We start from the raw sequence: 57,671 nt of genomic DNA, 5'->3' as shown, positions 1-57,671 counted from the left end.
TCATCGACATTACCTTTGCGGAGGACATTTTTTGACGAAAATAAAATTTCTTGACGAAAATAAATGCAGAATTAAATGTTAATGCCTCACCTTAGGAAATAAGTTGTTACTTTTATATGATGTAAATCAATTAAGAGGGGATAACGAAAATATATGGGTGGTTTATGTGACCATATCGAAGGTTATTAATGATTTACAGCGAGGCGTTAACTATTTCTTATACATAAATTCAATATAATTAAGTGAATTGTTTTCTGTAAAAAGAATCAATCTCAATAAAAATGGTTATTGCCACTTAATATTTTATTGTTTTTATTTAATTCCCCTAAATTATTTTGAGAAATATCTTAATAATGGGGTGTTGATTATTAACGGCTATTTTTATCAGGGTAAAGTGAAGGGTTGTGGGGTGTGCTCCAGCAGTCGAATTATCCAAGTACCAGATAAACTGCTACTCTATGGTCTATCTGGTCGCCACCTTTAAAAATGCAGGATTGTTGGCTACCCTAAGTCACATAGATTATTGGCGCTATCTCAATTCGTTGGGTTCATTTTATAGCCGCCTACCTGCAACTTAGCATTTATTGGGCAGAGAGACTTTTTACCGTATTAACCGGCAGGGAACCCGCGCGATGTTAAATATCAAAAAACACGGCGAACACCGTAAACTCTTTGGTGAGAAAAATATTCATGCTGTTTTTGAAGTCAGCCTATTGCTGAAAGCCATCTTGGCGATAATGGAGATTCTGGCGGGTATTTTAACCTTTTTTATCACGCCCCAGCTGTTACTTAATTTACTGCATCGCATTACTCAAGTTGAGTTTATCGAAGATCGTGGCGATGTGGTGGCGAATTATTTGTTGCATGCCGCACAAAGCCTTTCGGTAAGTAGCCTGCATTTTGCCGCATTTTATTTGTTAATTCACGGCGTGGTTAAGCTCTGGGTCATTATTGGATTATGGCGTAAAAAGCTGGGATATTATCCCGCGGCGATAGTGATTTTTAGCTTATTTATTGTTTATCAAATTTACCGCTATACCTTTACCCATTCAGTGTTGCTGCTCCTGATAACCTTGTTGGATTTGGTGGTTATTGTGCTGACCATACTGGAATACCGACAATTACGCCGTGTGCCTCCAGGCCCAAAGTGAGGTGGGGTCAATGGCGGTTTGGCTATCAACAAAATAAGGCAATCGGCGAGGACAAATAGCACCAACGCCGAGCATTATTAGACGGTTATAGCAAAATACGGCTAACACTCAGTCAGCAAAAATATGCGCCTGACCCACTATCGTCAAATCAACCATTAAGCCTGCGTGAAGTGCTTCCCGGCTGATGGTTTTGATGGCTATGGTTTCTTCATAACCCGCAATGGACAAGGTGAGTGTCGAGATAAAACCGGCAAAATCAATATTGATAATTTGCGCCAGACACTGCGTTGGGTGGGATGGGGCGCTGGATGATGGGGTAATAGTAATTTGCTCTGGCCGTAACATAATACGGGTTTGCCCACGGCGTTTGGTATCGTCAACCTTGACCCGACCTAGGGCGCAATCTGCCCAGCCGGCATCAATATAGGCAGGAAGAATCAGTGTTTCGCCTAAAAATGTTGCGGTGGGTTCATCTACCGGTCGCAGATAAAGCTCTTGTGGCGGGCCAACATGGGCCAGTTTCCCCCCGCGTATAACCGCCACCTGATCGGCAAACGACAGCGCCTCACCTTGGTCATGGGTGACTAAAATCGACGCAATATTAGCTTGTGCTAATAGCTCGGCCACCGCTTTGCGGGTAGAAGCGCGCAAGGCGGTATCCAAGGCTGAAAAGGGTTCATCCAACAGCATCAACACCGGGCGCTGTGCCAATGCGCGGGCGAGTGCCACTCGCTGTTGTTGTCCGCCAGATATCTCATGGGGCCAGAGTTGGGATAAGCGCCGGTCTAGCGCCACCATCTCCATTAATTCATCAACCCGCCGTGCTTTGTCCTGTTTTGTGCCCTTTAAGCCATAAGCAATATTGCCTGCCACTGTAAAATGTGGAAACAGCGCGCCATCCTGCGGGACAAAACCAATCCCTCTTTTATGTGCCGGGATGTAAGTGGAACTGTCAAAGAGCGGTTTCCCTTGCAAAATCACCTGGCCGCAATCTGGTATTTCGAAACCGGCAATGATCCGCAGTAAGGTGGTTTTACCCGATCCTGATGGCCCGACAATGGCGGTGCGGCTACCCGCCTTGACCTGCAAATCAATGCCGTCTAATACCTTCACCGATTGGTAAGATTTACCGATGTGTTGCAGTTCAAGTGTGCTCATAATCCTGCCGTGCGTTGAGATTGAGAATAAAGCAGCCAGGTTAGCGGCAAGGAAAGCGCCACCATGAGCAGTGCATAAGGTGATGCGGCGACATAATCTATTTCACTGGTCAATGCCCAGAAGCCGGTCGCCAGTGTTCGGGTGCCATTGGGGGCTAATAACAAGGTGGCGGTGAGCTCATTGGAAATAGCCAAAAATACCAAGGCGGCACCGGCAGCTGCCCCCGGTGCCGCCAGCCGTAAGGTGGTGCTCCAAATAGCCTGAGCGGGGGTTTTGCCTAAGCTGCGAGCTACATTTTCCAGCTCAATGGGGGCTTGTGCGATACCTGCCCGCAAACTGATTAAGGCGCGCGGGGTGAACATCAATAAATAAGCCAACAAAAGTGTAAATTCGGTTTGATAGAGTGGCCGGGCCATGCGGATGGTAATGGTCACTAACGCCAGCGCCACCACGATACCCGGCAGCGAACTGGTGACATAGTTGCAGCCCTCCATAATGCGGTGTAAACGCCCCGGATAGCGCACGGATAACCACGCCATCGGCACGGCACATAAGGTGATAATCACCGCGCCACTCACTGCCAACGCCAGTGTTTGCTTCAGTGCGGGGAGCAGTTCAGGGTTCAGCCATACCTCGATGCCCCCCAAATAGAGCCAGCGAGTCAGGGTGATAAATGGCACGCCCAATGAGAGCGCCACCATCGCCAGAGGCAGCAGTAAACACCCCAGGCTGAGGGCGGTGCCCATCGAATACGCAGTTTGGTGCCTGGCACTGCCAGAACCGACTCGGGCGTAGCGGTTATAGCCTCGGCTGGTGGCTTCGATTAACAATAATCCCAAACAACATAGGGCCAAAACCCCCGCTAACATATTTGCCGCCGGGCCATTAAATGTGGATTGAAATTGGTCAAAAATGGCGGTGGTAAAGGTATCGAAACGGATCATGGCATAAAGGCCATATTCCGCTAATAAATGCAGTGCAATCAGTATGGAACCGCCCCAAATTGCGAGTTTTAGCTGTGGCAATACCACCCGAAAGAACACTGCCGTAGGTGTGCTACCCAATGAGGCGGCCGCATCTTCAAGGCCGGGGTCAAGGCGACGCAAGACGGCGGAGGCCGGTAAATAAATAAAGGGAAAATAGGCGATAACAGAGATAAATATGCCAGCGCCCAGCCCATGCATTGAGGGCATTAAGCTAATCCAGGCATAACTTTGTACAAATGCAGGAACCGCCAGTGGGGCAATGGCCAGCAGTGACCAAATCCGCCTGCCGGGTAAGGTGGTGCGTTCTGTCAACCATGCCAGTGCCACGCCAATAATGGCGCATAAGGGCAAAGTGAAAACCACCAACAATGCTGTGTTGAGCAGCAATTCCCCTACCCGTGGGCGAAACACGAGTGCTTTGACGGTCGGCCAGCCGGTATCAATGGCAATCCCCATCACAAACCCCAGTGGCAGCAGGGAGAGCAGCGAAAGCAGCACCGCAATGGTCACAATGGCAAAACCGGGGCGACGGCTAAACTGGCGTTGGGTGGCCCGACTCAATGTGTTGGGGATAATATCGGTATTTATATTGGCCATAATCGTCAAGGCGCTCGGCGGGTTAAATGCCCGTCAAACCCATAGGGTGACGGGCTAAAAATACAATTTATCAGCAGATTAATGGTATTACAGCAGGCCTGCTTCTGTCATCAACTCAACCACTTTCTTGCTGTTCAGTTTAGAGGGTTCTACTTTAGGCGCATCCAAGTCTTGTAATGGCACTAATTTAGGGTTGGACGCAGCATCAACACCCACGGCATATTCAAATGCATTGTTGGTTCGCAACATTTCTTGACCAGATTTGCCGGTGATCCATTTTACGAATGCCTGTGCTTGTTCCGGGTGCTTACTGGATGCTAAAACGCCACCGCCGGAGATACTGACAAAGGCACCGGGATCTTGATGTTTGAAGTAATGCAATTGAGTCTTACCGCTGTTCTCGCCGGTTTTAGCCTGATCAACAAAACGGTAATAGTGATAGATAACCCCGCCATCAATTTGGCCAGCATTAACTGCTTTCATCACTGTGCTATTGCCTTTATAGGCAGTAGAGTTAGTTTTCATGGCTTTTAACCACTCCAAAGTGGCTTTTTCGCCCTTCAGTTCTAACATCGCGCTGACGATGGCCTGGAAATCTGCACCTGATGGAGAGGCAGCCCAGCGGCCTTTCCACTCAGGTTTCGCCAGATCCATAATGGACTTTGGCAGCTCAGCGGCACTGATTTTTTCCGGATTATAAACAAACACGGTGCTGCGGGCGGCAATGCCAGTCCAGCGGCCATGTTCGGGGCGATATTCTTTGGCAACCTGTGCTTGTGTTGCTGCATCCAGTGGGGCAAACAGCTTGGCATTATCTACCAATACCATCGCCGGGGAGTTCTCGGTCAGGAAAACATCGGCAGGTGATGCCGCACCTTCCTGAACCAGTTGATTACCTAATTCGCTATCTCCGCCATTACGCAGCGTTACTTTAATGCCGGTATCTTTAGTAAAACCATCAACCCAAGATTTCACCAGATTTTCGTGTTGCGCATTATAAACCACGATGCCTTCGTCATTGGATGCGGCATTGACGGAAAAGGTTAATATTATTGAAGAAGCTAACAGTGCAATTGAGCCGAGAGAAGAAAAACGTAACTTCATAAAGACATCCTTTGAGCGGTTCAGAGAAGAAAATAACAGCATTAGGCAATGGTGAAACAGCTCGATTGTATCGAAATAATCAAGTAATGATAGTGAAAATCATTCGTGTTATTTGCTACGAAATGTTTCATTTTGCGTGGGTAATTCCTTACTATTCAAGAGGTTTAATGGGGTATTTTCTGACTAACCGCTTTATGGGATGGCGAATTTCTTTATCAACAACCGCTGGCAACAGCACATTTTCCTGTTTGTGCTAGCCTGACAATGCCTTAACATAGCTATTACTTTTTGCATGGTTTATGGATATTCGATGCGTCACTTGGCTGTCATTCTTCCCTTACTCACTTTGCTTTGTGCCTGTAGTAGCAAGCCGACGCCTCCTGTTGCTGCCACGCCGTCAGATAACCTGACACAAAGTGGTTTTATACTCGAGCCCCAGCATATGGGTCACCTGCAAGAGGGTGATTTTGCTTATAATGCGGATACCGCCCGTTTTGTTGATAAAATGGTGCGTGAACACGGCTTTGACCGCCAGCAACTGCACGATGTATTGGCCCAAACTCAAAAGTTGGATTGGGTTATCCGTTTAATGGATAAACAAGCACCGACTTCAGGTCGTCCTTCCGGGCCAAATGGGGCCTGGAATCGTTATCGCAGCAAATTTATAACCCCGGATAATGTGCAAAATGGGGTTAATTTCTGGAATCAACACCAAGACGCTCTGCAACGTGCATATGAGGAATATGGGGTGCCGCCGGAAATTATCGTCGGCATCATCGGGGTTGAAACCCGCTGGGGCCGGGTGATGGGCAAAACGCGCATCATTGATGCCTTGGCAACGCTCTCCTTTGCCTATCCACGCCGTGCCGAGTACTTTACCGGCGAGTTGGAGACGTTCTTGTTGATGGCGCGCGCCGAAGGTAATGACCCGCTCAGTTTACAAGGCTCCTATGCCGGCGCGATGGGCTACGGCCAATTTATGCCGTCGTCGTTCAAAAGCTATGCAGTTGATTTTAATGGTAATGGACATGTCAATTTATGGGATCCCGTGGATGCCATTGGCAGTGTCGCCAATTACTTTAAATCACACGGTTGGACGAAAGGGGCGGCGGTCGCTATCCCTGCCAAGGGGCAAGCGCCCAATCTCGATAATGGCTTTAAAACCAAATACCCGGTTTCAACCTTGGCTGCGGCGGGGCTAAGCCCGACCAGTTCATTGGGTGATTATCAGGAAGCCAGCTTATTGCGACTGGATGTCGGCACGGGTTATCAATATTGGTATGGATTACCAAACTTCTACACTATCACTCGCTATAACCACAGCACGCATTACGCTATGGCGGTTTGGCAGTTAGGTGAGGCGGTAGGGCGGGCGCGTAGAGGATATTAATCCCGGTCGTCTGGGGCGCTACAGCTGTGTTGGCCGAATCACTTATTGATATCAGCAATTCGAGATTGATTTGCTTAGCGTCTTCTAGTGTTTGGTGACTTGAATTCTATAAAAATGGCCACTTGGTGTGGCCATTTTACTGTAACGTTATTCATTACATCAGATGTGAAATATCATCCGGGTTGACGGACGGTGGCGGCTTACGCCAGCCTTGGGTTAGCCAAAGCAGATAGATAAAGCCCGCCAGCAACCACAGTAAACCCACCTCCAGCGCGCGCTGTTCCAGATGAACCCACAGCCAGACCGACATCACAAAGCCCATCATGGGTAACAGCCCATATTTGAACATGGCGGCAGCGCCACGGCGTTTCTCATTGAAAATAAAGTGTTTTACAACACTTAAATTGACAAAAGTAAATGCGCCGAGTGCACCAAAACTAATCATCGACACCACTAAGTTCAAATCAAGGAACAAGGCCAGCAACGAAATAACCGCTACGAACAAAATAGCTCGCCACGGGGTGTGGAACTTTTTATGCAGATGGAAAAACACTTTGCGCGGCAATACTCCCTCACGGCCCATCGCATAGAAAATGCGCGACACACTGGTTTGTGCAGTCATGGCCGAGGCATAAACACCGGTCAGATAAGTGGCCATAAAGAAGTTATACATCCACTTACCGCCGACATGCTCGGAGATAATCAGACTGGCGGTATCCTGATGGGGAATTAACGATTTCCAGTCCGGATAGGCCAAATGTGCAGCATAGGACACGGCGATGAAAATGGTGCCAGCGCTTATCACAGTGAACAAAATTGCCCGTGGCAGGGTGCGTTTGGCGTCGTGTGCTTCCTCTGCCATCGTGGCGATGGCATCAAAACCGAGGAACGCCAGACACAATACGGCAGCCCCAGACAACAGGCCAGATAAGTCACCGGCATTCACCAACAGCGGCTTCATGAGGGCTTCTGGACTTAAATCTGCCTGACTGAAAGAAAGCGCAATAAATAAGACGATAAACACCATTTGTGCCGCGATCAGTGAGAAATTCACCGAGGTGAGCAAACGCACGCCGAGAATATTTAACAAACTGACACTGACGATAGACGCAATAATAAAGACCGGAGCAGGAATAGCCGGGAATGCCTCGTGCAAGAAAATGCCTAAAACCAAATAATTAAGGATTGGCAGGAACAGATAATCCAAAATTTGTGCCCAACCCACCAGAAAGCCGGTTTTTCCGCCAAAACTACGTTGAACATAAGAATAGGCGGAACCTGATAGCGGCATGGCGCTGGTCATCCGACAATAACTTAGGGCGGTAAACAGAATGGTGGCAACCGTCACCAGATAGGCGATGGGCAAGTGCCCTTGACTTAATACGGTCACCTGTCCATAGGTGGTAAATACACCTAGTGGCACCATGTAGGCGAGCCCGAAAGCGACCAGCGCGGGGGTTTTAAGCACTCTGCGCAACTGAATATTTTGTGGCATTACCCTATCATCTCCTGGTGTAAATAAGCACCGTCACGCTGCATTTTTATGCAGCTGTAAAACATAAAGGAGCGGATTTTGACACAAGGCTAACAGTAACGCCAATCACTTCCTTGTTACCCGGGATTGTTGTGCTGATTTTACTGGCCCACTGAGATAAATCCGTGGGCCAGTATAGCATTAGCGGGGGGTTAGGCTTGATACACCAAGTTACCGCCTATCAGTGTGGCTTCCACTTGTGTCTGATAAATTGTTGCTGGCGACTGTTCGAACAAATTGTTTTTCAGAATGATAATGTCGGCAAACTTACCGGCTTCCAATGAGCCAATATATTGCTCTTTGGCAATCATATACGCGGCATCAATAGTTGCTGAGCGTAATGTCTCAATAAGTGTCAAATCCCGGTCATTATCCAACCGAGGCCCGGCTGGATTGCCCTCCAGATCCCAGGCACGGCGGGTCATTCCCACTTGCAGATTGTACCATTCATCCAATCGGTCAATGGGCCAGTCGCTGCCATAAGCTACCCGCGCCCCTGCAGCCAGAAAACGCGCCGCCGGTTCCATATGTTGGAAACGGGTTTCACCCAGCATGGCGCGCTCCTCATCAATCAATACACCCGGTAAACCGGCCCACTGGAAAGACAGCACCGCAGTGGCACCGAGCTTGGCAAAGCGGTCATATTGATGGGCGGCGACCAGTTCATTGTGTGCTAATCCCGGCCGGATATCCTTACCCGGCAAGGCGGCACGCATGTGTTCGACGGCATCCAGCACCATCTCGATGGCACCATCCCCCACGGTGTGGGTGTGCGGATGAAGGCCAGCTCGCGCACATTCCAAAATCACGGCATTGACCATCGGCGCAGTAAAGTACAGGTCGCCATAATGGTCAGTATTTTGCCAGTCCGGCTGGTCTGATGTGCCCTGATTCGCCCGATAAGGCTCCAGTAGCGCGGCGGTCATGGTGGGCGGCTGTAGCACTCCGTCGATAAACAGTTTCAAATGGTCGACGGCAAAGCCCGGTGTCGGTGTCCAGGTATCACTTCCCCACAGGCGACCAAATTCAACCACTTCCTGCACGACCCGAGCGGCGTCTTCCGGCCCTTGTAAACTGTCTGGCGTCACCTCTTTGGCCCCCAGAACTCGCAGGGTTAGCTCGTTACGTTCATATAATTGGCGAAAGGCCAGCAATTGTTCTGCAAATACTCGGGTATCCATCACTGTCGTGACCCCTTGCGCATTCAGAACTTGCTGCACATGGGCGGCAATTTGCACGTTTTTTTCAGGTGTCGCGGAGGGAATGCTGTCAAAGGCGCGCATGGCGGGCGCATCTTCCAAAATACCTGTCAGCTGGCCTTGTGCATCGCGGGCAATTTTGCCGTCTGGCGGTACTGGGGTGTTTTCGTCAATCCCCAGCAGTTCAAGGGCTCGGCTGTTGGCCGCCAAGGTGTGGCAATCGTTAGAAAACAGGGCGACAGGGCGGCGAGTGTTGAGTGAATCCAGTGCGCTACGGCTCATATCCGCCCCCACCGGGATCATGGCCTGACGCTGCCAGGCGCGCACGGTTAGCCAGTCATCTTCACCTTTAAAAGGGTCGTTATCGAGATGCTGCTGGATAATATCCAGGGTTTGTTCAACACTCAGCGCGGCATAGTTGAGGTTGCAACCAATCAGCTGTTTACCTCCCCAAAACGGGTGCATATGGCTATCAATAAGGCCGGGCATCATAAACTTGCCCGCTAAATCGATAAGACGGGTTTTCGGCGTAGCAAACTGCTGGATAAGTTCTTCACCGCCAGTGGCCAAAATATAGCCTTCACCAATGGCGATAGCGCTGCAAACCTGATTATTGGCATCTGCCGTGTAAATTGTGCCGTTATAGTAAATAACATCGGCGACAGTAGGGTGTTGAATCATCATAATTTCCCAAAGCAAAGTATCCCCAGTGCCAGATAAATAAATTTGGGGGGATTGGGTGGGGTAAATAGCCATTATAGTCGGTATCTGCGGCAAAAACTGCCACAGTGAGATACCGGCAGCGGCAGGTGTGCAGTTACATTAATGGATTTTCGAGTAATTCGGTGTGCATGGCCGCCGCCAAATGGCGCAGTATTTCTGCTTGCGAAAAACCTAATTCGGTAAATTGGGTTAGCCCATCCAAACCACATACCAGCCCAATCAAACGCCATGCTACATCACTGGCATTGATATCTGAGCGGAATTCATGGCCAGCTACCCCTGAAGTAATGACATCTACCGTGGCCTGATGCCAGTCAGTCATGGAGGCGGCATAAGCCTGTTTAATCAGGTTATCCCGCTCCGCCAGTATGGAAACTTCATTCCACAGCCGGGTCTCTTGTTGACAGGCTTCATCTTGCGGGTAACCCAGCACCTGTACCAGCCGCTCACGGGCGGGTAAATTCTCACTGTTTAGCCTAAAGGTGGCTAAAGAGTGTTTCACTATTAACAGAAACACCTCCGCCCGCAGCTGTGACACCGAGGTAAAGTGGTGATGAACTTGCCCAACAGCAACACCGGCTTCACTGGCCACCCGGCGCACGGTGGTGGCGGTCATCCCTTCGGTTATCGCCACGCGCATCGCCGCCTGTAAAATAGTGTCATGCCGCTCTTCACGGTTTAAATAGGCCAAAAAGACTCCTTTAACGGGTTCACGGATGTTTTCGCCATTATGTGATGAATTGGACGCTAGTTCAACTTTCCGCTATTATCGCAATATTGAACAAGTGTTCAACACTGATATATACCCTATTTGAGCGTGTCTGTATGTCTAAAAAGTGGATGATTTTCTACGTTATTATTCTGATGTATCTCCCTGTTTCTATTGATGCGACGGTGCTGCATGTGGCGGCCCCTCGGCTGGGAATTGCCCTGTCTGCGACCGGCAGTGAGTTGCTGTGGATAATTGATATTTACTCCTTGGTGATGGCCTGTTTGTTGCTGCCAATGGGGGCGTTGGGGGATCGTATTGGCTTCAAACTGCTGGCTTTGTTGGGGTCGGTGCTGTTCGGCCTGGCGTCATTGGCGGCAGCTTTGGCACCTTCGGTGGCGGCACTGATTGCTGCGCGGGCCCTTTTGGCGGTTGGCGCAGCAATGATCTTGCCCGCAACGTTGTCGGCGGTGCGTCATATTTTTAACGATGAACGCGAGCGTGCGATGGCACTGGGTATTTGGGTCGCCATTGGCACTATGGGGGCGGCAATGGGGCCACTGGTGGGCGGGCTGTTAATGGAGTATTTCTACTGGGGGTCAGTGTTCCTGATTAATATCCCCATTATCATTGCCGTGGTGATTGCGACACTGTTAGTTATTCCTCATCAGCCGATGCGAACGGAGCAGACGTGGAAATTAGCCCCGGCGCTGGTCTTGGTGACGGCGATTCTGCTGCTGGTTTATGCGGCCAAAACCGGGTTACGCGGGGGGAGTGAGCCAGTGATGACTGGGCTGACGGCCATCTTGGGCGGGGTGATGTTATTGGCATTTGTTCGCCATCAGTTATCCACCTCAGCGCCGATGATAGATTTTCGTTTGATAAGCCAGCGGGTGATTGCGGTCGGCATGGCAATGGCAATGACGGCAATGATAACGCTGGTGGGTTTTGAATTACTCCTCACTCAAGAGTTACAGTTTGTCTTAGGGAAAACGCCACTTGAAGCGGGCATCTTTTTGCTGCCATTAATGATTGCCAGTGGTGTCAGTGGGCCGCTTTCTGGATGGCTAGTCGCCAGATTGGGATTGCGCACTGTAGCCAGTGCCGGTATTGCCTTGAGTTCAATGAGTTTTTTAGGCCTCGCCTACACGGATTTTGCCACACAAATTTATCTGGCATGGGGATGGATGATATTACTCGGCTTTAGTATTGAAGCGTCACTATTGGCCTCTACGGCGGCGATTATGAGTGCCGCGCCACCGGAAAAAGCCGGTGCAGCAGGGGCTGTGGAAGGTATGGCGTATGAACTGGGCGCGGGGTTGGGCGTTGCTATTTTTGGTTTGATGCTCTCACGGGCTTATACCGCCTCCATCCTGTTACCGCAGGATTTACCCGCCAACTTAACTCAACAGGCGAGCGCGTCTATCAGTGAAACCATTCAGGTGGCGAATAGCCTCGGTGGAGATACGGCTTTACTCGCCAGTGCTAAACTGGCCTTTTCGACCTCGCACAGTTTGGTCTTAGGCACTGCCAGTGGGTTGCTTATCCTGCTTGCCATCCTGGTGTGGTTCTCTATGCCGGGGAAAAGCCGGTCATCATGGGGGAATGCCCCAGGGCATGGCATCGCGGATAAACTGTCAGAGAGTTAATCTGAAGTAAATAGATAATCTGGTAATTAAGTCCTTACTTTTTAGTCATCACTGTTAGTGAACTGTGTGATATACCTATAAGCTGCATCTTTTAAAATGCAGGGGTGTTGGCGGTTATCACTGTAACAAGTCATTGAGTTATCTCAACTCCTTGGATTTATTTATATGCCGTCGGCCTGCAGTTCGGCATCTATTGGGTATAGTTAAGGTAGTGACTTGGATTTTGATATGTTGATGATGTCAAAACGGTATTCCAATAAAGAGTAAGGCTTTCTCTATGACAGAGCGGCAGTCCACAGCACAACTCGATATCGACAGTTCAGCTCAACCTGTCCGGGTCTCGGCCAAAGGGGATTGGGTGCTGGTGCATTACCGCGAGTTGGAGCCCCAAGTGGCACAATTGCGCGCCAATCTGCCCCACGGGGTGGTGTTTGATCTCAACCAATTAGGTGCTTTGGATACCGCGGGCGCGGCTTTGCTGGCAGTGCTTCTCGGTGAAGAACGTATCAGTCATCTTCGTGAACTTGCGCCCAATTTGCCGCAAGAACGGCGCGTGTTATTAGAAACCGTGAGCCAGGTTTTACCCAATATAGAACCCGAATCAACCGAAAAGCCGCCCGCATTTTGGCTTGAATTATTGGCCGGCACCGGCCGCACGGTGGACAATTTATGGCAAGATATCAAATCGTTACTCGGGTTTGTTGGCCTAACTCTTGAGACTCTGCTGGGCACGCTTTTTCGGCCCTCCCGCTGGCGAGTGACTTCGCTGATTGCCAATGTTCAGCAAATTGGTCTGAATGCGGTTCCTATCATTATGCTGCTGACGTTTTTGGTCGGGGCGGTTATTGCTTTCCTTGGTGCCACGGTATTGACCACCTTCGGCGCGGGTATTTTTACGGTCGATCTGGTGGTGTTTTCTTTCCTGCGTGAGTTTGCGGTACTGCTGACTGCCATTTTAATGGCCGGGCGCACCGCCAGTGCCTTTACTGCTGAAATCGGGTTGATGAAAGCCAATGAGGAAATTGACGCCATCCAAACCTTGGGGCTGAATCCGGTTGAATTGCTGGTGCTGCCTCGGGTCTTAGCACTGTTGATTTCATTACCCATGCTGACATTTATTGGCATGGTTTGCGGTATTTTCGGCGGGATGGTGGTCTGCGCTCTTGAGCTCAATATTTCGCCGACTATGTTTTTGTCAATTATGCAAAACAGTAACGGATTACAGCATTTTTTGGTGGGCATAAGTAAAGCCCCTATTTTCGCCTTCCTGATAGCCATCATCGGCTGTCTGGAGGGGTTTAAAGTCACTGGCAGTGCGGAATCTGTGGGGGAGCACACCACCACCAGTGTGGTGCAATCGATTTTTGTGGTGATCCTGCTTGATGCCATTGCGGCGCTATTTTTCATGGAAATGGGATGGTGAGCCACATGCCACAAGAACCTATTATTAAGGTGTCAGAAACCATTATTAAGACCCAAGAAGCTATTATTAAGCCACCAGAAGCCATTATTCAAATTCGCCATCTGGTGAACTGTTTTGGTAAACAATGTGTGCACCAAGACTTGGATCTGGATGTTCAGCGCGGTGAAGTTCTCGGTGTGGTGGGGGGCTCGGGTACCGGTAAATCTGTGCTGCTGCGCAGCATTGTAGGATTGCGCCGGCCAACCGATGGCCATATTCATGTGTTTGGGCAAGATTTAATGGCATTATCGGGCCTGGCACGATCTCGGGTTGAGCGGCGATTTGGCGTATTGTTTCAACGAGGTGCATTATTCAGTTCTCTGACAGTAACCGAAAACGTAGCATTGCCATTAATCGAAAATGCCGGTTTACCACGCGCCGAGGCCGAGCGCCTGGCACAGGTGAAGCTGGCATTGGCGGGGTTACCGCCAGGGGCGGGCAGTAAATATCCGGCCTCATTGTCAGGGGGGATGGTTAAGCGCGTAGCACTTGCCCGAGCGCTGGCTTTGGATCCGGATATCTTGTTTCTTGATGAACCGACGGCTGGCCTGGATCCCATTGGCGCGGCAGCCTTTGACAGTTTAATCCGCACCTTGCGTGATGCACTCAATTTGACGGTATTTTTGGTAACACATGACTTGGACACGCTCTATACCTTGTGTGACCGGGTTGCTGTGCTTTCACAAAAGAAAGTGCTGGTGGTGGATACCCTGGATAAAGTCGCGCAGACCAATGATGATTGGATCCAAGCGTATTTTCATGGCCCACGTGGGCGAGCTGCTTATCAGGCAGCGGCAACGACGAATAGTGAAGAGAGGTTGTAAATGGAAACCCGTGCTCATCATGTTGTCATTGGGTTGTTCACCCTCATTGTGGTCAGTGCCGCATTATTATTCTGCCTGTGGCTGACCGGTGCCGGCACTGATCGCCAGTTCAGATTGTACGATATTGTCTTCAATGAGCCGGTGAGTGGCTTATCGCAGGGGAGTACCGTGCAATACAGCGGCATTCGGGTCGGTGAAGTGACTCAATTGCGGTTAGACACCGATAACCCCACCCAAGTTTGGGCGCGAGTGCGTGTGTCGGCCTCCACACCTATCCGCGAAGATACCCAAGCCCGCCTGACGGTGGCCGGTATCACCGGGACGTCAAACATTCAATTCAGTAGCAGCAGCCAAGCAAGCCCCTTACTGGAAAGTAAAGATGGCGAAATTCCGGTCATTATTGCTACTCCGTCACCGATGAGCCAGTTGTTGGCTAATGGTGAGAACTTTATGAGCAATGCCAATGAAGTACTGGTGCGCCTTAACCAACTGCTGGAACCGGATAACCAGCAGCGCCTGATAACTACCTTGAATAATCTCGCCTTAATTACCCAGACGGTGGCAGACCAACGCCAAGACATTCGAACCCTGTTGCAGCAGTTGGCGCAAGCCAGTAAGCAAGCCAATGAGACACTGACTCAAACTAATCGCCTGCTACGCAATGCTAATGGGCTAATGGATGGGCAGGGGAAACAGCTGGTGAATGATGCGGCGAAGACAATGGCTTCTTTGCAAAATACCAGTGTCATCCTCAATAAACTGGTTAATGAAAATAAAACCTCACTTAACAATGGCATGCAAGGAATGAATGAACTTGGGCCCGCTGTTGATGAGTTGCGCAGAACATTAGCGACCTTACGTGCTGCTGTTTCTCGTTTGGAAGAAAATCCCTCGGCCTTGCTGCGCGGCCGTGAAAGAACACAGGAGTTTACGCCTCGATGAGATCTCTTAAGGTAATGCGCTCTGCTGGCCGTGGTACTTGGCTGCTGATGTTGGCGATGTTAGCGATGTTGCTGTCTGCTTGCACCATTTTGCCCTCGGCACCGGTTTCTCAGGTGTATCTGTTGCCGGTACCGGCGGCGACCACTGCGCCACATGGGCAGAGCGTCAATTGGTCGCTGCGGGTTTCGCAACCGGCAACTAACCAATTCATTAATAGCTCACGTATTGCTGTTCAACCTGAAGGGCAGGAAATTGCGGTCTATAAAAACTCACGCTGGACTGACCCCACCCCCATTTTGGTACGTAACCGGCTGATTCAGGAATTCCGCACGGATGGCCGCATCCCCGCAGTCAGCAGCGATGATGACAGCCTGCAGGCGGATGTCGAGTTGAGTGGTGATTTATCGGCGTTTCAGGGGGTTTATCTCGCGGGTAACAGTGAAGTGCTAATTCGCTTTGATGCCCGTCTGGTCAGAATTTCAGACCGCAGAATTATTGCAACCCGTCATTTTGAAATCCGCCAGCCGATTAAAGGCTCGCAGATGGATGAGGTGATTGATGCTTTTGGCTTGGCGAGCAATCAATTGGCTACTCAGGTACTGAACTGGACACTACAACAGTCTCCTCAGTAAATGCGTATTGCTAATTAATGGCACTCACAGCGAAAGGGTGGGCTAAGGGAGAAAGGATTCTCTTTATATTGAAGATAAAAGAAAATCATGAAAATCGTTTCTCCCAGCAAGTCCATGATAGGTTAGTAAACAGTGAAAATCCTATTTATTAGGAAATATCCTAATGAATAGACGCGCTGAGTAATACCTAAAAATACAAAAAAAACGCAGCAAAATTGCTCTAATTTATCAACCAGTGACATTTATTTCCGCTGAACTCCCTCGCTTGTCTACTGCACTAATGTCAGGTTAAGTAAAGTCCAACAATTATATTGTTCAAGTAATTGGCACCTTTTGCAAAATAATTGATGGCAGTGATTGAAATAAAACTTATAGCAAATAAGTGTTGATTTTATGTTTCATAATGTTTGACTATTACGCTATAAATTGAGCAAAAGGGAATCATTATGCTTTGGAAAAATACCAGGGATAAGTTTGGGTGTGTCACTATTAGTATCCACTGGTTGGTAGCATTAACAGTATATGCACTCTTTGCTCTTGGATTATGGATGGTGACGTTAGGCTACTATGATGGTTGGTATCATCAAGCACCTGAAATACATAAAAGTATCGGTTGTATTCTTTTTGCGGTGATGATATTTCGCGTGATTTGGCGCTTTATTTCACCACCACCAAAACCATTATTGAGTTATAGCCGCTTTACCCGAATTAGTGCGATATTGGCACATCTGATTTTATATATTGTGCTATTTAGCATTATGATCAGTGGCTATTTAATCTCGACAGCTGACGGGCAACCAATCAATGTATTTAACTGGTTTTCTGTACCTGCGACATTAACCGACTTACCTGATCAAGCTGATACAGCGGGTATGATACATCTTTATCTGGCTTGGGCTGTGGTAATACTTTCACTATTACATGGACTGGCCGCGATTAAACACCACTTTATTGATGGTGATATTACCCTTAAACGGATGCTGGGACGTAGCACCGATTAACCAACTATTATGGAGAGTTAAGTATGTTTAATAAGACCCTATTGGGCCTGACTGTAGGTGCACTGATGTTTACAGCAGGTAGCGCCGTAGCCGCCGACTATAAAATCGATAAAGAAGGTCAACATGCCTTTATCGAATTCCGGATTAAACACTTAGGCTATAGCTGGTTATACGGCAGCTTTAATGATTTTGATGGCTCTTTTACTTTTGATGAGAAAAATCCTGCTGCTGATAAAGTTAACGTCGTGATTAACACCAACAGTGTAGATACTAACCATGCAGAACGCGATAAACACTTAAGAAGTAAAGATTTCCTGAATGTAAGTAAATTCCCACAGGCCACATTTGAATCTACTGAAGTGAAGAAAAATGGCGAAGGTTATACCATAGTCGGTAACCTGACTTTAAATGGGGTGACTAAGCCGGTGACTCTGGAAAGCCAATTGACCGGTCAGGGCAAAGACCCTTGGGGTGGTTATCGTGCCGGTTTTGAAGCTAACGGCAATATTAAGTTGAAAGATTTTAATATCACCACAGATTTAGGCCCCGCTTCACAGGAAGTCGAACTGATTCTGTCAGTTGAAGGTGTACAGGCTAAATAACGTTATTAAAGATTAGCACGGTTAATATCAAAAGGAGTCTTTGGCTCCTTTTTTGTGATATTCACTTAGCCTTAATCTGATAGAAAGGCCCATTAGCCACAGAGTCTCTAATAATGAGGTCAGATTGGAAAGTATTCTCGTTTGATAAATATCCACCATCCAACATTGATATCAGCCGGTTGATAACTTCATTTATCATATCGCTAACGGGATCTTTTATACTGGATAACGGAGGCAGCAAGAAAGGTGCAATAAGAATATTATCGAAGCCAATGATCGATATCTCCTCAGGAACATTAATTCCTGATTCATTTAATTTTTTCATTGCCCCAATTGCCATATCATCATTGCTGGCGATAATAGCGCTAAAAGGTGATTTATGTGTTAATAAAAGTTCTACTGCCGCCGCACCACTGGTGGGTGTCCATTTCCCCTGAACAATAAGTTCATCTCTTACGGGTAAAGAAAAATCTATTAATGCAGCTTTGTAACCAGAAAGGCGCTCTATAGCAGTAGGTGAATCAAGTGAACCAGTAATAAATGCAATATCTTGATGTCCGTGTTCAATAAGATATTGCGTCGCACTATAACTAGAACCTTTATGATCGCAGGAAATACAATGGCTGTGATTTTTCCGCAGTTTTCTGTTCACCACCATAATAGGTTGCTTATACTTATCAATAATAAGATCCAAAGCATCAACAGTTAAAAAACGCGGATAGATTATGATTGCATCACAACGTAGATCGAGTAGAAACTGAATTGCCTCTTGTTCTTCTTGCGCGCTGTGTTTCCCATCAACCAGCACTAATTGACGACCATTACTTTCTAATTTTTGTGCCGCTTGAGAAAGTATTTCATTAAAATAGCTACCGCTATACAAAGTATTGGTCACGACAAAACCAATACATTCAGATTTGTTGGTTGCCAAGTTTCTAGCCAGCAAATTGGGTCGATATCCCGTCTCATCAATGGCTTTAAATACCTGATCTTTAGTCGCGGGACTAACATAACCTTTGCCCGACAAAACACGTGAAACAGTGGCTTTTGATACACCGGCTTTTTTTGCCACTTCTTGCATTGTTGGCATGGGGTTTTCCTGACCTGTTGAATATTGTTGTCATTCTATACCCTTCGCCCTTGAAATTGCAGGGGTGTTAGCTGCATTCACTCACCCGCATCACATACTTGAGTATGCTCATCGGGATTCATTTACTGGCTGCCTACCTGCAATCCCAAGTTCATTGGGTATTCCCTTGGTTTTGAAATTGCAGGGGTGTTAGCTGCGTTCACTCACCCGAATCATGGGCGAGCTGGTAAGTGAATGCTAAATTTTAACGCGGGAATAAAGCTCAATTAGATTTTTGGCTTGATACTTCCCGTATATATTTGTCCGGTGGGAACTCACGGTCTTGTTACTGATCCCAAGTAATATACCAATCTCTTTATTTGACAGCCCAGAAAGCAGGTGGCGACAGATTTCACTTTCTCGATGAGTCAGCGCTGTTTTATCTTTGTGAGTACAAAGTGTTTTCTCAGCAGATATCTTGGTCTTTTGCACAGCTTTAAAACAAAAAATCAATTGATAGAACATTGTTTCAATTTGACTTTGTGACGCAGTTTTGCTGAGTATAAATGGCGATACTTGCTTTAGTGTTGTATAGCTTCCTGAACCTTCAGATTCAGAAGTAAACAAAAATAGGCGACAGTGACTTACCTTTTCTTTAGCTAATTTAAACAGGCGGAATTGTTCAAATTTTTCAATGCCGTCAAGGTCAAAGATAATTATAGGGTTATCTTGTTCCTGGATCTCATTTTCAAACTCAGATAATGAATAGCAGATACGAATGCTCACATTGCCACGCTTTGAGCGCATGATTGATATGTTTTCAATTGCTTGTTTTAAATAAAATCGAACCAAGTCATATTGGCTGAAGATAATAACGTTATTCATAAACAGTCTCTTTTATTAGCACGTTAGATTAACCCGTAATAAAATTGCCTATTCCTTGATATGGCAATTCGCAGGGATGAAGCCAGTGGGAATGTAAAGAGAGAAGTAAACTTATATTAAAAGCGGGGCGCCTTACCTTTAAGATAATAATTTCGATTAATCAAATTCAAATTCAAATTCAATTTTAATGATGCTCGTTTACCAGAAGAACAATTTTGTGACCCATCCGACTATTTTTCACTCTTGATTTACTATAAGAAAAATCATGGTTATTGAAAAGTCACTTTTATTTTCATACGATGCTAAAATGTCATACATTTAAAAAAACACATAAAAAACAAAAAGATAAAAAACAAGATTAGTCTCTTATCTTAATTAATAATGAAGAGTGTTTTTTTTTGCTAGGAATATTAGCCTTATTATCCTACAGATTAGTCCTGTTTATTGCCTAGACTATCTGACGGCTCATCAACTCTGTATAAGCCAAACGGATATCATCCATTAGTCTTTTTGCTATCGGTGTTAACGGCTGTTGCCGTCGGTAGATTAAACTATAATAGCCATCAGGAAGTTTTTCTTTGATGGGTATTATAGATAATTTATGCTGCAGATGAGGGATGGTGACCATCACTTTTGGTCCAACGAACAAATAGTCCTCGTTTAAAATAAGTTGTTCTGCAATCGTGGCTGAGTTACCAAAAATCACCGAACACGTCGGTTCTTTACCATTAGGGAAGATTAACGTTTCTATATCATTATAGAAACCGGCACTGGCTGTAGGTAAATACCACTTAGCTCCGCTTAACTCACTTAGCGATGTGCTGTTTGATAATGGATGCCCTTTACGGGCAAATACCGCAAATTGAGAAACCGCCAAATGCTCATCCACAAATTCACGAAGTGAGATATCAGGAGTGACTATCCCAATAAAAAAATCTAGCCGGCCAAGGCGTAAAGACGCTAATAACTCAGAAAGTTGCCCTTCAGCAACAGTAATTCGTGCGCTGGTATATATCTCTTGGAAACTTTTTATAACATCGGGAATAAAAGTGAATGCCGGTAAATGAGAGCAGCCAAAAGTGACTAAACCTTCAGAGTCGCGCCCAATTTGTTCCAATTCATCAAGAGCGCGCTCTAATTCGTTCAGCACCAAGTTCATTCTTGGTTCAAATATTCTACCCATGGTCGTTAATTCTGCACCATGTACACCGCGAACTAATAACGGCACACCGAGTATTCGCTCCAACTCTTGAATACTTCTTGTCATGGCCGGCTGTGTCTGGTGTAGCGCTTGGGCAGCGGTTCGAATACTACCATGTTGAATAATCGCCCTTAGGTTTTTCAACTGGTTTGTTTTAGGTAGCTCTCTCATGCCATTCTCACTGAGTTGATAAAAACCTTGTTCATTGCTGAACAGTATTCTGACTCGATGGTTACCTGTTACATTATTTTGTTTAACACGCCAAGTTTAGCCATCGCTGAATGTCAGTTGTATCACGTTATATTTTTACTGTGTTTATAATGGGCGCATTTCGATATTGGCAATAAAAAAGCTAAAAGAAGTTAGCGATTACCTTTATCTTGGTCAGTATAACCACTCATAAAGGCGTTTACGCCCAACGAGGTTGGACATTGCCATTACCTTCGCCAGTGACTCTCTCCCTACACTGTAGCTGTTCCGCTAGAACCTGCTTGATTGCCTATAAAGCTATATCGATTTGAAATACGGCCACCATCGAAAATATTTAGGGTGTCCGTGTTGGTTTCACCCATATATAGATTCTCGCTGATATCCGATGGGATACCCGCACCTTGGTTATGAACCTGGCCATTATCAATAATTAAAGATGTAGCTTGTGCCACCGAAAGACCCAGTAGAAAAACCACTCCTGAGATACTTGAGTGCCAAGTGGGGCGATATGCAATTATCGCTAATTTTTTAAATTTTCTCATGGTGAAATTGTATTTTCCTCAACAAGGATAAATGACGAAATGCCCATCATTAAAAATGTATAAAATAATGGAATAGCTAATGGTATGAGTTTTACTTACATGAGATATCTATTTAACTTGTGGCAACTTATTAGCAATAAATTATAGGTGTTGAAAATTTATTTCTTAAATTTCAATGAGTTTAGTGCCGGTTGAATGAAGATTGGCGGCGATAATTGTAATTAGACTGTAAAATTAAAGAAATAAATATTTTTAGCGGAGTTCTGGTTAAGTAACAGCTGATTATTTGTTGCGGTAAAATACTCCCGAGTACATATAACTTCAGAATGTTGGGTGTTTTAAATGATTTCGTCCATAAATAATTATGCATTCTGATTGTCTCTTTTTTCTCGGTTGTATTTTAGAAAACACATAATGGAGTATTTATTAATTATTTTATTTAGGAAGCGCCTTATTTTTTGTAGGAAAAATCCCAAACTAATGTGAGGCTATGGCCGATTTATTTTTACACTAGGAATATTTAACCCACATTTATGTCTCTTTACATGGGAGCAACATTATTGCATTTAAAATGACCGACATCACAAAAGTAAAATTTAATTAATATTTCTATTGAGTTTGTCTCTGTGTTTTAAGATTCTCATGTGGAACCGGTTACCTCGTTACCTGAAAGTGAGAAGATACATGAGTTCTTCGCAGGTAACTAAATTATAACTATATGAATATAATAGCTAATTATGACTTTATGTTGATAGGGGCAATTTCCTTAAGCGGCAGAGTGTAGTTAGCTTAGCGTGCACCATTACGGGGAGTTATCACTCATGTCAAAAAATTTTGCCGCTGTAGCCCGACAAATAATCGATGCCATTGGTGGGGTCGGTAACATCGCGGCAGTGACCCATTGCATGACACGTTTACGTTTTGTGCTTAATGATGATAATGCGGTCGAACTGGCTAAACTAAAATCCATCACCGGAGTAATGGGGGTGGTTCGCAATGAAAATCAATGCCAGGTTATCATTGGTAATAATGTTTCGGCAGCTTATGCCGAAGTGATTAAGTTGCTTCCTGAAGGCGCATTAGCGGCAAGTGCGTCGCCCCAGAAAAGTAAAATCACCTTAAAACGTATTGGGTCGGGGATCCTTGATGCACTGATTGGCACTATGTCACCTTTGATTCCGGCGATTATTGGCGGTTCAATGGTGAAGTTACTGGCCATGATCCTGGATATGACCGGACTCTTTGGGAAAGGCTCATCGACAATAATTATTCTTAATGTCATTGGTGACGGGGCTTTCTTCTTCTTACCAGTGATGGTTGCGGCTTCTGCGGCGATAAAATTCAAAACCAATATGTCGCTCGCGATTGCTATTGCTGGGGTATTGGTTCACCCGGCCTTTATTGATTTGATGGCAAAAGCGGCACAGGGCCAACAGGTTGATTTTATGGGGGTGCCAATCACGGCCGTTAAGTACACCTATACTGTGATTCCTGCCCTCTGTATGACTTGGCTACTGTCTTATATTGAGCGATGGGTCGACAAAATCACCCCTGCGGTCACTAAAAACTTCCTTAAACCGATGCTAATTGTGCTGATTTCTGCCCCTATTGCCATCATCTTCATCGGCCCGCTGGGGATCTGGATCGGTAGTGGTATTTCCTCTCTGGTATATACCGTGCATGACTATTTGGGCTGGTTATCAGTTGCAATTATGGGGGCTCTCTGGCCATTGTTGGTCATGACCGGCATGCACCGAGTTTTTACGCCAACCATCATTCAAACCATTGCTGAAACAGGGAAAGAGGGTATGGTTATGCCGTCAGAAATTGGGGCAAACCTTTCTCTGGGCGGTTCCTCACTGGCGGTCGCCTGGCGCACCAAAAACCCTGAATTACGCCAAACCGCACTGGCTGCTGCGGCCTCTGCGATTGTGGCTGGTATTTCTGAACCCGCACTTTACGGTGTTGCGCTGCGGCTCAAACGCCCACTGATCGCCAGCTTGATTAGTGGCTTTATTTGCGGTGCAGTGGCGGGAATTGGCGGGCTTGCCAGTCACTCGATGGCATCTCCTGGGCTATTTACCAGTGTCCAGTTCTTCGACCCGGCAAATCCGATGAGTATTGTGTGGGTATTTGGCGTCATGGTCTTGGCAATAGTGATTTCTTTTGTCACGACATTGCTCCTGGGATTTGAAGATATTCCTGTGGAAGAGAGCGACAGCCAGCACGCTACTGACCCAGTAATTTCACACAATACGGCAAAAATTAACTAAATAAAGAGGTACTTAATGCCAGCATCTACATTTCCTGACGGCTTTTTATGGGGCGGCGCATTAGCTGCAAACCAGGCCGAAGGCGCTTGTTTTGAAGGTGGGAAAGGGCTGACTACGGTGGATATGATCCCACATGGCCCGCACCGTTTGGCCGTCAAATTAGGGCAGGAAAAGCGTTTTACCTTACGGGATGATGAGTTTTATCCCAGCCATCAGGCAATCGATTTTTATCATCGTTATAAAGAAGATATCGCGTTAATGGCTGAGATGGGGTTCACCGTATTTCGCACATCAATAGCCTGGAGCCGGATTTATCCAAATGGTGATGAACTGACACCGAACGCCGAAGGGATTGCTTTTTACCGTGACCTTTTTCGCGAATGTAAAAAATACAATATTGAGCCGCTGGTGACGTTGTGCCACTTTGATGTTCCCATGCATCTGGTCACTGAATATGGTTCGTGGCGTAACCGGAAAATGGTTGAATTCTTCACGCGCTATGCCCGCACATGTTTTGAGGCGTTTGATGGTTTGGTGAAGTATTGGCTGACATTTAATGAGATTAACATCTTGCTGCATAGCCCATTTTCTGGTGCTGGTTTGGTGTTTGAACCGCATGAAAATCAGGAACAGGTTAAGTACCAGGCAGCCCATCACGAGCTACTCGCCAGCGCATTGGCCACAAAAATTGCTCATGAGGTAAACCCGGAAAACCAGGTTGGCTGCATGTTGGCGGGGGGGAATTTTTATCCACGTACTTGCAAACCTGAGGATGTGTGGGCGGCGCTGGAAAAAGATCGTGAAAATCTGTTTTTCATTGATGTGCAGGCGAGGGGCGCTTATCCGGCCTACACCAAACGACTTTTTCGGGAAAAAGGCATTTCGATTGTCACTGAAGTAGGCGACGATGAAATTCTCAAAGATACGGTGGATTTTGTTTCCTTTAGCTATTATGCCTCTCGTTGCGCGTCCGCAGATATGAATGAGCATAACAGCAGTGCTGCTAATATCGTCAAATCGCTAAAAAATCCGCATATTCAGGCCAGTGAATGGGGCTGGGGAATTGACCCCTTAGGGCTGAGAATTACCATGAATATGATGTATGACCGTTATCAAAAGCCGCTGTTTTTAGTGGAAAATGGTTTAGGCGCCAAGGACGAAATTAACCCTCAGGGTGAAATTGAAGACGATTACCGCATCAGTTATTTACGCGAACATATTAACGCGATGGCCGATGCTATTGATGATGGTATTCCGGTCATCGGATATACCTCATGGGGATGTATTGATTTGGTTTCTGCCTCTACCGGCGAAATGAGCAAGCGCTATGGCTTTATTTATGTCGATCGCGATGACCAGGGGAAAGGAACTTTAGCTCGCAAGAAAAAGAAATCTTTCTATTGGTATAAAAAAGTCATTGCCAGTAATGGTGCTGATTTGAGTTAAATAATTCGCTGGGAACAGTATTTATTACTGATATTCCCAGCGAGTAATGTAATACGGATATGGGCTATTTTGATTTTATATTTATCTGTTATTACTCAGTACGATCGCGCGGTGAACCTTTTTTCAGGTTGGTCATAAAATCCATAAATGCGGTACGTAATGGGGCAAACAGCGGGTGCTTGCGATTTTCTAGCATTGTTTCTGAGAATAACTTCAGACCCAATGCAAAGGCGGCGGTTTTTTCTGCGCCAAAGTCCAAATCTTTCCGTGCCTGCAACCGTTCGATGATGCCGAGGATCTCATCGTGATTCTCGGCTTCAAATGTGACCGCTGCTTTATCCATGGCGTCACCTTTGCGGTCGGTCAGCGGTTCAATGGTGATACGATAGCGGTAACCTGGCATCAGTTTTTCTCCGGCACATTTTCTGCAGTGTCCACCGCTTGCGGTGCTAGTTCTTTCTCGATGGCCTCTACCGCGGTTAATAAGGCGGCATTAATGCGCACGACCTGCTCAGGTGTGACATCCGAGCGCAGCATATTACTGCGTAAAATGTGGCGTAAGCGATGCATAGCATCAGAAATACCCTCAGCCAGATTCCCCTCAGGACGTCGGTTTACCTGTGCCAGTCGCGAGAAAATCACATCAACCATCTCTTGATTTTGCTGCAATTCAATTTTACCGGCTTCAGTTATTTGATAGCTTTTTCGGCCATTTCCTGTTGCTACCGGAGTAACAAAATCTTGCTCTTCCAACAGGGTTAACGTTGGGTAGATAACCCCAGGGCTTGGCACATACAGGCCTGATGATGCTTCTTCAATAGCTTTAATCAGCTCATAACCGTGGCTGGGTTTTTTAGCCACCAGTGCGAGCAACACTATCCGTAACTCACCATGCCCGAACAAACGGTGCATTTTATCACCGCGCCCACCTCGGCCTCCTCTGGTTGCCCCCGCCCCTTCTGCTGACATAGTGTGACGACCGCCACGATGCACTCTTTCACCGCCGCGGCGATGCCCGTCATGATGTCCATCGCCACCTTGGTGACCACGTTTTGAAAAACCAAACATAATAAATCCTCTTTAGATATATCGAAAACGTTTCGATATATCTAAAGTATAGCGATATATCTAAATTGGCAAGAGGAAGATGTAAAAAGATATATCTAAATGTGCTGGGCTATCGCATCTGTCAGTGGTGATGAGAATGGGTTTGAGGGGGGGAGGGCAAGGGGGATTTCGAATAGCAGAGTATGAATCCATCCTAAATAACCAAGGCACGACCAGAGTCAGTGCCTTGGTAGGAAAAGGGGGAAAATACCGCTTCGCTATCAGTTTTTCTTAACAAACTCAGATTTCAGTTTCATGGGGCCAAAGCCATCGATTTTACAATCGATATTGTGGTCACCTTCAACCAGACGAATACTTTTCACCTTGGTGCCAATTTTCAGAGTTGAGGAGCTGCCTTTTACTTTCAGATCCTTAACCACGGTGACTGCATCGCCATCAGCAAGCAGGTTACCATTGGCATCACGTACTACTAAACCTTCTTCTGGCGCTGCTGAATCGCTATTTTCAGACCACTCATGACCACATTCCGGGCAATTCAGTTTCTCCCCTTCCTGCCATGTGTATTCAGAACTGCACTTTGGACAGTTTGGTAAACTCATTGTGCTAACCTCTTGAAATTAAACTTAATAAAGTTAAAAAAATGCAAAATAAAAGACTACGGACTTGATAAGGACATATTTTACACTTTTTATCCTGTTAAAGGATAGTCAGAGCGGCGATTAAGGCCATCAAAATGGGTTCAGCTAAGGTTGTTAACTCACATTACGCTAAATGGACTGTTTGTTTAACATTAGTAAATTAAATGGCTTAAGAGCCAGGTTTTAACCATTGTACTTTGCACGTCACGATGAAAATTAATGGCCCTGCCACCCGATTTTCCTCTGACCTAAAGGAAAAAAGCGATCTAACTTCCTAACCATCAAGAGACGCCGCACCGCCCCATACATGGCTTTGTCCGCTTAGCCCCCCCTTATGGCACTTCGATGAATTTCTTTTTTTAGCTCATCAAGGTGTGCCAGAACCTGTAAACGTTTTTCGCGCTAATCCCAACTTGTCAGCAAAATCGCAAGGGGTTGGCCGTTTTGTGATCCATATTGCAGTACGCTATTTATATTTTGTACTACAATCCAGTCGAAGGTTAAGAACAATAGTTGTGAATTGTGCGGTGATCTTGCGACGCAAAGGCTCGATACAGTTAAAATACTTGGCAACTTTTCCTTTTTGTCTTTCGCGGAGCACCTATGAGTAGCCAAGAGTTGAGCAAAACCGATCGCATTATTCTCGAGATAGGGCAGCAAATCGTTAGTGGTAAATATGCCCCAGGGTCTGCACTGCCAGCTGAAACCGAGCTGTGCGAAGAGTTCCAGACGTCGCGGAACATTATTCGTGAAGTGCTTCGCTCGTTGATGTCGAAGCGGTTGGTAGAGATAAAACGTTATCGCGGTGCCTTTGTGGCTTTACGCAATCAGTGGAATTATCTGGATACGGATGTTTTGCAGTGGTCGTTGGCGAATGATTACGACCCCCGGCTTATCTCGGCGATGAGCGAGGTGCGTAATCTGGTTGAGCCGGTCGTTGCCCGTTGGGCTGCGGAAAGGGCGACCTCCAGCGAGTTGGCGGTTATTGAAAAAGCACTTAACGATATGATCGCCTATCACCAAAATCGTGACGCGTTCAATGAGGCCGACATCCGTTTTCACGAAGCGGTACTGGCGTCGGTGCATAACCCGGTGTTGCAGCAACTCAATGTGGCGATAAGTTCCTTGCAGCGTGCCGTATTTGAACGGACCTATATGGCCGATGAAGCCAACATGCCGCGCACATTGCAGGAGCATCAGGATTTGTATGATGCGATACGGCATCAGAACGCAGATGCCGCAGAACAGGCGGCATTGACAATGATCGCCAGCTCGACCAAAAGGCTGAAGGATATTACATGAGAGAAAGTTATATCGCTATTGACTGGGGCTCGACCAACTTGCGCGCCTGGCTCTATCTGAACGGTGAATGTATCGATCACCTGGAGTCAGAAGCGGGTGTTACCCGGCTCAATGGCCGTACACCCGAACAGGTTTTCCGCGACACACTTTTGCCATGGCAAGCTCATCAGGTACCGGTTCTGATGGCAGGAATGGTTGGCAGCAACGCAGGATGGATGACGGTGCCGTATCTGCCTTGCCCGACGCGGCTGACTGATTTGTTCAAGCAGTTAACGCGAGTTGAGCAGGCCACACCATTCAACGCGTGGATTATTCCAGGTCTGAGTGTGGTCAACGCGGATAATTGCAATGTCATACGCGGCGAAGAAACACAGTTAATCGGTGCTTATACAGAATGTCCGGCCTCACTGTATTTGATGCCGGGAACGCACAGTAAATGGGTACAGATGGATGGCAGCGAAATAGTTGATTTCCGCACCGTCATGACGGGCGAACTCCACCATTTGTTGATGCAGCAATCGCTGATTGGTATCGGGTTGACTGAGCAACAGGCCAATCCGGCGGTATTCCAGCAAGGGCTGGAGAGTGGTTTCAAAGAAACCAACATTATTCGCCGTCTTTTTGAGACCCGTGCGGCGCATGTATTGGGGCAATTAGATAAAAGCGCTGTCAGTGAATGGCTATCAGGGTTGTTGATCGGCAATGAAGTGGCGCAAATGCAGCGCCAGTACTGCGCCACTGGAGATAAGCCCATAACCTTAATTGGTAGCCCGAAATTGACTGTGCGTTATCAGCAAGCATTGAAGTTTGCCGGGCTGACCTGGCAAACGCTGGAGGGCGACCGCGCTTTCCAGGCCGGAATAAGGAGTATTATCAATGAATTGGACTACTGATCTTCCGTTGATCGCCATTCTGCGGGGTATCACACCACAAGAGGTTCAGGCGCATGTGACAGCATTGTTGGAGGCTGGTTTTGATGCAGTGGAGATCCCTCTCAACTCTCCTGACTGGCAGCGCAGTATCAGTGAAACGGTGAAAGAGTTTGGGCATCGCGCGCTGATTGGTGCCGGTACGGTTTTGCAACCGGCGCAAGTTGATGAACTGAATGCGATGGGTAGCCGTCTGGTGGTAACCCCCAATATTCAGCCGGAAGTGATTCGCCTGGCGGTGGAGTATGGCATGACCGTTTGCCCGGGCTGCGCGACCGCGACGGAAGCCTTCAATGCGTTGGATGCGGGTGCTGAGGCGCTGAAAATCTTCCCTTCTAATTCATTTGGGCCAGATTACATCAAAGCGTTGAAAGCCGTGCTACCGCCAGAAGTTCCGGTCTTTGCAGTGGGTGGTATCACTCCTGAGAATTTACATCTCTATCTTAATGCCGGTTGTATCGGTGCAGGGTTGGGAAGCGATCTCTACCGTGCCGGACAGCCAGTTGAACGTACGACACAGCAAGCCAAAGCATTTGTTAAAGCCTATAAGGAATCGACCCGATGAAAGTGACTAAACTAACCACATACCGGCTGCCGCCGCGCTGGATGTTCCTGAAAATAGAAACGGATGAAGGCATTGTCGGTTGGGGAGAACCGGTTGTTGAAGGCCGTGCCCGCAGTGTTGAGGCTGCTGTGCATGAGCTGTCTGAATATGTGATAGGACAGGATCCGGCGCGAATCAATGACATTTGGCAGACGCTCTATCGCGGTGGATTTTATCGCGGTGGTCCGATTCTGATGAGCGCGATTTCCGGCATCGATCAGGCACTGTGGGACATTAAGGGCAAAGCCTTGGGCGTTCCCGTCTATCAACTGCTAGGTGGTCTGGTTCGTGACAAGATTAAAGCCTATAGTTGGGTTGGCGGCGACCGCCCAGCGGATGTGATTGAAGGCATTAAAAAGTTGAAAGGCATTGGTTTCGATACCTTTAAACTCAATGGTTGCGAAGAGATGGGCTTGATAGACAACTCACGTAAAGTTGACGACGCCGTCGCCGTTGTGGCGCAAATACGTGAAGCATTCGGTAACAGCATTGAGTTCGGCCTTGACTTCCACGGCCGCGTCAATGCACCTATGGCGAAGATCTTGATCAAAGAGCTTGAACCTTACCGCCCGCTATTTATCGAAGAACCGGTACTGGCCGAACAGGCCGAATATTATCCTCGGCTGGCCGCGCAAACGCATATTCCCATTGCCGCCGGTGAACGCATGTTCTCGCGCTTTGAGTTCAAACGCGTATTGGCCGACGGTGGTTTAGCTATTATCCAGCCGGATCTGTCTCACGCGGGTGGGATCACGGAATGCTTCAAAATTGCGGCGATGGCAGAATCTTACGACATTTCGCTGGCACCGCACTGCCCATTGGGGCCGATCGCACTGGCTTCTTGCCTGCATCTGGATTTTGTGGCGCGTAATGCGGTATTCCAAGAGCAAAGTATGGGTATCCATTATAATAAGGGTGCCGAATTATTGGATTATGTTGTTAATAAAGACGACTTTACCATGACCGATGGTCATTTCTATCCGCTAAATAAACCTGGGCTGGGCGTTGAAATTAATGAAGAGTTGGTGATTGAGCGCAGTAAGAATGCACCTGATTGGCGCAACCCAATTTGGCGTTATGCAGATGGCAGTGTCGCCGAATGGTAATCTATTCTTTATATTTTAAATAACAGTAATATACAGTAAGCCTATATCAATAAAGTAATTAATAAAAATATCGATATACACATATTTGTTTTTGAATCCACATTGAGTGGAGTGGCCATCTTATGCCCTGAAACTAGGGATAGACTCATTAAGGTGATAATAATGAACATCGATCTGTGCTCTACAACACTAAAAAAATTAAACGCAAAAATAATACCTTTTATTATTATTTGCTACTTTGTTGCCAATCTGGATAAAACCAATATATCCGTTGCGGCACTACAAATGAATGCCGATTTGGGCCTGTCTGCCAGTATGTATGGCCTGGGTGTAGGTATGTTCTATATCTCCTACATCATTTTTGAAATACCCAGTAACGTCATTATGACTCGGGTTGGTGCACGCATCTGGATTGCGCGCATCATGATTACTTGGGGGATTGTCAGCGCTGGGATGTCATTGGTTCAGACGCCGACACAATTGTATGTGATGCGCTTTTTACTTGGTATGGCGGAAGCCGGGTTTACCCCGGGGATTATCTACTATATCTCCTGCTGGTTTCCTAAGAGCAACCGTGCCCGTGCTATGTCGTTCTTCTATATGGGATCGGTGCTGGCATCAGTGATTGGATTACCGATTTCGGGAAGTATTCTCAATATGCACGGTATTGCCGATATCGCGGGCTGGCGTTGGCTGTTTGCGATGGAAGGTATCCCAGCCATCATTCTCGGCTGCCTGGTGCTGTTACGCCTGCCGGATTCACCAAACCATGCCACCTGGCTGAGTGCGGACGAGAAAAAATGGCTGAACACCACGTTACAACAAGAGAATGGTGACGCAGACGTTGGCAAACATCATTCATGGGCCAGTGCGCTCAGGAATAAAGTGGTATTGCTATTGAGTCTGGTGTGGTTCTTACAAGCATTTTGCTCAATTGGCATTACGCTCTTCCTGCCGTTAATTATTAAAAGTGTAGTTACCGAACAGAGCAATTTCGTTATTAGCGTTTTGTCGGCTATTCCTTTTGCCTTTGCAGCTCTCTTTATGTACGTAAATGGACGTCATTCGGATCTGACCAAAGAGCGCTCGTTGCATCTGGGGGTGCCGTTGATTATTTCCGGCTTACTGCTGGCCGCATCGATATACACCAGTAACCTCTTTATTGCCTATATTATGCTGGTATTGACCGTTGGTTTTAACTTCGCATTGACCCCAATATTCTGGGCGGTAACGACCGAAAAATTAGCGGGTGTTGCTGCGGCGGCTTCTATCGCCTTCATTAATGCCATTGCCAACTTTGCCGGTCTGGGATTACCGCCATTACTGGGCAAAATAAAGGATGTCACCGGCAGTTTCCATTATGGTTTATTGATAATTGCTACGGCACTGGTTATCGGCGGCATCGTTGGTATCTATGTCGGCCGCCCGTCCAAGATAATGGCGACAAAATCGTCAGTCTCATCGTTATCGCAACACTAAGGTCTCGTTATGAAGAATATCGCGGTTAAACAAAAAGTATTGAAACAGGCATCGCTGCCAGATCAGTTAAATGCGCAGTTGAACGAACTCTACGACGTGTATGAATACCACGATATGGCCGCCGAAGAATTTGACCGGTTGGCCGCCGAGTTTCGTGTCGTACTCACTAACGGCGAAGCCGTGGTTAGTCGCGAATTTATGGCGCGGCTACCTAACCTTGAACTCATCAGCGACTTTGGGGTGGGCTATGACGGTATTGATGTTGCCGCAGCAAAAGAGCGTGAGATAGCAGTGACCCATACTCCCGGCGTATTGACGGATGACGTTGCCGACCTGGCTATGGGGTTGATGCTGGCAACGTCACGTCAGATCCCCGGAGCACAACGCTTTATCGAACAGGGGGCATGGCTGAAGGGCAGTTACCCGTGGACCCGTAAAGTTTCAGGGGCGCGGTTAGGCATTATTGGCATGGGGCGCATTGGGCGTACTATCGCAAAACGTGCTGCTGCATTTGATATGTCGATCGCCTATACGGATCGCGCCGCACTTGCCGACATGGATTACACCTTCCATGCAACATTGCTCTCGCTGGCGGAGGCGAGTGATTTTCTGGTGGTCTGTACCAACGGCGGAGCAGAAACCCGCAGTCTCGTTAACCGCGAGGTGCTGAATGCCCTGGGTGCAGAAGGCATTTTGATCAATATTTCTCGTGGGTCGGTAGTCGATGAGCGAGCGCTGATTGAAGCCATCGAAGAGGGGACACTCGGGGGGGCTGGTCTGGACGTTTTCACCGACGAACCGCAAGTCCCGCAGGCGTTGTTACACCGGGAAAATGTGGTTATCACTCCACATATGGCCAGTGCTACCTGGGCTACGCGCAAAGAGATGTCGCGCCTGGTGCTGGAAAATGTAAACGCCTATTTTGCTGGTGAGCCGTTGGTGACACCTATTCCGCAGTAACCTAGTGAAAACGTATTCAGCAATTAAATCAAAGCGTGGCGTTAAGCCGCGCTTATTTATAGAAAAACCCTTCCCAAGAAGGCAACGTTGGACTATTGGCAGATTCCAGTCCGAAGTGCCACGCTAAGCCGCCATGCTTAATCCTGTAAACACCAACTAGGGTTGTCTGAACCCAAGGCACTTACCTAGTCTGTTGTTAAGGGAGCCCTAGACTTCTTGTGACAGGGTTCTAAGCTCTGTCCCCTTAGAATAACCTCGCCCTCAAGTTACACTTCATGAATTTAAGCCTCACCGCGGATTGATTATTTGTTTCTGCTTGCCGTGGTCGCATTCAATCACGTTATTAAGGTGTTTCACTGGGTGGTGATGCACATTCGGTGGGAATTAGTCTTCTCGTTTTTTATCTTCATCCTATAAACGCTAAAAGCCCTAACCTGCCTAGTTAAGGATTTAAAGGGACAGCATACTCGGAATTTGACATTAATATATTTAGTGGCTGATTACGGGTTTTAGTACTACTTTAAATGAACAAGTTTTTACAGATAATTTATGGTCAGGAAATCGAGGGTAAATAGCGATCCAGCTTACTAATCATCAAGACTTAAATTAGACAATTGGCGCCATTACCAAGGTGCTTAACTATGCTGAAAGAGAGTCGAAAGTCGAAGCATCGTAGTGCGACTTAGGCTCTGGCGGTCAGCGGTTATATTCATACTTAAAGTTAAAGTTGCTATCTAATAATTAAGGAGATGTGAAATGAAGTTTAATAAAATATTGAATTGTATGTTATCAACATTATTAGTAACCTCATTATCAAGTGTTGCATGTTCGAGTTTAGCAATTACAGATAAACAGAATAATATATACCATGGTAGAACACTGGAGCTTACAGCAGATCTTCCTTCATGGATAACCTACTACCCTAAGAATACCCATTTTCAAAAGAAAGCCCCAAACGGGAAGAATGGTATTAGTTATGATGCAAAATATGAAATTCTAGCTATTAGCACAGAAATATATTTTGACGGTGATAACCATAATATTTTCCAGGGGCTAAACAGCGGTGGATTATCATTTAGCGCCAATATGGTACCGGAGGCAAACTTAAGCACTCCGGATGAAAAATATTACGATAAAGTTATTCCGGTTACCGCCATAGGTGAATGGGCATTAGCCAGCTTCTCCACGGTGGAAGAAGTTAAAAAAGCAGTAGAAAGCGGTTATTTTTGGTCACCTGTATTGAAAAACTTTGGCGATTTAAAATCACCACTCCACTACGCTTTCTATGATAAAAAAGGCGGTAGCATCGTTGTTGAGGTGCTAGATGGAAAACTTCATGTGTATGATAACCCAACCCGCGTGATGACTAATGGGCCTGACTTCCCATGGCATCTGAAAAACCTGAATAACTATAGCCAACTGACCAATGTGGATAGGTCATCCGCTAAACTTGGAAATATCCTGGTAACGCAACCAGATAGCGGTATCGCAACCTCTGATCTCCCTTCTTCTGATACCTCCGTTGGACGTTTTGTACGGGCAGTATACTACTCATCCTATGCCCCTAAAGGCGACTCTCCAGCCGAGGCAATGAATACCTTAGCGCATGTGATGAATCGTTTTGATCGGACTAAAAATATTACCGTCGATGTAATGGGTGAGAGTCAATCGGTCAATACAAAACCTGAATCAGAATATACCGTCTGGACTAGTATGTCTGACTTGAGTAACGGAGTGATGTTAGTCCGAGGCTATAATGACATTAATTATTCTAAATACACACTTGCTCAGTTTAAAGATGCCAGCAAGCCAGTATTTGAACCAATAAATACCATTAAAAAATAAATTTATAGAGTCAGTGAACAAAGCAGAAAATTTACTGACTCTTTTTCATATAAATAATAGGGGTTTGTCGCATTAAGGAGATCATGAAACAGTGTGGGGCAGTTGCCATAACAGGGGGGACTGAAGCATTAAAATAGTCAATATTGTCTCACCACAATGTTTATCTTTACCGCCTCATGACGAAAACGCACACGATTAAACTGCTTAGGGGAAGGATTCGTACATAGACAGTAAGACCCCTAGGATTAGCCACTCATTTGATGGTATCTCAATACCAAACCAAATAATGCCATGATAAAAATCAGCTCTGGAGAACCTAATTAAGATGTGGTGAGACGATAAACAGCTAAATTATCTTTGTTTTTATTGGGTTTTTAAATGATTTGAATCTGAGTGAGAAGCGGTGCGAAGAAGTTATGGTGTCCCCGACTGGAATCGAACCAGTAACTAGCCCTTAGGAGGGGCTTGTTATATCCGTTTAACTACGGGGACTTGTTTATCAACAGATTTACTGCCGATGAAGTGTGCTGCTGGGGCATTATACGCATTTTGACCCAGATAATAAGCAGTTAGCTATCTGTTTGGTTACTCTGTCACCAATTGGTGATGAATAAGTCATATTCATGGGCAAAAAACATCAGCCCATAGCAGCAATTGGTGGGCAGCTATTTGTGTGATGGGGGCAAGTTACTGTCCACTTTGTCACTTTTTTTCGGTTGGTGGGCCAGATCACTGCGAATTTGCGCATGGCTTATTAACGCAAAAATAAAAGTACCGCCGATAATATTGCCGGCGAGTGTCGGGATGGCAAATGGGTAAATAAATTGCTGCCAGGGTAATGAGCCGTTAAACACTAAATAGAATATTTCTACTGAGCCGACCACGATATGAGTTAGGTCACATAGCGCGACTAAATAGGTCATTAGAAATATTACCCAAATCTTGGCACCACCTGCGGAAGGCATCATCCAAACCATAGTGGCGATTATCCATCCGGAAAATATGCCATTAGCAAACATCTCTCCCGAAGAATTATCCATCACACTCTGTGCAATGCTGATAAATGCCGCTCGTGTTGCAGCGTCAAATACCGGCATATGGATAAAGGAATAAGCAGCTATACCAGTCCCTATCAGATTGCCCAATAATACTAATCCCCATAGGCGAAATAGCAGAATGAAATTTTGGCGGCTGGGCTTTTGCATTATCGGCAGAACGGGTGTTACGGTATTTTCAGTAAAGAGTTGTTGGCGAGCCATAATGACAATAATAAAACCGAAAGTATAACCGATGTTTTCCAGCAGAAAACTGGCCGGTGTATCCGGTAATTTTGCATGAAAAATACCCTTACCAATCAGTGATGCCCCGATAGAAAGGCCTGCCGCAATTGCCGACCACAACAGCGCAAAGCTGTCGCGTTCTAACTCTTTTTTACCCTCTATACGGATAATTTCATGAATGGCTGCGGCCTTGGAGGGAAAGTTTTTTTCATTGATAGCAATTTCTTGCTTCTCTTGTTGCTCGCCGCTTGCCGCTTTTAATTTATCGCTCATAAGGGGGTTCCCTGTTGATAGAAAAATAAAGGAAGAGTAACTAAGCATAGTGGCTAATTATTGTTCGCGATTTTTTGGTGATGATCACTGGATGCGCCATAGAGTAAAAAGAGTCGTAAAACCGGAGTCAAATTTCAGTCTTGTTGGTTTTTTCTACAGAAGTTTGATCTTAACCCGAATATTACCTCTATAAGGGTAGGGATAGCGTTAGGCCCATGCTACGTAAGGATTAAGCCTTATGTTATCATTCGGTTTTCCTGAACTGATAATCCTACGATGGAAGATAATCCTGCATGCTGGAAGCGAAAAATTTAACCTGCATCCGAGATGAACGAAGCTTATTTCACCAGTTAAGTTTCTGTGTGTCTGCGGGGGAGATTGTGCAGATCGAGGGGCAAAACGGCGCAGGTAAAACCAGTTTATTGCGCATTCTAGCCGGTCTTGCTGATGCTGATATTGGACAGGTGAATTGGTTGGGGGAGAATATCCGCCGTGACCGCGCTCGTTATCATCAGGATTTACTCTTTTTAGGCCATCAGCCGGGTATTAAATCTGTACTGACTCCTTTTGAGAATTTGGCATTTTATCAGTCGGTATTTCAACATCTTGATAGTGCCGCAATCTGGCAAGCATTGTCCCAGGTTGATTTGGTGGGATATGAAGATTTGCCCGTATCTCAGTTGTCAGCCGGTCAACAACGGCGGGTGGCACTGGCCCGTTTGTGGTTGAGCCGGGCACCATTATGGATCCTGGATGAACCCCTGACGGCTATTGATAAACAGGGCGTCAGCACTCTGTTGGCGCTGTTTGCAGCCCATGCGGCCAAAGGCGGCATGGTGTTACTCACCACCCATCAGGATTTGGATGGTGTCGGTCAGCAGGTACGAAAAATCCGTTTAACCAACACGCGGGAGAATTAATGTTTATTAGCGTGTTGCGCCGTGAATTAAAAATAGCCTTCAGAAAAGGCGGAGAAATCGTTAACCCACTGTGGTTTTTTCTGATTGTTATTACCTTGTTTCCATTGGGTATTGGCCCAGAACCGCAATTATTGGCGCGCATTGCTCCGGGGATAGTCTGGGTTGCCGCATTACTCGCCTCATTATTATCGTTAGAGCGCCTATTCCGAGATGATTTCTACGATGGCTCTCTTGAGCAGTTGCTGCTGTTGCCCTCGCCGCTAGCCCTCACGGTGTTAGGCAAAGTGTGTGCTCACTGGGTTGTTACCGGGCTGCCGTTACTTGTTTTATCGCCGTTGGTGGCTTTGCTACTTTCTCTTGATACCCATACCGCTATTGCGATGGCACTGACATTGCTCTTGGGAACGCCGACTTTAAGCTTTATCGGGGCGATTGGTGTGGCATTGACGGTGGGGTTGCGTAAAGGCGGGGTGCTGCTGAGTTTATTGGTGCTGCCGCTGTATATTCCGGTATTGATTTTTGCCACTGCGGCCATTGATGCTGCGTCAATGGCGCTGCCGATTGATGGTTATCTGGCTATCTTGGGCGCTATGTTGGCAGGCAGTGCAACACTGACGCCTTTTGCCACGGCAGCGGCATTGAGAGTGAGTGTGCACTAGCTAATGATATCAAGTGAGAAACAGGTTGTTGGTAACCCAGATGTACATAACAAGAAACTAGTAGTTTAAAAAGTACAAATTTTCAGCAGCTTAAGCGCGGTAGCCAACGAAAGTCACAGCAGATTGCGCGCCGTATCCTGCACCGGTATTTCCCACGTGGCGATGCCAGTCCAATTTCAATGTGAGCAATGAACAATGTGGAAATGGTTTCATCAATTGGCTAAACCCGAACGGCTCTATCAGTTATGTGGCCGATTTATTCCGTGGCTGGGCATTGGGGCAATTATTTGTCTTATCGTCGGCTGGGGGTGGGGATTTGGTTTTGCCCCGGCGGATTATCAGCAAGGTAATAGTTTCCGTATCATGTATTTGCATGTGCCAGCAGCAATCTGGTCGATGGGCATTTATATGTCGATGGCGATTGCGGCGTTTGTCGGTTTGGTTTGGCAAATGAAAATGTCTGATAACGTCGTGGCGGCGATGGCCCCAGTGGGCGCGGTGTTCACCTTCATTGCATTAGTCACAGGTTCTGCCTGGGGTAAACCCATGTGGGGAACTTGGTGGATTTGGGATGCGCGGTTGACCTCTGAGTTAGTGCTGCTATTCCTCTATCTGGGGGTTATTGCCCTGTATAACGCCTTCGACGATCGCAAACTGGCCGGACGTGCTGCCGGTATTTTGGTCTTGGTCGGTGTTGTTAATATTCCCATTATTCATTTCTCCGTGGTGTGGTGGAATACCTTGCATCAAGGTTCGACCAACATGCAGCAAAGTATTGATCCGAGTATGCGATCCCCATTGCGCTGGGCGATTTTTGGCTATCTCTTCTTCTTTATTACTCTGACATTAATGCGCCTGCGCAATCTGATTTTACAGCAAGAGCGCCATCGCCCTTGGGTGGCGGTTTTATTGCGTAAGGAGCCCCGTGTATGAATCCGGCGTTTAACTCTTGGGCGGCATTTTTTGCGATGGGCGGATATGGTTTTTATATCTGGCTGGCGGTCGCCGCAACCTTATTATCTCTGCTGGGTCTGTGGTTGCAGACGCGGTGGCAGCACCAACAATTACTAGCGGATATTCAACGCCGTGAGGCACGAGAGAAGCGCATTCAGCAGGCAAATAAGTCCCAGTTAGCTCGAGCGAAAAATGCCGCCCACCCGCAGGAGAAACAACCGTGAATCCACGTAGAAAAAGCCGGCTCTATCTGGCCATAGTGGTGTTGATTGGCATCGGACTGACCTCCACTCTGGTGCTGTATGCGTTGCGCTCCAATATTGATTTGTTTTATACCCCAGGTGAAATTTTGCAGGGCAAAGGTGAGCGCCATGAAAAACCGGAAATCGGCCAGCGACTGCGCATTGGCGGCATGGTCATGCCGGGCTCGGTGAAACGAGACGATAAAACTTTAGAGATGAGTTTCCAGGTTTACGATGCGCGCGGCGCTGTCACTGTGACCTATACCGGTATCCTGCCAGACTTGTTCCGCGAGGGGCAGGGGGTGGTGGCGCAAGGGGTATTTGCTTCAGGTAATGTTATTAATGCGAAAGAAGTATTGGCAAAACATGATGAGAAATACACACCACCGGAAGTCCAGGAAGCGATGAAAGAAAATCATACCCGGCCAGCAGAGTCCTACAGCAATGCAAATAGCGGGGGCAATGCCTCATGATGCCGGAAATCGGTAGTTTCTTATTATGTCTGGCGCTGGGTATCTCATTATTGCTGAGTTTGTATCCGCAATGGGGGGCCGCGCGTCAAGATACCCGCATGATGGCAACAGGTCGGCCATTGACCTACGGTATGTTTGCCACTATCGCGCTGTCATTTATATGCCTTATATCTGCATTTGTGACGAATGATTTTACCGTCTCTTATGTGGCGGCAAACTCGAATTCGCATTTGCCGGTGTATTACCGGATTGCCGCGAGTTGGGGGGCGCACGAAGGGTCGCTGCTGCTATGGGTTTTATTGCTCAGTGGTTGGTCACTGGCGGTCGCCCTGTTTAGCCGTTCGATGCCAGACGATGCGGTCGCCCGCGTGTTATCGGTGTTGGGGATGATTACTGGCGGCTTCCTGCTGTTTATTATTCTGACCTCGAATCCATTTAATCGCACCTTGCCGGACTTCCCTATTGATGGCAATGATTTGAACCCACTGCTGCAAGATGTTGGGCTGATTTTCCATCCCCCTTTACTGTATATGGGTTATGTTGGCTTCTCGGTGGCTTTTGCTTTTGCCATTGCCTCTTTAATGGCCGGTCGGCTCGACAGTGCTTGGGCGCGTTGGTCGCGGCCGTGGACACAAGCCGCATGGGTATTTTTGACCTTGGGAATAGTGCTCGGTTCGGCATGGGCTTACTATGAACTCGGCTGGGGCGGTTGGTGGTTCTGGGATCCGGTGGAAAATGCCTCCTTTATGCCTTGGTTGGCAGGAACGGCACTGATTCATTCACTGGCAGTAACTGAAAAACGCGGCACATTCAAAGCCTGGACAGTTTTGCTGGCTATCACCGCCTTTTCTTTATGTTTGATGGGCACCTTCCTGGTGCGCTCCGGGGTGTTGGTTTCGGTGCATTCCTTTGCCTCTGATCCCGCGCGCGGCATGTTTATTTTGGCTTATCTGGTGGTGGTCATCGGCGGCTCCTTGCTGCTGTATGCGGTGAAAGGCGCACAGGTGCGCAGCCGTACTCAGCATGAGGTGTTCTCGCGCGAAACCTTCTTGCTCGGCAATAATGTATTGCTGATTGCGGCCATGCTGGTGGTGTTATTGGGCACCTTGTTGCCCTTGGTACACAAGCAATTGGGGCTGGGCAGCATTTCTATTGGCGAACCTTTCTTTAATACAATGTTTACCTGGCTAATGGCACCGATGGCATTGTTAATGGGCATCGGGCCGCTGGTGCGTTGGCGTCGTGATGAGCCAAGTAAGCTGTGGAAACGTTTGGCTGTGGCGCTGGTCGCCACTTTGCTGTTGTCGATAATCGTGCCCTGGTTGCTGCAAGACAGCATCGCCGGTATGACCGTGGTCGGGCTGATGATGTCCATCTGGGTGATTATCCTGACATTAATGGAATTGCACGAGCGCGCGACTCATCGCTATGGTTTCTGGCAGGGGCTGCGGCACCTGTCCCGCAGCCATTGGGGCATGGTGCTGGGGCATCTTGGCGTGGCGGTCACTGTGATTGGTATTGCTTTTAGCCAGAATTACAGTGTGGAACGCGATGTGCGCATGAAGGCCGGTGATAGCATTGATATCCACGATTATCACTTCGTATTCCGCGATGTTCATGATGTTAAAGGGCCAAATTATACCGGCGGTGTCGGCATTATTGATGTCACCCGCAATGGCAAACCGGAAGCCACCTTACATGCAGAAAAACGTTATTACGCAGTTGCCCGCTCAATGATGACCGAAGCCGCCATTGATGGTGGTCTGACCCGTGACCTTTATGCGGCCTTGGGCGAAGAATTGGATGATGGCTCTTGGGCGGTGCGTTTGTATTACAAACCTTTCGTCCGCTGGATCTGGTATGGCGGTGTGTTTATGGCCATTGGCGGTATTTTCTGTATGTTTGACCCGCGTTACCGGATGAGTAAAAAGCTAAAACGCGGCGCGGCCAGAGAGACTGAATAATGAAATCTCAATCTTCATTTAATAAGCTGATGTTTATTCCGCTGGTGCTGTTTTTGTTGCTGGTTATCGCCTTTTTAGTGCAACTGACCCGCAATGCTAATGGCGATGACCCCACCATGCTGGAGTCCGCCTTGATTGGCAAACCCGTGCCAGCCTTTACACTGGAATCCCTTGAGCAACCGGGGAAAATCTTTGATCAAGCAGTTTTACATGATGGTCAGCCGATGCTGCTCAATGTGTGGGCAACCTGGTGCCCAACGTGTCGGGCTGAACATCAATATCTGAATACGTTGGCGGCGCAGGGCATCCGGGTGGTGGGGCTGAATTACAAAGATGACCGCACCAAAGCGGTACAGTGGCTCAATTCCCTGGGCAATCCTTATGCCCTGAGTTTGTATGACGGCGATGGCATGCTGGGGCTGGATTTAGGGGTTTATGGCGCGCCGGAAACCTTCTTGATTGATGGTCAGGGTATTATTCGTTACCGCCATGCGGGTGATCTTAATGATCGTGTTTGGCAGCAAGAAATTCTGCCGCTGTATAAGAAGTATCAAGGGGGCGCATGAGATTATTCAGCTTGGTACTTGGCATGATGTTGAGCTGGGGCGTGTTCGCCTCTATTGATACCTATACCTTTAATTCGGTGGAACAAGAGCAGCAGTATCGTGAGTTAACCGAGCAACTGCGCTGCCCTAAATGTCAAAATAATAGCATCGCGGACTCCAATGCCATTATTGCCGCCGATATGCGCGGCAAAGTCTATGAACTGCAACAGCAGGGCAAATCCAAACAACAAATTATTGATTATATGGTGGCCCGCTATGGCAACTTTGTCACTTATGAGCCGCCGGTCACTGCGGCAACACTGATTTTGTGGGTCGGGCCGGCATTATTTGTTGTGGTTGGCGGGGTAATCGTGGTGTTACGCGCTCGGCGGCGAGTGGTAAAAGACGCGCCACTGTCGGCGCAGGAACAACAACGATTACACCACTTACTGGCCCCGGAGGAGCAAACCAAGCAGGTTGACACCTCGGCTAGCCAACAAAAAAAGACTAACAGGAAACAACCATAATGGCTTTTTGGCTGATAGTGATTCTGTTGCTGGGGGGCGCGGGTGCCTTGTTGGTCATTCCGGCGATGCGAAAAGAGACGAATTCAACGGCCACCACCCGGGATGCGCTGAATAAAGCCATCTATCAAGACCGGTTATCTGAACTGGCTGAAGATGAAGCGCAGGGCGTGGTGGAACAACAACCTGAATTGATTCAGGAACTGCAACAAAATCTGCTGACAGATATCCCGCAGCACTCGTCTACTGCGGCCAGCCCAATCAACCGCTGGGTGCTGTTACCGGGGGGGGTGGTTTTAGTGGTGGTAGCGGTGGGGCTATATCTGAAAACCGGTGGTTTGTCCCAAGTGCAGGCGTGGAATCAGGTTGAAGCACAAATGCCACAATTGCGCGCCCGTGTTGCCAATGAGCGGGCTGAGCCTTTATCTATGGAGGAAGTTGCCCGTTTGGGATTGGGGCTGCGTACTTCTTTGCAGCATGATGCCGGTAATATTAATGACTGGATGATGTTAGGCCGCATCGGTATGGCACTGAATAATGCCACCACCGCGACGCAAGCTTTTGCTAAGGCTTACCAACTGGCACCAGACAACAACGAGGTCAGACTGGGATATGCCGAAGTGCTGACTCGCTCTAATGATCCGCAAGATAATCAGCTGGCAACACAGATGCTGCGCACTATGGTTGGGCAGGATCACACCAACTTGCGTGCCATGAGTTTATTAGCTTTTAATGCTTTTGAGCAGGGCGATTTTAAACAAGCGATTGGCGCGTGGGAAGTTATGCTAAAATTGCTGCCAGCGGGTGATTCTCGGACAGAAGTAATAAAACGCAGTATTGCGCAGGCGAAATCACAGGCAGGGCAGGAAACAACTACACTAGGAATAGAGGTTTCATTATCTCCTGACGCTGCAAAGAAGTTACCCCAACAGGGAATGCTGATTATCTCGGTCACTGATGGGGAAAACCCAATACCTGTTGCTGTAAAACAGCTGGCGTTGAGCCGGTTCCCGCTCTCAGTAACACTGAATGACAGTGATGCCATGATGCCGGAGCGCTTGCTTTCTTCTTTGTCTCGGGTGAAAGTGCGTGCGCGTATTTCACTTGATGGCACAGCCAATGCGCAGCCGGATGACTGGTTTGGTGAAAGTGGCGTACAAGACTTTGATGGGAAAGGGCAGCCTCAAACAATTAATATTCAGATAAACCAGCAGATCCCTTAAATATAAGGGGCTGGAAAGAATTTCAGGGAGAAAAACATGAACTACCGCCTGATGGGGCTGGCTTTCGCAACCGTGTTATTAGTGGGGTGCGCCAGTAGCTCGCCGGATCAAATGGAGCAGGGCCGCTCAGATCCACTGGAAGGTTTTAACCGGGCAATGTTCAATTTTAACTATGAGGTTCTTGATCCTTATATTGTGCGTCCGGTTGCTGTGGTGTGGCGTGATTACGTACCGCAACCTGCCCGTAACGGGACAAGCAACTTCTTGAGCAATCTTGAAGAGCCGGCCAGTATGATAAACAGCTTCCTGGTTGGTGACCCGTACAATGCCATGAAGCACTTTAACCGCTTCTTCCTAAACACCATTTTGGGAATGGGCGGCTTAATTGACGTCGCCAGTATGGCGAACCCGAAACTGGCAAAACAGGTTCCGCATCGTTTTGGTAGCACTTTAGGTCATTATAATGTGGGCTATGGCCCCTATGTGGTCTTGCCGGGTTACGGCAGCTTCACTATTCGTGAGGATGGTGGTGATGCGGTTGATTATGTTTATCCGGTGCTGAGTTACCTGACTTTCTGGATGTCGGCAGGTAAATGGATGCTTGAAGGGGTTGAAACTCGTGCGCAACTGCTCGATTCAGATGGTTTGCTGCGTAACTCATCAGATCCATATCTGATGGTGCGCGAAGCCTACTTCCAGCGTTATGATTTCCTGGCCAATGGCGGGCAGTTAAAACCGGAACAGAACCCTAATGCTCAAGCTATTCAAGGTGATCTGGAGAGTATCGACTCAGCCAACTGATAAATAGCAGCCTAAATGAAGAACCAATAAAAAGCGCCTTTCGGCGCTTTTTTGTATCAGTTGATTGCCAATGCTGGCGATTAGAAGGCGTAGTTGAAGTTCACGCCATACAGCATTGCTTTACCTTTAGAGTCAAACTCATAGGTGGTGTTGCCCAATGCCGCAGGTGTTTTTTCGGTAATATGCACGTTCTGGCCGTGCATGTAGGAAATACCGATATCAACAGAGGCATCTTTATTGAAGGCGTAAGTGGTACCGGCACTTATCCAGAAACGGTCTTGGTCTGGGATAGAAATGGTGCGGTTGTCGGCTGGAACCGGGCTATCATCGAAGGCGATACCGGTACGGAATGTCCAGTTTTCATCATAATAATAGGTGGTACCCAGGGCGATGCGATAGGCATCGTGGAAACCTTCTTGCTTCTCGAACAGGGTTTGGCCGCTAGTACCGGTGGCTTTCAACTCTTTGAATTGACTCCAACTAGTGTAGGCCATGCTGTAGTGAATCGCCCATTGCGGTGCCACGCGATTATAGCCCGACACTTCCCAGACTTCCGGCAGGTTCAGGGTTAATGCACCCGGAATAACCGCGCCGCCAGTGCCACGTGGTGGTGGTAATTGGCTGCTGAAGTCACCATCAAAATCGATTTTTACTTTTGAGCGGTAGGTGAAGCTGTAACGGTTTTCTTTATCCACTTCATATAGAACCCCGGCATTCCAGCCATAGCCCCACTCTTTGCCTTCCATCCGGGTCACTTCAGTATTGGCTGGGATCACCCCACGGCCAGCTTCACCGATATGGCGTATGATTTTCGCATCGGCATAGACTGCATTGAAGCCCAGACCGAAACTGAAGTTTTCATTCAAACGGTAAGCCGTGCTCAGGTTCATGTTAAAGGTCTTCAGGTCAGTCTCACCACCCAAAGAGCCTGCAATATAGTCATCATTAAACTCGGTAGCCAAACCGTAGTTTGAAGTACCGGAGGCACCAATTGCCCACTGTTCATTCAGCGGCATAATAAAATGGATATTCGGGATCCATGCTGAAGGCGCGATGTCCTTGGCACTGGTACTTCTGCCCGAAAGAGGAGATGTGCCGCTGATATCAACACTTGGATCTACATAGACGAAACCACCAGAGAAAGAAGGGCGGTCGAACATAGTCATTGCGGCCGGGTTACGGCTGCCAACAGCAGCATTGTCGGCAACAGCACCTTCACCAGAGAAAGAGCGGCCCAATGCAGCGGCTGAATATTCATTCAGTTGGAAGCCGGCCGCAGAAACGTTAGAGGAAATTATGGCTACTGCAGCTGCCAGAGCTGATCGGGTAAACAGGTTTTTCTGGTTCATGACCAAAACCTCATTATTGTAATTAATGTTACATACCGTAACAAGAGAATGCGGGATTGTAGGGGTCGTCGTCGGTCAGACAAAGCAGACCAGTGGCTGAAGTATAGGTCTGACCTGTGGCAATGTTGCAAGGATGTTTTGAGATTTGTATGAAAATGATTGCAAAAAATAGACTTAGTTAACAAAAAACTCACAATTTAATATCAATTGATACATTATTGATGAGAGAACAAACAATTTTAGTGTGATTCTCATCACTTAATAGGCCTATAAACAGTAAGTTCTAGTCCCCAGTGACCGACAAGAGTAAAATAGCGACAGAGAAAATATTTTTACGCCGTGTGTTATTTTTGTGCTCATTGTTATTGGTACTACCCACCAGGCAATGTGCACCTATTTTGAAATATCCGTTGAGGAGAGTTGAAGATGTCAGATGCAATTAATCGTTGTAGTGCTGAAGAAACTGCGGCTTGCTGCTGTGTAGATGTTGGTACTGTAATGGACAATACGGACTGCACTGCATCCTACAGCTGTGTATTCGAAAACCGCGCGGCCGCTGAAGCTATGCTGAAAACATTGACTGAAAAAGCACGCGCAGTTGAGTCAGAGCCTTGCTTGATAGAACATAAACTGGAAGAAATTGAAGGTGGTGTGCGCTTAACTATCGATTTCACGTTCTCTTGTCAGGCCGAAACCATGATTTTCCAGCTGGGCCTGCGTTAATTCACCCCTCAGCATCCGTTTGATGACAAAGCTCGCTTATCGCTTGAAGTGTGTCTGGGCGGCTGAATTGATGGGCGCTCCGGCCCATGACTCAGCAACTGCCTCTGCGGCACATTTCCCCGCGAGTCAACTTTGTTAGTAGTCTGACGCGGAGTTTTTTGCTCCGCGTTACTTGTCATACCATTCCCCCTGCCAATCCATTTTTTTAATTTATTATCTTTTCGTATGCAATCCACTGTTAGGTTTATCTCTTCGCCCTTTTTTTATTCTTAAAAGTTGCTCCCGCTCTCACTTTCCTGCTCTATAGGTTTACCAAATGTAAATGTTTGGTTAACAATCATTAGATCAGGTCAGACCTGTTATTTGTTATGCTTTAATAAAGCCACTTTATTATCAGGAGCCTTTATGAGTAAGCCATTACCGCTAGTGACGCGTCAGGGCGATCGCATTGCAATAGTCAGCGGCCTGCGAACCCCCTTTGCTAAGCAGGCCACGGCTTATCATGGCGTGCCAGCTGTAGACTTGGGCAAAATTGTGGTCAGCGAATTGCTGGCCAGAAGTGGCGTTGCTCCTGAACTAATCGATCAACTGGTATTTGGTCAGGTAGTACAAATGCCAGAAGCCCCCAACATTGCCCGTGAAATTGTGTTGGGGACGGGCATGAGTGTGCATACGGATGCCTACAGTGTTTCGCGCGCGTGCGCGACCAGTTTCCAAGCCGTGGCCAATGTTGCAGAAAGTATTATTGCCGGTTCAGTCACTGTGGCTATTGCCGGTGGGGCGGATTCCTCTTCAGTGTTGCCCATTGGTGTCAGTAAAGCCCTGGCGCGAACCTTGGTTGATGTGAATAAAGCACGAACTTTATCTCAGCGATTGAAGTTATTCAGCCGGTTAAAATTGCGTGATTTGCTCCCGGTAGCACCCGCTGTTGCCGAATACTCAACTGGCCTGCGCATGGGGGATACTGCGGAGCAGATGGCAAAAACCTATGGTATCAGCCGTGAAGATCAAGATGCGTTAGCATTGCGGTCTCATCAAATGGCAGCGCAAGCCTGGCAGCAGGGATTATTACAAGATGAGGTGATGACGGGTTATATCCCGCCTTATCGTGATGCTATCACCGAAGATAATAATATCCGTAAAGACTCCACACTGGCGCAATATGCCAAATTACGTCCAGCATTTGACCGCAAACACGGCAGTGTCACGGCGGCAAACAGCACGCCGCTGACAGATGGTGCCGCCGCGCTGATGATGATGAGTGAGTCAAAAGCCAAAGCGCTGGGGTTGGCACCCTTAGGTTACCTACGTAGTTTTGCATTCTCTGCTATTGATGTTTGGCAAGATATGCTGCTAGGCCCGGCCTACGCCACGCCATTGGCTCTGGATCGCGCCGGAATTACATTGGCCGATTTGACTCTGATAGACATGCACGAAGCATTTGCGGCACAAACATTAGCCAACTTGAAGATGTTGGCCAGCGACAGCTTTGCGCGTGAGAAATTGGGGCGAAACCAAGCTGTTGGTGAAGTTGATATGAGTAAATTTAACGTATTAGGCGGTTCTATTGCTTATGGTCACCCTTTTGCTGCCACAGGGGCGCGCATGATTATCCAAACACTCAATGAATTACGCCGTCGTGGTGGGGGATTAGGTTTAACCACCGCCTGTGCGGCGGGTGGCCTGGGAGCGGCTATGATTTTGGAGGTGGAGTAATGAGTCAGGAAATTATCATTAATAGCAATGATGAGGCGGGAAGAGAAAGCACCTCCGCTCCAGGTCATGAGGTATTTACGCTCAGCATGCGGCCTGACAATATCGGCGTGATCACCATTGATGTTGTGGGTGATAAAGTGAATACCTTAAAGGCTGAATTTGCTGAACAAATATCTGAAATATTGCAACAAGCACAAGCTTTGACTCCATTACAGGGGCTGGTGATTATTTCCGGTAAGCCAGACTCTTTTATTGCGGGTGCTGATATCACCATGATTGATGCTTGCCACACGGCACATGAGGCCCGCGTTTTGGCGCAAAAAGGGCAAGCCATTTTGGCGCAAATCGCCGCATTTCCAGTGCCGGTGGTGGCCGCTATTCATGGTGCTTGTTTGGGGGGCGGTTTGGAGTTAGCACTGGCCTGCCATAGCCGAATTTGTTCGCTGGATGATAAAACCGTGCTGGGCTTGCCTGAGGTGCAACTTGGCCTGCTGCCAGGGTCAGGCGGGACACAGCGCCTGCCGCGACTGATTGGGGTCAGTAAGGCGCTGGATATGATATTAACCGGCAGACAGATTCGCGCACGTCAGGCACTTAAAATGGGGTTGGTAGACGACGCAGTACCGCAGGATATTTTGCTGGACGTGGCTATCAACCGGGCAAAAGCCGGTTGGCTGGATAAACCGGTGCTGCCGTGGCAGGAGCGGCTGCTGAGTGGCCCACTCGGTAAAGCATTATTGTTTAGCATAGTGCGTAAAAAAACCTTGGCGAAAACCAAAGGCCATTATCCTGCGGCTGAGCGCATTATTGATGTGGTACGCAAAGGGCTGGATCACGGCGGCCCGGCAGGTTATGAGGCTGAAGCTCGCGCTTTTGGTGAACTGGCCATGACCCCGCAGTCTGCGGCATTACGCAGCTTATTTTTTGCTACCACATCATTGAAAAAAGAGACTGGCGGTAGTGCAAAACCGCGGGCTATTCACCGTGTCGGAGTGTTAGGTGGCGGGCTAATGGGGGGGGGTATTGCCAATGTCACCGCCACCCGCGCGGGTTTACCTGTTCGTATCAAAGATATCAATCCACAAGGGATTAATCAGGCGCTGAAATACACGTGGGATGCCCTAGGCAAGCGGGTGCGCAGTAAAAGGCTGCGTCCGGCTGAGCGGCAGCGCCAAATGATGCTGATTTCGGGTAGCACGGATTACCGTGGTTTTGCCAATATTGATATTGTCGTCGAAGCAGTATTTGAAGATTTATCCCTAAAACAACAAATGGTTGCAGATATAGAGCGCGTCTGTACTGAGCAGACTATTTTCGCCTCTAATACATCTTCACTGCCCATCAGCCAAATTGCGGCACAAGCGCAGCGGCCAGAAAACGTTATTGGTCTACATTATTTCAGTCCGGTAGATAAAATGCCGCTGGTGGAAGTTATTCCCCATGCAAAAACCAGCGAAGAAACCATTGCCACCACAGTCGCTTTGGCCCGTAAACAAGGGAAAACAGCAATTGTGGTTGCTGATCAGGCTGGATTCTATGTAAACCGCATTCTTGCACCTTATATCAATGAAGCCGCTCGCTGTTTACTGGAGGGGGAAGCTATCGATTCTATCGATAAAGCGCTGGTCGATTTTGGCTTCCCAGTGGGGCCAATTACCTTGCTGGATGAAGTGGGTATTGATGTGGGTACCAAGATTATGCCGATTCTGGTAGAGCAATTAGGGCCACGGTTTGCAGCGCCGGCCTCATTTGATGTCATCTTGAAAGATGGGCGAAAAGGGCGCAAAAATGGCCGTGGTTTTTATCTCTATCCGAGCAAAAATACGGGCTTTAAGTGGCACAAGAACCCGGTCAAAGCAGTTGATACCAGCATTTATACTTTGCTTGGCGTTTCAGCCAAAGCCCATCTTGGGGCTGCAGTGATAGCGCAGCGTTGCACCATGATGATGCTGAACGAAGCTGCGCGCTGTCTGGATGAGTCTATCATTCGTAACCCGCGTGACGGGGATATTGGCGCAGTGTTTGGCATTGGTTTTCCGCCATTCTTGGGCGGGCCTTTCCGCTACATGGACAGCCTTGGCGCTGAAAAAGTGGTGAAAACACTGAATTTGCTGGCACAGCAGTATGGTGAGCGTTTTGAACCTTGCGCCTTGCTGGTCACCATGGCGAAGCAGCAACAACAGTTTTATCCGGCGGAAAATTATGTCAATGAAGAACAAGGTGAAAGCAACGCAAGCTAATGACTTGTAAGGTATTTTATCAATTTTATTCTCAGCCCGGTGTAGGCTAATATTCTATACTTAACGAATAGGGATGTGAGCAGGATCACCACCTGCAATTCTAACTGCTAAGGTGGCTGTACACAGGGGGCAACCCGCGCTACCTTACATCAGAATCACGGCAAGTGACTATTCGTGCCAAAATGAATTAATAGCCATTTATTATACAGGTGATAAAGTTTAGATTAAGCTGATGATATGGTTACTCTGTAACCACTCAAGGTTGGCTGTCGGCATTCCCGGTGTGGAAAACAGTCATTTTCTTTACCTTAAGTTTCAGGCAAAATGCCCGGCCGCCATAGAGAGACGGCGCGTTATCGTTATGAAGTTTCTTTGCTCTCAAGCAAAGGTTTCGGCGGTACAGCACGCAAAGCGTTTCTGTATAGCGTTATTTTGTTAACAAAAACGGTGCAATATGCAAGTTTTCATTATGCGTCATGGGGACGCGGCACTTGATGCCGCCAGTGATGCGCTAAGGCCTCTAACACTGTGCGGTCGAGATGAATCACGCCAGATAGCAAGTTGGCTAAACGACCAGTCAGTGGATGTTGATCAAATTCTTGTTAGCCCTTATTTACGTGCGGGGCAAACATTGGATGTGGTGCGCGAAGTCATGACACTGCCACCACAGCAGGAAGTCATGCCAGAATTAACCCCAGGCGGGGATGCCGCTTTTGTCAGCTGTTATTTGCAAGCATTGGCAAAAGAAGATTGTGCTGCGGTGCTGGTTATTTCGCACTTGCCGCTGGTCGGGTATCTGGTGGCTGAACTTTGTCCGGGGCAATGCCCACCGATGTTTGCTACTTCGGCAATCGCTTGTGTGGATTTGAATGGCGAGACGGGCAAAGGCACTTTTGACTGGCAGGTTAGCCCGACACAGCTTTTAGCTAAGGCTTGCCACGGCTAAGAACAGTATTAGCCAAGATTCAATAGGCGCGGCATAATTGTCGCGCCTTTGTCATTTTATTCCCATCATCTTTCAAGATGCACAGCTGTGGGTTGCCATCATTCACGCGATGTATCATTACCAGGTTGTTTCCCGCTATTGCTCTAACTCAATCAACACTAATAGCGCCGCAGTGCCACCCCATTCTTTAGGGGCTTGATGGAATGCCAGCACATCGGGATGCTGCGCCAGCCACAAAGGTGTTTGCTGTTTCAAAACATGTTTACCATGACCATGCATAACGCAAGCGCAATGCACATGCTCACGTTTGCAGGCCGCAATTAACGCCCCCAACTCTTGCTTGGCTTGTTTCTGGGTTAATCCGTGTAAATCCAAAAACATATCGGGTGAGTAATCGCCACGCCGCAATTTTTTCACCTCAAAATGATCCACACCCGGGCGCACATAGCGTGTTGGGCCATCGGTATCCAATTGCGGCTGGAATTCATCAGAAAAATAATAACTGGCATCAACTTGTTCTTGCAGCAACCGCTCGGGTGCAATTTTTTTGCCGAGTTTGGGCGGCGCACGGTGCAGGATGGTGTCTTGTTTAAGTTTTTTTGCCCCAGCAATCGACTCTTTAAAGAGCTGTAACTCATCAGTTGTCAGGTGATATTTATTTTTCATCATCTATTCATTGTATTTGTTCATTTCTGCCAGTTTACCTAATGTCCATCAGAGATTAAGCACTTTAATGTGTGTTTCATTATTTGGTTATCATTCAACTGATGTATTGCTGCTGATTTGTGGCGGGCTTCATGGCAAACTAGGGCATAGATAATGATTTTATGCACCCGTTGGAGAGTACCTTGGACAAGATTTTCGTCGATGAAGCAGTAAATGAGCTGCACACCATTCAGGATATGCTGCGTTGGGCCGTTAGCCGTTTTAACGCGGCCAATATTTTTTATGGTCACGGAACTGATAACCCGTGGGACGAAGCGGTGCAATTGGTTTTCCCAAGCCTATTTCTGCCGATAGATATTCCGGAAGATATGCGCAATGCGCGCCTTACCTCCAGTGAGCGCCATCGTATTGTTGAGCGGGTTATTCGTCGGGTCAATGAGCGTATTCCCGTGGCTTATCTGACCAATAAAGCCTGGTTCTGCGGTATGGAATATTATGTTGATGAGCGCGTGCTGGTACCACGCTCGCCCATTGGTGAGTTGATTAATAACAACTTTGCCGGGCTGATTCGCCATCGACCTGAACATATTTTGGATATGTGCACCGGCAGCGGCTGCATTGCCATTGCTTGTGCTTATGCCTTCCCGGAAGCTGAAGTCGATGCTGTCGATATCTCCAATGACGTGCTGGCGGTCACTGAGCACAATATTCAGCAACACGGTATGGAGCATCAAGTTACCCCGATTCGCTCTGACCTATTCCGTGATTTACCGCCGATTAAATACGACCTGATTGTCACTAATCCTCCTTATGTTGACGCTGAAGATATGGACGATTTACCGCAGGAATTCCGTTTCGAACCTGAACTTGGCCTGGCAGCAGGTACCGATGGCTTGAAATTGGCCCGCCGCATTCTGGCCTGTGCTCCCGACTTTTTGAAAGATGATGGGGTGCTGATTTGTGAAGTGGGTAACAGCATGGTGCATTTAATGGATCAATATCCAGATGTGCCATTTACCTGGCTGGAGTTTGACAACGGCGGTGACGGCGTCTTTATGCTGACTAAACAGCAACTGATTGACAGCGCAGCGCATTTTAGTGCGTATCGTGATTAATCATTCATTTTTAAAATTGTCAGGCGGTTAGTATTCGCCTGACAGAGAACTTATGACTTAGAGGAGCCGTGATGGCTGGCAACAGTATTGGGCAGTTTTTCCGCGTCACCACTTTTGGTGAATCTCACGGTATTGCCTTGGGATGTATTATTGATGGCGTCCCTCCGGGTATTCCCATCACCGAAGCTGATATTCAACAGGATCTCGATCGCCGCCGTCCCGGTACCTCACGCTATACCACTCAGCGCCGTGAGCCGGATCAAGTGCGTATTTTATCTGGCGTGTTTGAAGGGGTCACTACCGGCACCAGCATCGGGCTGATGATTGAAAACACTGACCAGCGCTCACAAGATTACAGCGATATTAAAGATGTGTTTCGCCCAGGTCATGCTGATTACACCTACGAACAGAAATACGGTGTCCGTGATTACCGTGGGGGCGGCCGCTCTTCAGCGCGTGAAACCGCAATGCGGGTAGCTGCTGGTGCCATCGCCAAAAAATATCTGGCACAGAAATTTGGTGTGAAAGTCCGTGGATATTTGGCGCAAATCGGTGATGTCAGTTGTGAACTGCTTGACTGGGATTTAGTTGAAACCAACCCTTTCTTCTGCCCGGATGCCAGCAAGCTGGAACCATTGGACGCCTTGATGCGTGAGCTGAAAAAAGCCGGTGATTCTATTGGTGCCAAAATTACCGTGGTCGCCGATCAGGTTCCGGTTGGTTTAGGCGAGCCAGTATTTGACCGGCTAGATGCGGATTTGGCCCATGCGCTGATGAGTATTAATGCGGTGAAAGGCGTGGAAATCGGCGATGGTTTTGCGGTGGTCACTAAACGTGGCAGCGAAAATCGTGATGAAATTACTCCGCAAGGTTTCCAAAGTAATCATGCTGGCGGCATTCTTGGTGGCATCAGCAGCGGGCAGCCGATTGTGGCTCATATCGCGTTGAAACCCACTTCCAGTATTACAGTGCCGGGGCACACGATTAACCGCCAAGGGGAAGCGGTTGAGATGATAACGCGTGGCCGCCATGACCCTTGTGTGGGTATCCGTGCCGTGCCGATTGCGGAAGCAATGATGGCGATTGTGTTAATGGATCACTTACTGCGCCAGCGTGCACAGTGCGGTGATGTGGTTTCAGACGTTCCGCGCTGGTAGGCATCATGAAAAAATGGATAGCGGGGCTGTTGGCGCTGGTGGCCATCAGTCCGGTAATGGCAGCGACGCCATGGCAACAAATCACCCACCCGGTAGCGGGCTCGCCGCAGTCAATTGGTGGATTTGCCAATGGCTGTGTTATCGGTGCGATGCCTTTGCCGCTTGAGTCGGCAGATTATCAAGTTATGCGCCCAGATCAGCGCCGCTATTTTGGTCACCCAGATTTACTGAATTTTATTCATCGGCTCAGTGAAAAATCTCAGAAAAACCAACTTGGTACGGTATTGATTGGTGATATGGCCATGCCCGCTGGCGGGCGTTTTAGTAGCGGGCATGCCAGCCATCAGTCTGGATTGGATGTGGATATTTGGCTACAACTGCCACAGCAACGCTGGAGCCAGCAACAACTGCTAAAGCCACAACCCATTGATTTGGTTGCTGTTGATGGCAAGCGAGTGGTGCCCGCATTGTGGCAGCCACAAGTAGAAAGCCTAATTAAACTGGCGGCTAAAGATAACGAAGTTACACGCATTTTCGTCAATCCGGCGATTAAAAAGCAGCTTTGTCTGGATGCCGGTGCGGATCGCGCTTGGCTACATAAAGTGCGCCCGTGGTTTGGTCATCGTGCTCATATGCATGTGCGGCTGCGTTGCCCAGCAGACAGTTTGGAATGTCTGGATCAAGACACCCCGCCGCCCGGAGATGGTTGTGGTGCGGAATTAGAAAGCTGGTTCCAACCTCATCAACCCAGTGCTAAACCGGGTAAAACCTTACCGCCGCCATTGCCGCCTTCCTGTCAGGCTTTGCTGGATAACCATTTTGCTGCGAGATAAATCATGGATTGGTTTGCTCTGGGCCCAGCGGTGCTGGGGATATTATTTTTAGTCGCATTACTGGCCGGGTTTATTGATTCCATTGCCGGTGGTGGTGGTCTTCTCACCGTCCCGGCGCTGCTGGCGGTGGGGTTACCCCCAGCGCAGGCTTTGGCGACGAATAAACTGCAATCTGTCGGCGGGTCATTTTCTGCCAGTCTGTATTTTATCCGCCGAGGTGCGGTTAATCTCAAGGAGCAACGGCTGACCATTGCGCTCACCATGGTGGGGTCGATGCTGGGCGCTATCTTGGTTCAGCATATGCGGGCGGATATTTTGCGGCAAATATTGCCATTGCTGGTGATTGGCATTGGTCTCTATTTTCTGGTGACTCCCAAACTTGGTGAAGTTGACCAGCAGCGCCGTTTATCGGCGGTGCCATTTGCTTTGATTGCAGGTGGTGGTGTCGGCTTTTATGACGGTTTCTTTGGCCCCGGAGCCGGTTCCTTCTATGCTCTGGCCTTTGTGACGCTGTGCGGTTTTAATCTGGCGAAATCCACCGCTCACGCCAAAGTACTCAATTTCACCTCTAATGTAGGCGGCCTGATTTTCTTTATTATTGGCGGCAAAGTGGTGTGGAGTATTGGCTTAGTGATGCTGGTAGGGCAAGTTTTGGGCGCGCGTCTGGGGGCCCATATGGTCTTAACCAAAGGGCAGAAATTAATTCGTCCAATGATTGTCGTGGTGTCATTTGTCATGAGCTGCAAGCTGCTGTACGACAGCCACGGTACCGAGATCTCCGCCTGGCTAGGATTACATATTTTCGCATAATTTTTAGGTATCTAGGGCAACGATGAGACAGAATATCGTTGCTGATACCGCTTTTACGGACTCAAGCATGACTCATGATTATCAACAGTTAATCGGTGTTTTTAATGGCTGTTTCAGTGATGAATATAATACGCAATTGGTAAAAGGTGATGACGAACCTATTTATCTGCCCGCCGATGACCAGTTTTCTTATCATCGGGTGATTTTTGCGCACGGCTATTATGCCAGCGGGATGCATGAAATCTCCCACTGGTGTATCGCCGGAGAAGAGCGGCGCAAGCTAGTGGATTTTGGCTACTGGTATTGCCCAGATGGGCGCGATGCACTCACTCAAAGTCAGTTTGAAGCAGTAGAAATCAAACCTCAGGCCTTGGAGTGGATGTTTTGCGTGGCAGCGGGTTTCCCTTTCAATGTCAGTTGCGACAATTTGGAAGGTGATTGCGAACCCGACCGCATAACATTCCAACGCAAAGTTCGTGAACAAGTGCTGTGGAACCTGGATAACGGATTATCCCCACGACCTGCGGGCTTTATTCAAGCACTGCAATCGTTCTACAATACGCCGCCGTTGGCAGCAGAACTTTTCCCTTACCCGGAAGATTTAGTGTAAACCTATCCTTCGCACTTGAAGCCGCAGCCTTGTTAGCCGCATTTGATAGCCCGCATGACTTACCTGAGTAAGCGCAGTGGGGGCCGGTGCTGGCCAGCAACCTGCAACGCCAATGACGTTGGATAAACAATGAATACAAATAGGAAGAGTAATGATCGAAGAGTTCGAAACGCATATTTTGGCGCAAATTGATGACATGGTAGAGCACGCCAGCGATGACGATTTATTTGCCGGTGGCTACCTGCGTGGCCATTTAACATTAGCTGTTGCAGAATCTGAAGAACACGGCGAAACCACCGCCGAGCAATTACACGCACGAGTGCAAGCCAGTCTGGACAAAGCCATCAAAGCCGGCGAGCTTTCTCCACCGGATCAGGTGTTGGTGTTAGGGTTGTGGGATAGATTGTTAGAGCAAGCCCAAAATCCCC

The 57,671-nt window shown here is 47.7% G+C and carries 55 protein-coding genes and 1 tRNA gene (1 of these 56 running past the window's edge); 38 read left to right on the top strand and 18 right to left on the bottom strand.

The features are described from left to right. On the bottom strand, nt 1-4 hold the beginning of the coding sequence (locus YROHD0001_RS05120) for a DmsA/YnfE/YnfF family dimethyl sulfoxide reductase (protein ID WP_004715661.1). 2,414 nt of this gene lie to the left of the window's left edge; the window shows 4 of its 2,418 coding nt (coding positions 1-4); it begins with the start codon at nt 2-4; the stop codon falls past the left edge of the window. Between the two features lie 628 nt (nt 5-632). Between YROHD0001_RS05120 and YROHD0001_RS05125 the strand changes: the two genes are divergently transcribed. Next, nucleotides 633-1,151 carry a DUF2127 domain-containing protein gene (locus YROHD0001_RS05125; RefSeq protein WP_032817413.1) on the top strand — a complete coding sequence of 173 codons (519 nt, stop codon included), beginning with the start codon at nt 633-635 and terminating at the stop codon, nt 1,149-1,151. 108 nt (nt 1,152-1,259) lie between these two features. Here YROHD0001_RS05125 and YROHD0001_RS05130 read toward each other — a convergent pair whose 3' ends face one another. The 3 genes from YROHD0001_RS05130 to YROHD0001_RS05140 all read right to left on the bottom strand — a co-directional run bounded on the left by YROHD0001_RS05130 (nt 1,260) and on the right by YROHD0001_RS05140 (nt 4,996). Beyond that, on the bottom strand, nt 1,260-2,309 hold the full coding sequence (locus tag YROHD0001_RS05130; RefSeq protein ID WP_032817411.1) for an ABC transporter ATP-binding protein: 1,050 nt from the start codon (nt 2,307-2,309) through the stop codon (nt 1,260-1,262). Next, nucleotides 2,306-3,892, bottom strand: coding sequence for an ABC transporter permease (locus YROHD0001_RS05135; protein WP_004715657.1), 1,587 nt, complete (start codon nt 3,890-3,892; stop codon nt 2,306-2,308). Before YROHD0001_RS05135 ends, YROHD0001_RS05130 begins: the two co-directional genes overlap by 4 nt. 87 nt (nt 3,893-3,979) lie before the next feature. Then, a complete protein-coding gene (locus YROHD0001_RS05140; RefSeq protein WP_032817409.1) occupies nt 3,980-4,996 on the bottom strand; it encodes an iron ABC transporter substrate-binding protein in 1,017 nt (338 codons plus the stop codon). A 310-nt stretch (nt 4,997-5,306) separates the two neighbouring features. On the opposite strand from YROHD0001_RS05140, the gene mltB reads away from it, so the two are divergent. Further along, entirely contained in the window at nt 5,307-6,386 is a 1,080-nt protein-coding gene (mltB, locus tag YROHD0001_RS05145) for a lytic murein transglycosylase B (RefSeq protein WP_004715655.1), read from the top strand. Nucleotides 6,387-6,540: 154 nt separating this feature from the next. On the opposite strand, the gene YROHD0001_RS05150 is transcribed toward mltB, so the two are convergent. The 3 genes from YROHD0001_RS05150 to YROHD0001_RS05160 form a co-directional block, all read right to left on the bottom strand. Beyond that, complete coding sequence (locus tag YROHD0001_RS05150) at nt 6,541-7,881, bottom strand: APC family permease (RefSeq protein ID WP_004715654.1); 1,341 nt, start codon at nt 7,879-7,881, stop codon at nt 6,541-6,543. A 191-nt stretch (nt 7,882-8,072) separates the two neighbouring features. Next, nucleotides 8,073-9,800: an amidohydrolase gene (locus tag YROHD0001_RS05155; RefSeq protein WP_032817424.1), complete on the bottom strand. Its 1,728-nt coding sequence runs from the start codon at nt 9,798-9,800 to the stop codon at nt 8,073-8,075. Nucleotides 9,801-9,936: 136 nt separating this feature from the next. Next, nucleotides 9,937-10,533, bottom strand: a complete 597-nt coding sequence (locus tag YROHD0001_RS05160) for a TetR family transcriptional regulator (RefSeq protein WP_004715652.1) — start codon at nt 10,531-10,533, stop codon at nt 9,937-9,939. Between the two features lie 134 nt (nt 10,534-10,667). On the opposite strand from YROHD0001_RS05160, the gene YROHD0001_RS05165 reads away from it, so the two are divergent. The 7 genes from YROHD0001_RS05165 to YROHD0001_RS05195 all read left to right on the top strand — a co-directional run bounded on the left by YROHD0001_RS05165 (nt 10,668) and on the right by YROHD0001_RS05195 (nt 17,663). Continuing rightward, nucleotides 10,668-12,200 carry a SmvA family efflux MFS transporter gene (locus tag YROHD0001_RS05165; RefSeq protein WP_042542290.1) on the top strand — a complete coding sequence of 511 codons (1,533 nt, stop codon included), beginning with the start codon at nt 10,668-10,670 and terminating at the stop codon, nt 12,198-12,200. 277 nt (nt 12,201-12,477) lie between these two features. Beyond that, nucleotides 12,478-13,623, top strand: coding sequence for an MlaE family ABC transporter permease (locus YROHD0001_RS05170; protein WP_004715650.1), 1,146 nt, complete (start codon nt 12,478-12,480; stop codon nt 13,621-13,623). A 5-nt stretch (nt 13,624-13,628) separates the two neighbouring features. Continuing rightward, the gene (locus tag YROHD0001_RS05175; protein ID WP_004715649.1) at nt 13,629-14,486 is read left to right on the top strand and encodes an ABC transporter ATP-binding protein; all 858 of its coding nucleotides are present in this window, start codon (nt 13,629-13,631) and stop codon (nt 14,484-14,486) included. Beyond that, nucleotides 14,487-15,428, top strand: a complete 942-nt coding sequence (locus tag YROHD0001_RS05180) for an MlaD family protein (protein WP_004715648.1) — start codon at nt 14,487-14,489, stop codon at nt 15,426-15,428. Then, nucleotides 15,425-16,060 (top strand): ABC-type transport auxiliary lipoprotein family protein, encoded by a 636-nt coding sequence (locus tag YROHD0001_RS05185; RefSeq protein WP_032817407.1) that lies wholly within the window; start codon nt 15,425-15,427, stop codon nt 16,058-16,060. Before YROHD0001_RS05180 ends, YROHD0001_RS05185 begins: the two co-directional genes overlap by 4 nt. Before the next feature lie 446 nt (nt 16,061-16,506). Then, nucleotides 16,507-17,061: a cytochrome b gene (locus tag YROHD0001_RS05190; RefSeq protein WP_004715645.1), complete on the top strand. Its 555-nt coding sequence runs from the start codon at nt 16,507-16,509 to the stop codon at nt 17,059-17,061. Nucleotides 17,062-17,084: 23 nt separating this feature from the next. Further along, the gene (locus tag YROHD0001_RS05195; protein ID WP_004715644.1) at nt 17,085-17,663 is read left to right on the top strand and encodes a YceI family protein; all 579 of its coding nucleotides are present in this window, start codon (nt 17,085-17,087) and stop codon (nt 17,661-17,663) included. Between the two features lie 61 nt (nt 17,664-17,724). Here YROHD0001_RS05195 and YROHD0001_RS05200 read toward each other — a convergent pair whose 3' ends face one another. The 4 genes from YROHD0001_RS05200 to YROHD0001_RS0118320 form a co-directional block, all read right to left on the bottom strand. Then, the gene (locus tag YROHD0001_RS05200; protein WP_032817405.1) at nt 17,725-18,753 is read right to left on the bottom strand and encodes a LacI family DNA-binding transcriptional regulator; all 1,029 of its coding nucleotides are present in this window, start codon (nt 18,751-18,753) and stop codon (nt 17,725-17,727) included. A gap of 237 nt (nt 18,754-18,990) precedes the next feature. Then, nucleotides 18,991-19,617, bottom strand: a complete 627-nt coding sequence (locus YROHD0001_RS05205; protein ID WP_004715641.1) for a helix-turn-helix transcriptional regulator — start codon at nt 19,615-19,617, stop codon at nt 18,991-18,993. A gap of 448 nt (nt 19,618-20,065) precedes the next feature. Beyond that, nucleotides 20,066-20,989 carry a LysR substrate-binding domain-containing protein gene (locus tag YROHD0001_RS05210; RefSeq protein ID WP_032817403.1) on the bottom strand — a complete coding sequence of 308 codons (924 nt, stop codon included), beginning with the start codon at nt 20,987-20,989 and terminating at the stop codon, nt 20,066-20,068. A gap of 290 nt (nt 20,990-21,279) precedes the next feature. Continuing rightward, complete coding sequence (locus YROHD0001_RS0118320) at nt 21,280-21,570, bottom strand: hypothetical protein (RefSeq protein WP_032817401.1); 291 nt, start codon at nt 21,568-21,570, stop codon at nt 21,280-21,282. Nucleotides 21,571-22,391: 821 nt separating this feature from the next. On the opposite strand from YROHD0001_RS0118320, the gene ascF reads away from it, so the two are divergent. Both ascF and YROHD0001_RS05220 read left to right on the top strand, forming a co-directional pair. After that, entirely contained in the window at nt 22,392-23,843 is a 1,452-nt protein-coding gene (ascF, locus tag YROHD0001_RS05215; protein ID WP_004715637.1) for a PTS cellobiose/arbutin/salicin transporter subunit IIBC, read from the top strand. 15 nt (nt 23,844-23,858) lie between these two features. Then, nucleotides 23,859-25,289, top strand: coding sequence for a 6-phospho-beta-glucosidase (locus YROHD0001_RS05220; RefSeq protein WP_004715636.1), 1,431 nt, complete (start codon nt 23,859-23,861; stop codon nt 25,287-25,289). A 91-nt stretch (nt 25,290-25,380) separates the two neighbouring features. Here the strand turns inward: YROHD0001_RS05220 and YROHD0001_RS0118315 are convergent, their stop codons facing one another. The 3 genes from YROHD0001_RS0118315 to YROHD0001_RS05230 all read right to left on the bottom strand — a co-directional run bounded on the left by YROHD0001_RS0118315 (nt 25,381) and on the right by YROHD0001_RS05230 (nt 26,956). Beyond that, the gene (locus YROHD0001_RS0118315) at nt 25,381-25,692 is read right to left on the bottom strand and encodes a DUF3861 domain-containing protein (RefSeq protein WP_032817399.1); all 312 of its coding nucleotides are present in this window, start codon (nt 25,690-25,692) and stop codon (nt 25,381-25,383) included. After that, nucleotides 25,692-26,357 carry a PadR family transcriptional regulator gene (locus tag YROHD0001_RS05225; protein WP_004715635.1) on the bottom strand — a complete coding sequence of 222 codons (666 nt, stop codon included), beginning with the start codon at nt 26,355-26,357 and terminating at the stop codon, nt 25,692-25,694. The genes YROHD0001_RS0118315 and YROHD0001_RS05225 overlap by 1 nt, the downstream gene beginning before the upstream one ends. 260 nt (nt 26,358-26,617) lie before the next feature. Then, nucleotides 26,618-26,956: a zinc ribbon domain-containing protein YjdM gene (locus tag YROHD0001_RS05230; protein ID WP_004715634.1), complete on the bottom strand. Its 339-nt coding sequence runs from the start codon at nt 26,954-26,956 to the stop codon at nt 26,618-26,620. Nucleotides 26,957-27,598: 642 nt separating this feature from the next. Between YROHD0001_RS05230 and dgoR the strand changes: the two genes are divergently transcribed. The 7 genes from dgoR (at nt 27,599) to YROHD0001_RS05265 (ending at nt 35,220) form a co-directional block, all read left to right on the top strand. Next, nucleotides 27,599-28,297 (top strand): D-galactonate utilization transcriptional regulator DgoR, encoded by a 699-nt coding sequence (dgoR, locus tag YROHD0001_RS05235; protein WP_004715633.1) that lies wholly within the window; start codon nt 27,599-27,601, stop codon nt 28,295-28,297. Next, nucleotides 28,294-29,190: a 2-dehydro-3-deoxygalactonokinase gene (locus tag YROHD0001_RS05240; protein WP_032817397.1), complete on the top strand. Its 897-nt coding sequence runs from the start codon at nt 28,294-28,296 to the stop codon at nt 29,188-29,190. The genes dgoR and YROHD0001_RS05240 overlap by 4 nt, the downstream gene beginning before the upstream one ends. Then, complete coding sequence (locus YROHD0001_RS05245; protein ID WP_032817396.1) at nt 29,174-29,791, top strand: 2-dehydro-3-deoxy-6-phosphogalactonate aldolase; 618 nt, start codon at nt 29,174-29,176, stop codon at nt 29,789-29,791. The genes YROHD0001_RS05240 and YROHD0001_RS05245 overlap by 17 nt, the downstream gene beginning before the upstream one ends. Beyond that, entirely contained in the window at nt 29,788-30,936 is a 1,149-nt protein-coding gene (gene dgoD, locus YROHD0001_RS05250) for a galactonate dehydratase (protein WP_032817394.1), read from the top strand. The genes YROHD0001_RS05245 and dgoD overlap by 4 nt, the downstream gene beginning before the upstream one ends. Before the next feature lie 162 nt (nt 30,937-31,098). Then, nucleotides 31,099-32,415, top strand: coding sequence for an MFS transporter (locus YROHD0001_RS05255; RefSeq protein WP_004715629.1), 1,317 nt, complete (start codon nt 31,099-31,101; stop codon nt 32,413-32,415). 9 nt (nt 32,416-32,424) lie between these two features. After that, nucleotides 32,425-33,375 carry a 2-hydroxyacid dehydrogenase gene (locus tag YROHD0001_RS05260; RefSeq protein ID WP_004715628.1) on the top strand — a complete coding sequence of 317 codons (951 nt, stop codon included), beginning with the start codon at nt 32,425-32,427 and terminating at the stop codon, nt 33,373-33,375. Between the two features lie 756 nt (nt 33,376-34,131). Further along, nucleotides 34,132-35,220 carry a linear amide C-N hydrolase gene (locus YROHD0001_RS05265; RefSeq protein ID WP_004715627.1) on the top strand — a complete coding sequence of 363 codons (1,089 nt, stop codon included), beginning with the start codon at nt 34,132-34,134 and terminating at the stop codon, nt 35,218-35,220. 417 nt (nt 35,221-35,637) lie between these two features. On the opposite strand, the gene YROHD0001_RS05270 is transcribed toward YROHD0001_RS05265, so the two are convergent. Beyond that, nucleotides 35,638-35,712: transfer RNA gene (locus YROHD0001_RS05270), tRNA-Arg, on the bottom strand. Between the two features lie 173 nt (nt 35,713-35,885). Next, a complete protein-coding gene (locus tag YROHD0001_RS05275; protein ID WP_004715626.1) occupies nt 35,886-36,773 on the bottom strand; it encodes a formate/nitrite transporter family protein in 888 nt (295 codons plus the stop codon). Between the two features lie 293 nt (nt 36,774-37,066). On the opposite strand from YROHD0001_RS05275, the gene ccmA reads away from it, so the two are divergent. From ccmA to mlaA, 10 genes are all read left to right on the top strand, one after another. Further along, nucleotides 37,067-37,693 (top strand): cytochrome c biogenesis heme-transporting ATPase CcmA, encoded by a 627-nt coding sequence (ccmA, locus tag YROHD0001_RS0118310; protein ID WP_032817392.1) that lies wholly within the window; start codon nt 37,067-37,069, stop codon nt 37,691-37,693. Then, nucleotides 37,693-38,352: a heme exporter protein CcmB gene (gene ccmB, locus YROHD0001_RS05280; protein ID WP_004715625.1), complete on the top strand. Its 660-nt coding sequence runs from the start codon at nt 37,693-37,695 to the stop codon at nt 38,350-38,352. The genes ccmA and ccmB overlap by 1 nt, the downstream gene beginning before the upstream one ends. A gap of 195 nt (nt 38,353-38,547) precedes the next feature. Beyond that, nucleotides 38,548-39,285, top strand: a complete 738-nt coding sequence (locus tag YROHD0001_RS05285; protein ID WP_004715624.1) for a heme ABC transporter permease — start codon at nt 38,548-38,550, stop codon at nt 39,283-39,285. Next, nucleotides 39,282-39,530: a heme exporter protein CcmD gene (ccmD, locus tag YROHD0001_RS05290; protein ID WP_032817390.1), complete on the top strand. Its 249-nt coding sequence runs from the start codon at nt 39,282-39,284 to the stop codon at nt 39,528-39,530. Before YROHD0001_RS05285 ends, ccmD begins: the two co-directional genes overlap by 4 nt. After that, complete coding sequence (ccmE, locus tag YROHD0001_RS0118305) at nt 39,527-40,021, top strand: cytochrome c maturation protein CcmE (RefSeq protein WP_032817389.1); 495 nt, start codon at nt 39,527-39,529, stop codon at nt 40,019-40,021. The genes ccmD and ccmE overlap by 4 nt, the downstream gene beginning before the upstream one ends. Next, nucleotides 40,018-41,985 carry a heme lyase CcmF/NrfE family subunit gene (locus tag YROHD0001_RS05295; RefSeq protein ID WP_032817388.1) on the top strand — a complete coding sequence of 656 codons (1,968 nt, stop codon included), beginning with the start codon at nt 40,018-40,020 and terminating at the stop codon, nt 41,983-41,985. The genes ccmE and YROHD0001_RS05295 overlap by 4 nt, the downstream gene beginning before the upstream one ends. Then, nucleotides 41,985-42,551: a DsbE family thiol:disulfide interchange protein gene (locus YROHD0001_RS0118300; RefSeq protein WP_032817386.1), complete on the top strand. Its 567-nt coding sequence runs from the start codon at nt 41,985-41,987 to the stop codon at nt 42,549-42,551. Before YROHD0001_RS05295 ends, YROHD0001_RS0118300 begins: the two co-directional genes overlap by 1 nt. Continuing rightward, entirely contained in the window at nt 42,548-43,057 is a 510-nt protein-coding gene (locus YROHD0001_RS0118295; RefSeq protein ID WP_032817385.1) for a cytochrome c-type biogenesis protein, read from the top strand. The genes YROHD0001_RS0118300 and YROHD0001_RS0118295 overlap by 4 nt, the downstream gene beginning before the upstream one ends. Beyond that, a complete protein-coding gene (gene ccmI / locus YROHD0001_RS05300; RefSeq protein ID WP_004715621.1) occupies nt 43,057-44,277 on the top strand; it encodes a c-type cytochrome biogenesis protein CcmI in 1,221 nt (406 codons plus the stop codon). The genes YROHD0001_RS0118295 and ccmI overlap by 1 nt, the downstream gene beginning before the upstream one ends. Nucleotides 44,278-44,313: 36 nt before the next feature. After that, the gene (gene mlaA, locus YROHD0001_RS05305) at nt 44,314-45,078 is read left to right on the top strand and encodes a phospholipid-binding lipoprotein MlaA (protein WP_004715620.1); all 765 of its coding nucleotides are present in this window, start codon (nt 44,314-44,316) and stop codon (nt 45,076-45,078) included. An 80-nt stretch (nt 45,079-45,158) separates the two neighbouring features. Here mlaA and fadL read toward each other — a convergent pair whose 3' ends face one another. Beyond that, entirely contained in the window at nt 45,159-46,427 is a 1,269-nt protein-coding gene (gene fadL / locus YROHD0001_RS05310; protein ID WP_004715619.1) for a long-chain fatty acid transporter FadL, read from the bottom strand. 426 nt (nt 46,428-46,853) lie between these two features. Here fadL and YROHD0001_RS05315 point away from each other — a divergent pair, with 426 nt between their 5' ends. The 4 genes from YROHD0001_RS05315 to sixA all read left to right on the top strand — a co-directional run bounded on the left by YROHD0001_RS05315 (nt 46,854) and on the right by sixA (nt 52,052). Continuing rightward, nucleotides 46,854-47,150, top strand: coding sequence for a YfcZ/YiiS family protein (locus YROHD0001_RS05315; protein WP_004715618.1), 297 nt, complete (start codon nt 46,854-46,856; stop codon nt 47,148-47,150). A 405-nt stretch (nt 47,151-47,555) separates the two neighbouring features. Then, the gene (fadI, locus tag YROHD0001_RS0118290; RefSeq protein WP_032817384.1) at nt 47,556-48,866 is read left to right on the top strand and encodes an acetyl-CoA C-acyltransferase FadI; all 1,311 of its coding nucleotides are present in this window, start codon (nt 47,556-47,558) and stop codon (nt 48,864-48,866) included. After that, nucleotides 48,866-51,106, top strand: a complete 2,241-nt coding sequence (fadJ, locus tag YROHD0001_RS05320; RefSeq protein ID WP_004715617.1) for a fatty acid oxidation complex subunit alpha FadJ — start codon at nt 48,866-48,868, stop codon at nt 51,104-51,106. Before fadI ends, fadJ begins: the two co-directional genes overlap by 1 nt. Nucleotides 51,107-51,560: 454 nt before the next feature. Further along, a complete protein-coding gene (gene sixA, locus YROHD0001_RS05325; protein ID WP_004715616.1) occupies nt 51,561-52,052 on the top strand; it encodes a phosphohistidine phosphatase SixA in 492 nt (163 codons plus the stop codon). Between the two features lie 135 nt (nt 52,053-52,187). Here sixA and smrB read toward each other — a convergent pair whose 3' ends face one another. Continuing rightward, the gene (gene smrB / locus YROHD0001_RS05330; protein ID WP_032817382.1) at nt 52,188-52,718 is read right to left on the bottom strand and encodes an endonuclease SmrB; all 531 of its coding nucleotides are present in this window, start codon (nt 52,716-52,718) and stop codon (nt 52,188-52,190) included. 182 nt (nt 52,719-52,900) lie between these two features. Between smrB and prmB the strand changes: the two genes are divergently transcribed. The 6 genes from prmB to YROHD0001_RS05360 form a co-directional block, all read left to right on the top strand. Next, complete coding sequence (gene prmB, locus YROHD0001_RS05335) at nt 52,901-53,833, top strand: 50S ribosomal protein L3 N(5)-glutamine methyltransferase (RefSeq protein ID WP_004715613.1); 933 nt, start codon at nt 52,901-52,903, stop codon at nt 53,831-53,833. 71 nt (nt 53,834-53,904) lie between these two features. Beyond that, entirely contained in the window at nt 53,905-54,990 is a 1,086-nt protein-coding gene (gene aroC, locus YROHD0001_RS05340) for a chorismate synthase (protein ID WP_004715612.1), read from the top strand. A gap of 5 nt (nt 54,991-54,995) precedes the next feature. After that, entirely contained in the window at nt 54,996-55,823 is an 828-nt protein-coding gene (gene mepA / locus YROHD0001_RS05345; RefSeq protein WP_004715611.1) for a penicillin-insensitive murein endopeptidase, read from the top strand. A 3-nt stretch (nt 55,824-55,826) separates the two neighbouring features. After that, nucleotides 55,827-56,633 (top strand): sulfite exporter TauE/SafE family protein, encoded by an 807-nt coding sequence (locus YROHD0001_RS05350; RefSeq protein ID WP_004715610.1) that lies wholly within the window; start codon nt 55,827-55,829, stop codon nt 56,631-56,633. A gap of 67 nt (nt 56,634-56,700) precedes the next feature. Beyond that, complete coding sequence (locus YROHD0001_RS05355; protein WP_004715609.1) at nt 56,701-57,243, top strand: elongation factor P hydroxylase; 543 nt, start codon at nt 56,701-56,703, stop codon at nt 57,241-57,243. 151 nt (nt 57,244-57,394) lie between these two features. Continuing rightward, nucleotides 57,395-57,671 (top strand): YfcL family protein (locus YROHD0001_RS05360; RefSeq protein WP_004715608.1); only part of this gene is annotated, 277 nt, incomplete at its 3' end.

The organism is Yersinia rohdei ATCC 43380, assembly GCF_000173775.1.
Lineage (GTDB): Bacteria > Pseudomonadota > Gammaproteobacteria > Enterobacterales > Enterobacteriaceae > Yersinia > Yersinia rohdei.
This window is presented reverse-complemented; position numbering and strand designations above follow the sequence as displayed.

Coding starts and splice junctions, on each gene's coding strand:
- dgoR (WP_004715633.1), top strand. CDS start 27,599: ATGAGTAGCCAAGAGTTGAGCAAAACCGATCGCATTATTCTCGAGATA.
- ccmI (WP_004715621.1), top strand. CDS start 43,057: ATGGCTTTTTGGCTGATAGTGATTCTGTTGCTGGGGGGCGCGGGTGCC.
- fadL (WP_004715619.1), bottom strand. CDS start 46,427: ATGAACCAGAAAAACCTGTTTACCCGATCAGCTCTGGCAGCTGCAGTA.
- YROHD0001_RS05165 (WP_042542290.1), top strand. CDS start 10,668: ATGTCTAAAAAGTGGATGATTTTCTACGTTATTATTCTGATGTATCTC.
- YROHD0001_RS05315 (WP_004715618.1), top strand. CDS start 46,854: ATGTCAGATGCAATTAATCGTTGTAGTGCTGAAGAAACTGCGGCTTGC.
- ccmD (WP_032817390.1), top strand. CDS start 39,282: ATGAATCCGGCGTTTAACTCTTGGGCGGCATTTTTTGCGATGGGCGGA.
- YROHD0001_RS05220 (WP_004715636.1), top strand. CDS start 23,859: ATGCCAGCATCTACATTTCCTGACGGCTTTTTATGGGGCGGCGCATTA.
- YROHD0001_RS05135 (WP_004715657.1), bottom strand. CDS start 3,892: ATGGCCAATATAAATACCGATATTATCCCCAACACATTGAGTCGGGCC.
- YROHD0001_RS05190 (WP_004715645.1), top strand. CDS start 16,507: ATGCTTTGGAAAAATACCAGGGATAAGTTTGGGTGTGTCACTATTAGT.
- fadJ (WP_004715617.1), top strand. CDS start 48,866: ATGAGTCAGGAAATTATCATTAATAGCAATGATGAGGCGGGAAGAGAA.
- ccmB (WP_004715625.1), top strand. CDS start 37,693: ATGTTTATTAGCGTGTTGCGCCGTGAATTAAAAATAGCCTTCAGAAAA.
- YROHD0001_RS05205 (WP_004715641.1), bottom strand. CDS start 19,617: ATGAATAACGTTATTATCTTCAGCCAATATGACTTGGTTCGATTTTAT.
- dgoD (WP_032817394.1), top strand. CDS start 29,788: ATGAAAGTGACTAAACTAACCACATACCGGCTGCCGCCGCGCTGGATG.
- YROHD0001_RS05285 (WP_004715624.1), top strand. CDS start 38,548: ATGTGGAAATGGTTTCATCAATTGGCTAAACCCGAACGGCTCTATCAG.
- YROHD0001_RS05185 (WP_032817407.1), top strand. CDS start 15,425: ATGAGATCTCTTAAGGTAATGCGCTCTGCTGGCCGTGGTACTTGGCTG.
- fadI (WP_032817384.1), top strand. CDS start 47,556: ATGAGTAAGCCATTACCGCTAGTGACGCGTCAGGGCGATCGCATTGCA.
- YROHD0001_RS05265 (WP_004715627.1), top strand. CDS start 34,132: ATGAAGTTTAATAAAATATTGAATTGTATGTTATCAACATTATTAGTA.
- YROHD0001_RS05130 (WP_032817411.1), bottom strand. CDS start 2,309: ATGAGCACACTTGAACTGCAACACATCGGTAAATCTTACCAATCGGTG.
- YROHD0001_RS0118315 (WP_032817399.1), bottom strand. CDS start 25,692: ATGCCAGGTTACCGCTATCGTATCACCATTGAACCGCTGACCGACCGC.
- YROHD0001_RS05210 (WP_032817403.1), bottom strand. CDS start 20,989: ATGAGAGAGCTACCTAAAACAAACCAGTTGAAAAACCTAAGGGCGATT.
- YROHD0001_RS05140 (WP_032817409.1), bottom strand. CDS start 4,996: ATGAAGTTACGTTTTTCTTCTCTCGGCTCAATTGCACTGTTAGCTTCT.
- YROHD0001_RS05225 (WP_004715635.1), bottom strand. CDS start 26,357: ATGTTTGGTTTTTCAAAACGTGGTCACCAAGGTGGCGATGGACATCAT.
- sixA (WP_004715616.1), top strand. CDS start 51,561: ATGCAAGTTTTCATTATGCGTCATGGGGACGCGGCACTTGATGCCGCC.
- YROHD0001_RS05240 (WP_032817397.1), top strand. CDS start 28,294: ATGAGAGAAAGTTATATCGCTATTGACTGGGGCTCGACCAACTTGCGC.
- YROHD0001_RS05170 (WP_004715650.1), top strand. CDS start 12,478: ATGACAGAGCGGCAGTCCACAGCACAACTCGATATCGACAGTTCAGCT.
- YROHD0001_RS05155 (WP_032817424.1), bottom strand. CDS start 9,800: ATGATTCAACACCCTACTGTCGCCGATGTTATTTACTATAACGGCACA.
- YROHD0001_RS05125 (WP_032817413.1), top strand. CDS start 633: ATGTTAAATATCAAAAAACACGGCGAACACCGTAAACTCTTTGGTGAG.
- YROHD0001_RS05260 (WP_004715628.1), top strand. CDS start 32,425: ATGAAGAATATCGCGGTTAAACAAAAAGTATTGAAACAGGCATCGCTG.
- mepA (WP_004715611.1), top strand. CDS start 54,996: ATGAAAAAATGGATAGCGGGGCTGTTGGCGCTGGTGGCCATCAGTCCG.
- YROHD0001_RS05230 (WP_004715634.1), bottom strand. CDS start 26,956: ATGAGTTTACCAAACTGTCCAAAGTGCAGTTCTGAATACACATGGCAG.
- YROHD0001_RS05350 (WP_004715610.1), top strand. CDS start 55,827: ATGGATTGGTTTGCTCTGGGCCCAGCGGTGCTGGGGATATTATTTTTA.
- YROHD0001_RS05150 (WP_004715654.1), bottom strand. CDS start 7,881: ATGCCACAAAATATTCAGTTGCGCAGAGTGCTTAAAACCCCCGCGCTG.
- YROHD0001_RS05195 (WP_004715644.1), top strand. CDS start 17,085: ATGTTTAATAAGACCCTATTGGGCCTGACTGTAGGTGCACTGATGTTT.
- ascF (WP_004715637.1), top strand. CDS start 22,392: ATGTCAAAAAATTTTGCCGCTGTAGCCCGACAAATAATCGATGCCATT.
- YROHD0001_RS05180 (WP_004715648.1), top strand. CDS start 14,487: ATGGAAACCCGTGCTCATCATGTTGTCATTGGGTTGTTCACCCTCATT.
- aroC (WP_004715612.1), top strand. CDS start 53,905: ATGGCTGGCAACAGTATTGGGCAGTTTTTCCGCGTCACCACTTTTGGT.
- YROHD0001_RS05175 (WP_004715649.1), top strand. CDS start 13,629: ATGCCACAAGAACCTATTATTAAGGTGTCAGAAACCATTATTAAGACC.
- YROHD0001_RS05355 (WP_004715609.1), top strand. CDS start 56,701: ATGACTCATGATTATCAACAGTTAATCGGTGTTTTTAATGGCTGTTTC.
- YROHD0001_RS05200 (WP_032817405.1), bottom strand. CDS start 18,753: ATGCCAACAATGCAAGAAGTGGCAAAAAAAGCCGGTGTATCAAAAGCC.
- YROHD0001_RS0118300 (WP_032817386.1), top strand. CDS start 41,985: ATGAAATCTCAATCTTCATTTAATAAGCTGATGTTTATTCCGCTGGTG.
- YROHD0001_RS0118320 (WP_032817401.1), bottom strand. CDS start 21,570: ATGAGAAAATTTAAAAAATTAGCGATAATTGCATATCGCCCCACTTGG.
- mlaA (WP_004715620.1), top strand. CDS start 44,314: ATGAACTACCGCCTGATGGGGCTGGCTTTCGCAACCGTGTTATTAGTG.
- YROHD0001_RS05275 (WP_004715626.1), bottom strand. CDS start 36,773: ATGAGCGATAAATTAAAAGCGGCAAGCGGCGAGCAACAAGAGAAGCAA.
- YROHD0001_RS05255 (WP_004715629.1), top strand. CDS start 31,099: ATGAACATCGATCTGTGCTCTACAACACTAAAAAAATTAAACGCAAAA.
- YROHD0001_RS05245 (WP_032817396.1), top strand. CDS start 29,174: ATGAATTGGACTACTGATCTTCCGTTGATCGCCATTCTGCGGGGTATC.
- YROHD0001_RS05295 (WP_032817388.1), top strand. CDS start 40,018: ATGATGCCGGAAATCGGTAGTTTCTTATTATGTCTGGCGCTGGGTATC.
- ccmA (WP_032817392.1), top strand. CDS start 37,067: ATGCTGGAAGCGAAAAATTTAACCTGCATCCGAGATGAACGAAGCTTA.
- smrB (WP_032817382.1), bottom strand. CDS start 52,718: ATGAAAAATAAATATCACCTGACAACTGATGAGTTACAGCTCTTTAAA.
- YROHD0001_RS0118295 (WP_032817385.1), top strand. CDS start 42,548: ATGAGATTATTCAGCTTGGTACTTGGCATGATGTTGAGCTGGGGCGTG.
- mltB (WP_004715655.1), top strand. CDS start 5,307: ATGCGTCACTTGGCTGTCATTCTTCCCTTACTCACTTTGCTTTGTGCC.